The 57,671-nt window shown below is 73.3% G+C and carries 45 protein-coding genes (1 of these 45 running past the window's edge); 12 read left to right on the top strand and 33 right to left on the bottom strand.

The features are described 5' to 3' along the window. The first annotated feature begins 367 nt into the window (after positions 1–367). Together ACF1ED_RS03930 and dnaN are read left to right on the top strand one after the other, a co-directional pair. Positions 368–979: a YceI family protein gene (locus ACF1ED_RS03930; RefSeq protein ID WP_391756818.1), complete on the top strand. Its 612-nt coding sequence runs from the start codon at positions 368–370 to the stop codon at positions 977–979. Positions 980–1,128: 149 nt separating this feature from the next. Beyond that, complete coding sequence (dnaN, locus tag ACF1ED_RS03935) at positions 1,129–2,238, top strand: DNA polymerase III subunit beta (protein WP_391756819.1); 1,110 nt, start codon at positions 1,129–1,131, stop codon at positions 2,236–2,238. A 31-nt stretch (positions 2,239–2,269) separates the two neighbouring features. On the opposite strand, the gene ACF1ED_RS03940 is transcribed toward dnaN, so the two are convergent. The 7 genes from ACF1ED_RS03940 to ureA form a co-directional block, all read right to left on the bottom strand. Further along, positions 2,270–3,634 (bottom strand): hypothetical protein, encoded by a 1,365-nt coding sequence (locus tag ACF1ED_RS03940; RefSeq protein ID WP_391756820.1) that lies wholly within the window; start codon positions 3,632–3,634, stop codon positions 2,270–2,272. Between the two features lie 54 nt (positions 3,635–3,688). Continuing rightward, positions 3,689–5,320: a citramalate synthase gene (cimA, locus tag ACF1ED_RS03945; RefSeq protein WP_391756821.1), complete on the bottom strand. Its 1,632-nt coding sequence runs from the start codon at positions 5,318–5,320 to the stop codon at positions 3,689–3,691. A gap of 284 nt (positions 5,321–5,604) precedes the next feature. Next, entirely contained in the window at positions 5,605–6,948 is a 1,344-nt protein-coding gene (locus ACF1ED_RS03950) for an MFS transporter (protein WP_391756822.1), read from the bottom strand. Positions 6,949–7,022: 74 nt separating this feature from the next. Further along, a complete protein-coding gene (locus tag ACF1ED_RS03955) occupies positions 7,023–7,568 on the bottom strand; it encodes a TetR/AcrR family transcriptional regulator (RefSeq protein ID WP_391757484.1) in 546 nt (181 codons plus the stop codon). A 93-nt stretch (positions 7,569–7,661) separates the two neighbouring features. Further along, positions 7,662–8,681, bottom strand: a complete 1,020-nt coding sequence (locus ACF1ED_RS03960) for an agmatine/peptidylarginine deiminase (protein ID WP_391756823.1) — start codon at positions 8,679–8,681, stop codon at positions 7,662–7,664. A 10-nt stretch (positions 8,682–8,691) separates the two neighbouring features. After that, entirely contained in the window at positions 8,692–10,374 is a 1,683-nt protein-coding gene (locus ACF1ED_RS03965) for an urease subunit alpha (protein ID WP_391756824.1), read from the bottom strand. After that, a complete protein-coding gene (ureA, locus tag ACF1ED_RS03970; RefSeq protein WP_391756825.1) occupies positions 10,374–11,072 on the bottom strand; it encodes an urease subunit gamma in 699 nt (232 codons plus the stop codon). The genes ACF1ED_RS03965 and ureA overlap by 1 nt, the downstream gene beginning before the upstream one ends. Positions 11,073–11,205: 133 nt before the next feature. Here ureA and ACF1ED_RS03975 point away from each other — a divergent pair, with 133 nt between their 5' ends. Beyond that, positions 11,206–12,630: a cytosine permease gene (locus tag ACF1ED_RS03975; protein WP_391756826.1), complete on the top strand. Its 1,425-nt coding sequence runs from the start codon at positions 11,206–11,208 to the stop codon at positions 12,628–12,630. Between the two features lie 8 nt (positions 12,631–12,638). Here ACF1ED_RS03975 and ACF1ED_RS03980 read toward each other — a convergent pair whose 3' ends face one another. The 4 genes from ACF1ED_RS03980 to ACF1ED_RS03995 all read right to left on the bottom strand — a co-directional run bounded on the left by ACF1ED_RS03980 (position 12,639) and on the right by ACF1ED_RS03995 (position 16,021). Next, on the bottom strand, positions 12,639–13,724 hold the full coding sequence (locus ACF1ED_RS03980) for a branched-chain amino acid aminotransferase (protein WP_391756827.1): 1,086 nt from the start codon (positions 13,722–13,724) through the stop codon (positions 12,639–12,641). A gap of 244 nt (positions 13,725–13,968) precedes the next feature. Then, positions 13,969–15,009 carry a 3-isopropylmalate dehydrogenase gene (locus tag ACF1ED_RS03985; protein ID WP_391756828.1) on the bottom strand — a complete coding sequence of 347 codons (1,041 nt, stop codon included), beginning with the start codon at positions 15,007–15,009 and terminating at the stop codon, positions 13,969–13,971. Between the two features lie 77 nt (positions 15,010–15,086). Next, on the bottom strand, positions 15,087–15,218 hold the full coding sequence (locus ACF1ED_RS03990) for a hypothetical protein (RefSeq protein ID WP_264202427.1): 132 nt from the start codon (positions 15,216–15,218) through the stop codon (positions 15,087–15,089). A gap of 266 nt (positions 15,219–15,484) precedes the next feature. Beyond that, positions 15,485–16,021: a GNAT family N-acetyltransferase gene (locus ACF1ED_RS03995; RefSeq protein ID WP_391756829.1), complete on the bottom strand. Its 537-nt coding sequence runs from the start codon at positions 16,019–16,021 to the stop codon at positions 15,485–15,487. 110 nt (positions 16,022–16,131) lie between these two features. Here ACF1ED_RS03995 and ACF1ED_RS04000 point away from each other — a divergent pair, with 110 nt between their 5' ends. Continuing rightward, complete coding sequence (locus tag ACF1ED_RS04000) at positions 16,132–17,013, top strand: alpha/beta fold hydrolase (protein WP_391756830.1); 882 nt, start codon at positions 16,132–16,134, stop codon at positions 17,011–17,013. A 77-nt stretch (positions 17,014–17,090) separates the two neighbouring features. Here ACF1ED_RS04000 and pruA read toward each other — a convergent pair whose 3' ends face one another. Together pruA and ACF1ED_RS04010 are read right to left on the bottom strand one after the other, a co-directional pair. Next, positions 17,091–18,722, bottom strand: coding sequence for an L-glutamate gamma-semialdehyde dehydrogenase (gene pruA / locus ACF1ED_RS04005; protein WP_391756831.1), 1,632 nt, complete (start codon positions 18,720–18,722; stop codon positions 17,091–17,093). A gap of 36 nt (positions 18,723–18,758) precedes the next feature. Beyond that, entirely contained in the window at positions 18,759–19,685 is a 927-nt protein-coding gene (locus ACF1ED_RS04010) for a proline dehydrogenase family protein (protein ID WP_391756832.1), read from the bottom strand. A gap of 195 nt (positions 19,686–19,880) precedes the next feature. On the opposite strand from ACF1ED_RS04010, the gene ACF1ED_RS04015 reads away from it, so the two are divergent. The 3 genes from ACF1ED_RS04015 (at position 19,881) to ACF1ED_RS04025 (ending at position 23,150) form a co-directional block, all read left to right on the top strand. Further along, entirely contained in the window at positions 19,881–21,077 is a 1,197-nt protein-coding gene (locus ACF1ED_RS04015) for a PucR family transcriptional regulator (RefSeq protein WP_391756833.1), read from the top strand. 73 nt (positions 21,078–21,150) lie between these two features. Continuing rightward, entirely contained in the window at positions 21,151–21,771 is a 621-nt protein-coding gene (locus ACF1ED_RS04020) for a TetR/AcrR family transcriptional regulator (RefSeq protein WP_391756834.1), read from the top strand. Then, positions 21,768–23,150, top strand: coding sequence for a carotenoid oxygenase family protein (locus ACF1ED_RS04025; RefSeq protein ID WP_391756835.1), 1,383 nt, complete (start codon positions 21,768–21,770; stop codon positions 23,148–23,150). Before ACF1ED_RS04020 ends, ACF1ED_RS04025 begins: the two co-directional genes overlap by 4 nt. A gap of 57 nt (positions 23,151–23,207) precedes the next feature. On the opposite strand, the gene serA is transcribed toward ACF1ED_RS04025, so the two are convergent. From serA to ACF1ED_RS04055, 6 genes are all read right to left on the bottom strand, one after another. Then, on the bottom strand, positions 23,208–24,797 hold the full coding sequence (serA, locus tag ACF1ED_RS04030; protein ID WP_391756836.1) for a phosphoglycerate dehydrogenase: 1,590 nt from the start codon (positions 24,795–24,797) through the stop codon (positions 23,208–23,210). A gap of 236 nt (positions 24,798–25,033) precedes the next feature. After that, positions 25,034–26,035: a ketol-acid reductoisomerase gene (gene ilvC, locus ACF1ED_RS04035; RefSeq protein WP_043219930.1), complete on the bottom strand. Its 1,002-nt coding sequence runs from the start codon at positions 26,033–26,035 to the stop codon at positions 25,034–25,036. A gap of 119 nt (positions 26,036–26,154) precedes the next feature. Then, entirely contained in the window at positions 26,155–26,679 is a 525-nt protein-coding gene (gene ilvN / locus ACF1ED_RS04040) for an acetolactate synthase small subunit (RefSeq protein ID WP_360317359.1), read from the bottom strand. 35 nt (positions 26,680–26,714) lie between these two features. Beyond that, entirely contained in the window at positions 26,715–28,568 is a 1,854-nt protein-coding gene (locus tag ACF1ED_RS04045) for an acetolactate synthase large subunit (protein WP_391756837.1), read from the bottom strand. Between the two features lie 251 nt (positions 28,569–28,819). Next, on the bottom strand, positions 28,820–31,678 hold the full coding sequence (locus tag ACF1ED_RS04050; RefSeq protein WP_391757486.1) for a putative bifunctional diguanylate cyclase/phosphodiesterase: 2,859 nt from the start codon (positions 31,676–31,678) through the stop codon (positions 28,820–28,822). 628 nt (positions 31,679–32,306) lie between these two features. Further along, a complete protein-coding gene (locus tag ACF1ED_RS04055) occupies positions 32,307–33,269 on the bottom strand; it encodes a 2-hydroxyacid dehydrogenase (protein ID WP_391756838.1) in 963 nt (320 codons plus the stop codon). A 75-nt stretch (positions 33,270–33,344) separates the two neighbouring features. On the opposite strand from ACF1ED_RS04055, the gene ACF1ED_RS04060 reads away from it, so the two are divergent. Together ACF1ED_RS04060 and ACF1ED_RS04065 are read left to right on the top strand one after the other, a co-directional pair. Continuing rightward, entirely contained in the window at positions 33,345–34,346 is a 1,002-nt protein-coding gene (locus ACF1ED_RS04060; RefSeq protein ID WP_391756839.1) for an aldo/keto reductase, read from the top strand. 134 nt (positions 34,347–34,480) lie between these two features. After that, positions 34,481–35,611, top strand: a complete 1,131-nt coding sequence (locus ACF1ED_RS04065; protein WP_391756840.1) for a PQQ-dependent sugar dehydrogenase — start codon at positions 34,481–34,483, stop codon at positions 35,609–35,611. 47 nt (positions 35,612–35,658) lie between these two features. Here the strand turns inward: ACF1ED_RS04065 and ACF1ED_RS04070 are convergent, their stop codons facing one another. The 4 genes from ACF1ED_RS04070 to ACF1ED_RS04085 form a co-directional block, all read right to left on the bottom strand. Then, on the bottom strand, positions 35,659–38,718 hold the full coding sequence (locus ACF1ED_RS04070) for an AAA family ATPase (protein WP_391756841.1): 3,060 nt from the start codon (positions 38,716–38,718) through the stop codon (positions 35,659–35,661). Positions 38,719–38,725: 7 nt separating this feature from the next. After that, the gene (locus ACF1ED_RS04075) at positions 38,726–38,899 is read right to left on the bottom strand and encodes a hypothetical protein (protein ID WP_391756842.1); all 174 of its coding nucleotides are present in this window, start codon (positions 38,897–38,899) and stop codon (positions 38,726–38,728) included. A 234-nt stretch (positions 38,900–39,133) separates the two neighbouring features. After that, positions 39,134–39,691 carry a GNAT family N-acetyltransferase gene (locus tag ACF1ED_RS04080; protein ID WP_391756843.1) on the bottom strand — a complete coding sequence of 186 codons (558 nt, stop codon included), beginning with the start codon at positions 39,689–39,691 and terminating at the stop codon, positions 39,134–39,136. After that, a complete protein-coding gene (locus ACF1ED_RS04085) occupies positions 39,669–41,912 on the bottom strand; it encodes an MMPL family transporter (protein ID WP_391756844.1) in 2,244 nt (747 codons plus the stop codon). Before ACF1ED_RS04085 ends, ACF1ED_RS04080 begins: the two co-directional genes overlap by 23 nt. Before the next feature lie 415 nt (positions 41,913–42,327). Between ACF1ED_RS04085 and ACF1ED_RS04090 the strand changes: the two genes are divergently transcribed. Continuing rightward, on the top strand, positions 42,328–44,442 hold the full coding sequence (locus ACF1ED_RS04090) for a serine/threonine protein kinase (RefSeq protein WP_391756845.1): 2,115 nt from the start codon (positions 42,328–42,330) through the stop codon (positions 44,440–44,442). Between the two features lie 76 nt (positions 44,443–44,518). Here ACF1ED_RS04090 and gatB read toward each other — a convergent pair whose 3' ends face one another. From gatB to ACF1ED_RS04135, 9 genes are all read right to left on the bottom strand, one after another. After that, complete coding sequence (gene gatB / locus ACF1ED_RS04095; RefSeq protein ID WP_391756846.1) at positions 44,519–46,030, bottom strand: Asp-tRNA(Asn)/Glu-tRNA(Gln) amidotransferase subunit GatB; 1,512 nt, start codon at positions 46,028–46,030, stop codon at positions 44,519–44,521. Positions 46,031–46,046: 16 nt separating this feature from the next. Further along, on the bottom strand, positions 46,047–46,292 hold the full coding sequence (locus tag ACF1ED_RS04100) for a hypothetical protein (protein WP_391756847.1): 246 nt from the start codon (positions 46,290–46,292) through the stop codon (positions 46,047–46,049). Next, a complete protein-coding gene (gene gatA, locus ACF1ED_RS04105) occupies positions 46,289–47,782 on the bottom strand; it encodes an Asp-tRNA(Asn)/Glu-tRNA(Gln) amidotransferase subunit GatA (protein WP_391756848.1) in 1,494 nt (497 codons plus the stop codon). The genes ACF1ED_RS04100 and gatA overlap by 4 nt, the downstream gene beginning before the upstream one ends. Before the next feature lie 2 nt (positions 47,783–47,784). Then, positions 47,785–48,081, bottom strand: coding sequence for an Asp-tRNA(Asn)/Glu-tRNA(Gln) amidotransferase subunit GatC (gene gatC / locus ACF1ED_RS04110; RefSeq protein WP_030750846.1), 297 nt, complete (start codon positions 48,079–48,081; stop codon positions 47,785–47,787). Between the two features lie 144 nt (positions 48,082–48,225). After that, entirely contained in the window at positions 48,226–50,337 is a 2,112-nt protein-coding gene (locus tag ACF1ED_RS04115; protein ID WP_391756849.1) for a putative bifunctional diguanylate cyclase/phosphodiesterase, read from the bottom strand. Between the two features lie 323 nt (positions 50,338–50,660). After that, positions 50,661–52,862, bottom strand: a complete 2,202-nt coding sequence (gene ligA, locus ACF1ED_RS04120; RefSeq protein ID WP_391756850.1) for an NAD-dependent DNA ligase LigA — start codon at positions 52,860–52,862, stop codon at positions 50,661–50,663. Between the two features lie 33 nt (positions 52,863–52,895). Beyond that, positions 52,896–53,894 (bottom strand): methionine synthase, encoded by a 999-nt coding sequence (locus ACF1ED_RS04125; protein WP_391756851.1) that lies wholly within the window; start codon positions 53,892–53,894, stop codon positions 52,896–52,898. A gap of 6 nt (positions 53,895–53,900) precedes the next feature. Further along, positions 53,901–54,599, bottom strand: coding sequence for an SDR family oxidoreductase (locus ACF1ED_RS04130; protein WP_391756852.1), 699 nt, complete (start codon positions 54,597–54,599; stop codon positions 53,901–53,903). A 7-nt stretch (positions 54,600–54,606) separates the two neighbouring features. Beyond that, complete coding sequence (locus ACF1ED_RS04135; RefSeq protein ID WP_391756853.1) at positions 54,607–55,146, bottom strand: TIGR00730 family Rossman fold protein; 540 nt, start codon at positions 55,144–55,146, stop codon at positions 54,607–54,609. Between the two features lie 118 nt (positions 55,147–55,264). Here ACF1ED_RS04135 and ACF1ED_RS04140 point away from each other — a divergent pair, with 118 nt between their 5' ends. Then, on the top strand, positions 55,265–55,852 hold the full coding sequence (locus tag ACF1ED_RS04140) for an alpha/beta fold hydrolase (RefSeq protein WP_391756854.1): 588 nt from the start codon (positions 55,265–55,267) through the stop codon (positions 55,850–55,852). A 15-nt stretch (positions 55,853–55,867) separates the two neighbouring features. Here the strand turns inward: ACF1ED_RS04140 and mnmA are convergent, their stop codons facing one another. Next, positions 55,868–56,998: a tRNA 2-thiouridine(34) synthase MnmA gene (gene mnmA, locus ACF1ED_RS04145; protein ID WP_391756855.1), complete on the bottom strand. Its 1,131-nt coding sequence runs from the start codon at positions 56,996–56,998 to the stop codon at positions 55,868–55,870. A gap of 60 nt (positions 56,999–57,058) precedes the next feature. Here mnmA and ACF1ED_RS04150 point away from each other — a divergent pair, with 60 nt between their 5' ends. Further along, on the top strand, positions 57,059–57,671 hold the 5' portion of the coding sequence (locus ACF1ED_RS04150; protein WP_391756856.1) for an N-acetylmuramoyl-L-alanine amidase. 68 nt of this gene lie beyond the right edge of the window; the window shows 613 of its 681 coding nt (coding positions 1–613); it begins with the start codon at positions 57,059–57,061; its stop codon lies beyond the right edge, outside the window.

Genomic DNA, 57,671 nt, shown 5'->3' on the forward strand with positions numbered 1-57,671 from the left:
GTGGAGTGGCTGATCTTGGTGACCGCGTGGGCGTCGCCGGCGGCGGTGAGGGCGCCGAAGCCGGGGGCGAAGAGGGCGCCGAGGACGAGGGCGACTGCGGTGAGGACGGAGCGGAGCTTCACGGGGGTTGCCTCCTGCTGGGGACCGTGACGGGTGGGGACGGCTGTGCAGGTGGTGCTCGTCGCGCAGGGAGATGGTGCCGCAGTTCTACGCGCGTCCGCCAGAGGGCGTCGGCGTTTTCGCGGGGCCGTCCGGGCGAACCTCCGCACCAGATGTTGAAAGTTGAACGGAATGGGGCTACAGTCATTCTCGTTGAAGGTTCAACAACACCCCGCCTTCGACGACACCCCCCGACAAGGAGCACGCCATGGGTCTCTTCGGCCGCAAGAACACCGAGTCCGCCGCCACCACCGCCACCCTCCCCGTGGACCCGGCCCTGGCCGCCCTGACCGGCGACTACACCATCGACGCCGCGCACAGCAGCATCGGCTTCACCGTCCGCCACGCCATGGTCACCAACGTCCGCGGCTCCTTCGGCGAGCACGAGGGCTCCCTGAAGCTGAACGGCAGCGACCCGGCCGCCTCCAGCGCCGCCATCGACGTGAAGATCGCCTCCATCGACACCGGCATCGGCGACCGCGACAACCACCTGCGCAGCGGCGACTTCTTCGACGCCGAGCAGTTCCCCCTGATGAGCTTCCGCTCCACCGAGGCGGCCCAGCTGGGCGGCGACAAGTACCGGATCACCGGCGACCTGACCATCAAGGACGTCACCAAGCCGATCTCCATCGACCTGGAGTTCAACGGCACGGCCACCGACCCGTACGGCAACGAGCGCGTCGGCTTCGAGGGCTCCGCCGAGATCCTCCGCTCCGAGTGGGGCCTCACCTGGAACGCGGCCCTGGAGACCGGCGGCGTCATGGTCAGCGACAAGGTCAAGCTGAACTTCGACATCTCCGCGATCAAGAACGCCGCCTGACCCGCCCCCTCCCCCCCCTCGGCCCCCGGGCCCGGACACCGAGCGCGCCCGCCCTCCGCGAACCCCGCGGACGGCGGGCGCTCGGCGTTCTCGTGCCCGGGGGCCGCGCGCCGACGCCGTTGTCAGAGGCGGCCGTTAGCGTCGGCGGCATGGAGATCCACATCGACAGTGCCGCGCTGACCGAAGCCGTCGCGTGGGCCGCGCGCGTGCTGCCCGCCCGCTCCCCCGTGCCCGTGCTCGGCGGACTGCTCCTGGAGGCCGGCGACGACGGCCGGCTGAGCGTCTCCGGACTCGACCACGAGGCCTCCGCGCGCGTGGAGACCGAGGCCGGGACCGAGGTGCCGGGCCGGGCGCTGGTGCTCGGCCGGCGGCTGCTCGACATCTGCAAGGTGCTGCCGCCGGGGCGGACCGGGCTGGCCGTGGAGGGCGCCCGGCTCTCGGTCACCTCCGGCGAGGCCCGCTTCGGCCTCTCGCTGCTGCCGCTCGACTCCTATCCGGCCGCCCCGGCGCTCCCCCCGGTCCTCGGCGAGGTCGACGGGACCGCCTTCGCCGAGGCGGTCGGCCAGGTCGCGGCGGCGGCCGGCCGGGACGACTCGCTGCCGGTCCTCACCGGGATACGGCTCGCGCTCGACGGCCCGGTGATGACCCTGGCCGCCACCGACCGCTACCGCTACGCGGTCCGCGCCCTGGAGTGGTACCCGGACTTCGGCGCGGCCCCCGCCGAGCCCGCCGACGTGGTCGTCCCGGCCCGCCGGCTCGCCGAGACCGCCCGCTCCCTCGCGGGCGAGGGCCGGATCCGGATCGGGCTCGACGCCCACTCCATCGGCTTCGAGCGGGCCGGCCTGCGCACCACCGCCCGGCTGCTCGACGGCCGGCTACCCCGCCACGACAAGCTCTTCGCCCTGGGCGACCACGCCGTCGCGGTCACCGGCCGGGCGGCGCTCGTCGAGGCCGTGAAGCGGGTCGCGGTGGTCGCCGAGGGCGACAGCCCGGTCCAGCTCGCCTTCGAGGGCACCACCCTGCGCCTGCGGGCCGGCTACGAGGACGACGTGGCCTCCCAGCGGCTGCCCGCCGTCCTCGACGGCGCCGGCGCGCTGACGGTCGCCTTCAACCCCGGCTACCTGCTGGACGCCCTGACCCGCTTCACCGCCGAGGACGTCCGCCTCCACCTCCTCGGCCCCGGCCAGCGCGCCCTCCTGACCGACGGCGACGACGACCGCCACCGCCACCTGCTGATGTCGGTGAAGCCGCTGGTCTGACGGGGCCCTCAAGCCCGTCCGGCGGGAGCCGTCAGAAGCCCCCGCCGCCGTCGAAGCCGCCTCCGCCGCCGAAGTCTCCGCCGCCTCCGTAGTCCCCGCCGCCGAAGTCGGTGCCGCCGAAGTCGGTGCCGCCGAAGCCGCCGCCGTAGTCCCCTCCCCCGAAGTCCCCGAAGTCGCCGCCGCCGTACTCCGCCGCGTAGGCGGGGGTGGAGAGGGCCGAGCCGAGCAGGGTGCCGACGAGCAGGCCGGGCAGCAGGCCGCCGCCGAAGTAGCCGCCCGCCCAGGGGCCGTACGCCGGGCCCGCCTCCCAGTAGGGGCGGCGGCCGGCGTCGGTCTCGACCGTACGGGCGCGCGGGTCCTCGCCGTCGTCCAGGCGGGCCGCGTCGGCGGCGCAGACGGGGACCTCGCGGGAGGCGCCGCCGGCCGGCGTCCAGGTGCGGTCCGCGGTGGAGGGGCCGTGGCGCGGGTCGAAGAAGCACGGGGGGCGGCGCTCGGGCAGCGGGCGGGAGCCGCGGCGGGCGTCCAGCACCGCGAGCGAGTAGCGCCCGTCCTCCAGGGCCCGGGTGACCCCGCGGACCTCGTGCGGGTGCCGTACCCCGCCCATCAGCGTCTTCGCCCGGTCGTAGGAGTCCAGGGCGGCCTCGTAGTCGGCGCGCATCGCCTCGTCGGCGCCGGCCTCGGCGGGGTGGAAGTCGAGCCGTTCCAGCTCCTCGCCGAAGGCGGTGATGTCCTCGTCGACGACGACCCGGAGCTTCTCCAGGGCGGCCCGCTCCTCGGCCTCCTTCCGCTTCCGCCGGCCGCGCACCACGGCGTAGGCGGCCGTGCCGCCGACGGCGGCGACCGCGCCGAGGGTGACGAGTCCGGCGACCGGGACGCCGGAGTCGGAGGAGGCGCCGCCGGGCCAGGCCCCGGGCGCGGAGCCGCGCATCGCGGGGAGGGCCTGGTCGGCGAAGGCGTTCAGTTCGGCGGCGGCGTCGCCACCGGGCCGGTCGGCGGTGGCGACCATGTTCGCCACCGCGCCGGGCGACAGCACGCGGCTGTCGGCCTTGGCGGCGAAGTCGTCGCCGAGCCGGACCGCGTACACCCCGGCGATGCCGGTCTGGGCCCGCAGGTTCTCGATGAGGCCCTTCGGCGGGTACTGCGCGCCCTGCGGCAGGACGGCCACGAACAGGGGCTTGTCCGCGTCCTCGATCTTCTGCGCGAGGGCGGCCGCGTCGGACTCCGAGAGCTGGTCGGCGGCGCCCGGGTCGACGTAGACGGGGCCCTGTCTCAGGGCGGCGGCCGCGTCGGGGACGCCGGTGGCCCTGGCGCCCGCCGACGCGGGGGCCAGGGCCAGGAGCAGCAGGAGGATCAGCCCGGCGAGGGCCGGCCACACCGAGAACGCCCTGGTCTTCATGGTTCGAAATTACCCGAACGGGATCGAACTAGACATGTCGGGCGGACATCGGTCTCACTCGGCGGGGTCGACCCCGGCCCGCAGCAGCCCGTAGGTGAAGGCGTCCTCCAGGGCCTGCCAGGAGGCCGCGATCACGTTCTCGCCGACGCCGACGGTCGACCACTCGGCGTTGCCGTCGCTCGTGGTGACGAGGACCCGGGTGGTGGACTCGGTGCCGTGCCGGCCTTCGAGGATGCGGACCTTGTAGTCGACCAGCTCGAACTTGGCGAGCTGGGGGTAGATCCGCTCCAGGGCGACCCGCAGGGCGCGGTCGAGGGCGTTGACCGGGCCGTTGCCCTCGGCGGTGGCGAGCATCCGCTCGCCCTTGGCCCAGAGCTTGACGGTGGCCTCGTTGGCGTGGGTGCCGTCGGGGCGGTTCTCGGTGATCGCGCGCCAGGACTCGGTGCGGAAGTAGCGGCGGGCCCGGCCCTCGGCCTCGGCGCGGAGCAGCAGCTCGAAGGAGGCGTCGGCGGCCTCGTACGTGTAGCCCTGGAGCTCGCGCTCCTTGACCCGCTCGACGACCCGGGCGACGAGCGCGCGGTCGTCGCCGAGGTCGACGCCCAGCTCCTTGCCCTTGAGCTCGATGGAGGCGCGGCCGGCCATGTCGGAGACGAGCATCCGCATGGTGTTGCCGACCAGCTCGGGGTCGATGTGCTGGTAGAGGTCGGGGTCGACCTTGATGGCGGAGGCGTGCAGGCCGGCCTTGTGGGCGAAGGCGGAGACGCCCACGTACGGCTGGTGGGTGGAGGGGGTGAGGTTGACGACCTCGGCGATGGCGTGCGAGATGCGGGTCATCTCGGCGAGGGCGCCGTCGGGCAGGACCCGCTTGCCGTACTTGAGTTCCAGGGCGGCGACGACGGGGAAGAGGTTGGCGTTGCCGACCCGCTCGCCGTAGCCGTTGGCGGTGCACTGGACGTGGGTGGCGCCCGCGTCGACGGCGGCGAGGGTGTTGGCGACGGCGCAGCCGGTGTCGTCCTGGGCGTGGATGCCGAGCCGGGCGCCGGTGTCGGCGAGGACGGTGGCGACGACGGCCTGGATCTGGGCGGGGAGCATGCCGCCGTTGGTGTCGCAGAGGATGACGACGTCGGCGCCGGCCTCGTGCGCGGCGCGGACGACGGCCTTGGCGTAGTCGGGGTTGGCCTTGTAGCCGTCGAAGAAGTGCTCCATGTCGACGAAGACGCGGCGGCCCTGGTCGCGCAGGAAGGCGACGGTGTCGCGGACCATCTCCAGGTTCTCGTCCAGGGTGGTGCGCAGGGCGAGTTCGACGTGCCGGTCGTGGGACTTGGCCACCAGGGTGATCACCGGGGCGCCGGAGTCGAGCAGCGCCTTGACCTGCGGGTCGTCGGCGGCGGTGCCGCCGGCCCGGCGGGTGGCGCCGAAGGCCACGAGCTGCGCGTGCTTGAAGCGGATCTCCTGGCGGGCGCGGGCGAAGAACTCGGTGTCCCGCGGGTTGGCGCCGGGCCAGCCGCCCTCGATGAAGCCGACGCCGAACTCGTCGAGGTGCCGGGCGATGGTCAGCTTGTCCGCGACGGTGAGGTTGATGCCCTCACGCTGGGCTCCGTCGCGGAGCGTCGTGTCGAAGACGTGGAAGCTGTCGTCGGCCGGGCCGGCGCCCGGACGGGGGCTCTCGCCGTTCTCGGTGGTCATGACTGTGTTGGCTCCTGTCGGATGTGGCTCCGGAAGGTATGGATCCACTTGCCCCCATTCTCACGCGCGGTCCGTCTCCGGCACGGGTGGGGCCGGAAAACGAAAAAACCCCTCGCGGGTGCGAGAGGTCTGCGCGCGGGTCTGGGGCACGGTGGCCGCCGCCGCGGGGGTGGGGTCCCGGGGATCAGCGGTCACTGCGGACCGGCGCGCTGCTGCCCATAATCATCGTGGTAGCAAGCACGCCCGCAGTCTGCCACAGGCCCGCGCGCGTCAGGACTCGGATCTCACGATGCGGAATCCACGGCGACCCCGGTCTTCCCGGCCGCCGGTACGGGGCCGGGCGCGGCGGCGGTGCCCACCCGGGCCAGGTCGATGTCGCGGGTCTCCCGCATGGCGAGGTAGACGACCAGGGAGACGGCCGCGCAGCCCGCGACGTACCAGGAGTAGCCGGACTCGATCCCGGCGTCCTTGAACCACAGGGCCACGTACTCCGCCGTGCCGCCGAAGAGGGCGTTGGCGATCGCGTACGGCAGGGCGACGCCGAGGGCGCGGACGCCGGTGGGGAACAGCTCGGCCTTCACGCAGGCGTTGATCGAGGTGTAGCCGGTGACGACGAGCAGGGCGAGCAGGGAGAGGCCGAGGGCCGGCCAGAAGGAACCCGCGTGCTTGAGCATCGTCATGATCGGCACGGTGAGGAACGTCGAGCCGACCGCGAAGGCGATGAGCAGCGGGCGGCGGCCGATCCGGTCGGAGAGCCGGCCGGCGAGCGGCTGGAGGCAGGCGAAGACGATCAGCGCGCAGAAGGAGACGAGGGTGGCGGTCCGCTTGGGCAGGCCGGCGCTGTTGGAGAGGTACTTGGTGAGGTAGGTCGTGTACGTGTAGTAGGCGACGGTGCCGCCCATGGTGAGCGCGACGACGAGGAAGGCCTCGCGGCGGTGCGCCCAGAGGGCCTTGAGGGTGCCCTGCTCGCCGCGCGCGACCCCGGCGTCGGCGGTCTCCTCGTACACCTCGGTCTCCAGCATGGTGCGGCGCAGGTAGAAGACGACGGCGGCGCCGAGGGCGCCGATGACGAAGGGGACGCGCCAGCCCCAGGCGTGCAGGGCCTCGGTGGACATCGTGTGCTGGAGGACGATCAGCAGGCCGAGGCCGAGGACCTGTCCGGCGGTCATGGAGACGTACTGGAAGCTGGAGGCGAAGCCGCGGTGGCCGGGGGCGGAGGCCTCGGTGAGGTAGGTGGCGCTGGCCGCGTACTCGCCGCCGACGGAGAGGCCCTGGAGGAGGCGGGCGACCAGGAGGACGGCGGCGCCGCCGTAGCCGGCGACGGCGTAGGTGGGGGCGACGGCGATGAGCAGCGCCGAGGCGGACATGAGGGTGACGGTGAGGGTGAGGGCGGCCTTGCGGCCCCTGCGGTCGCCGACCCGGCCGAGGAGCCAGCCGCCGACGGGGCGCATGAAGAAGCCGACGGCGAAGATGCCGGCGGTGTTCATGAGCTTGGCGGTGTCGTTGCCCTCGGGGAAGAAGGCGCCCGCGAAGTAGACGGCGAAGCTCGCGTACACGAACCAGTCGAACCACTCGACCATGTTGCCCGCCGAGCCGACCCAGATCTTCTTCCAGTGATCTCGTCCCATGGCCCGGAACCGTGCCGGAGGGAGCCGCCGGCCGACAAGGGCGCGGGGGTGACGATCGGGAGTACTTGCGTGCGTTACGTTCGCGGGATCAGGGTTTCGTCGATGAACTCCCTTACCTGGTCCAGGACTTCGGCCCGTCCGGTGCCGGGCAGCCCGACCGCGACGTGCACGCTGTAGCCGTCCAGCAGGGCGCGCGTGCGGGTGGCGAAGCGGTCCGGGTCGACGGCCCGGAACTCGCCGCGCGAGACGCCCTCGGCGAGGATCGCCACGAGGTCCCGGTGCCAGGCCCCCTCGATGGCGGCCTGGCGCGCGCGGGCGTCCTCGGCGGCGTTCTGCGAGCGGTTCCAGACCTCCAGCCAGAGCGTCCAGTGCGGGTCGCGCGGCCCGTCCGGCACGTAGAGGTCCACGTATCCGTCGAGCCGCTCCCGGGCGCTCCCCCGCCGTGACAGCAGTGCCCCCCGCTCCGCGCCGAGCCGCCCCTCGCTCCACTCCAGGGTCTGGAGCAGCAGTTCGTCCTTGGTGCGGAAGTAGTAGAGGAGGTGTCCGCTGCTCATCCCGACCCGGCGGCCCAGCCCCGCCATGGTCAGCCCGTCGAGACCGCGCGCGGCCACGGTGTCCATGGCCGCCGCGAAGACGTCCTCGCGCGGCGGCGCGGCCTGGTTGCGACGGCGGGGGGCGGGGGGCGGGCTGCTGCTCTGACTCACCCGTACGTTCTACACCGAGGGCTGCTGCTGGGTGATGCAGTGGATGCCGCCTCCGGCCGCGAAGATCGTGCGGGCGTCGACCAGGACGACCTCGCGGTCGGGGAAGAGGCGGCGGAAGATCTCCGCGGCGAGTTCGTCGTGGGGGTCGTCGAAGGCGCAGAGGATCACGGCGCCGTTGCAGAGGTAGTGGTTGATGTAGGAGTAGTCGACCCAGTCGCCCTCCTCGTCCTTGAGGACGGTGGGGGCGGGGACCTCGATGACCTCCAGGGGGCGGCCCTGGGCGTCGGTCTGGGCGCGCAGGAGGTCGGCGTAGAGCCGGGAGCGGCCGTAGTCGGGGTGGTTCGGGTCCTGCTGGCTGTGGACGAGGACGGTGCCGGGGCGGGCGAAGGCGGCGACGATGTCGATGTGGCCCTGGGTGCCGTACGTGCCGTAGTCGCCGGCGAGGCCGTGCGGGAGCCAGATGGCCTTGGTGGTGCCGAGCTTGGCGTGGATCTCCCGCTCTACCTGCTCGCGGGTCCACTCGGGGTTGCGGCCGGAGCCGAGCTGGACGGTGTCGGTGAGGAGGACGGTGCCCTCGCCGTCGACGTGGATGCCGCCGCCCTCGTTGACGAGCGGGCTGCCGTGCACGGGGACGCCGGCCGCGTCGGCGACGTGTCGGGCGATCTTGGAGTCGTGCTCCCAGCGGGCCCAGTCCTGGGCGCCCCAGCCGTTGAAGACCCAGTCCACGGCGGCCAGCGAGGTGCCGTCGGTGACGAAGGTGGGGCCGATGTCGCGCATCCAGGCGTCGTCGAGCTCGCGCTCGATCAGTTCGACGTCCTCGCCGAGGAGGGCGCGGGCGCCTTCCGCGTCGCCGGGGGCGACGACCATGGTGACCGGCTCGAAGCGGCGGACGGCCCGGGCGACGGAGGCCCACGCCTCGCGGGCGGCGGCCAGCTCCGCCTCGTCGGTGAAGGTGGGGTTGGGGCTGGGCCAGGCCATCCAGGTCCGCTCGTGCGGGGTCCACTCGGCGGGCATGCGGTACGAGGTCATGGGGCGGGTCCTAGAGGAAGTAGAGGCGGTTCAGGGAGACGGAGTCGGCCGGCTCGGAGCGGATCGGCGACCCGTCGAGCGAGACCAGGCCGGTGCGGTCGTCCACCTGGACGTCGCCGACGCGGGAGTTGAGGAGGAGGTCGGCGGGGCCGATCCCCCGGGTGCCGCGCACGGCGACGCGGCGGCGGCGGGTCGGCAGGCCGTCCCCGCCGAGGTCCACGGCGGCGCGCGCGACGAAGGCGACGGAGAGGTCGGCGGCGGTGGCGCCGTGGGCGCCGAACAGCGGCCCGAGGACGAGCGGTTCGCAGGTGTCGGTGGCGGCGTTGGGATCGCCCGTGACCCCCCACGCGGGGAAGCCGGACTTCAGCACCATCTGGGGCTTGGCGCCGAAGAACTCGGGCCGCCACAGCACGATGTCGGCCAGCTTGCCCACCTCGACGGAGCCGATCTCGTGGGCCAGGCCATGGGCGATCGCCGGGTTGATGGTCAGCTTCGCCAGGTAGCGGAGCACGCGCGCGTTGTCGTCGTGCGCGCCGTCGCCGTCCAGCGGGCCGAGTTCGGCCTTCATCTTCCCGGCCATGGCGAAGGTCCGGCGTACGGTCTCGCCGGCCCTTCCCATCCCCTGCGCGTCGGAGGAGGTGATGCCGATCGCGCCGAGGTCGTGCAGGACGTCCTCCGCGCCCATCGTCCCGGCCCTGATCCGGTCGCGCGCCATCGCGGCGTCGCCCGGCAGGTCGGTCTTCAGGTCGTGGACGGAGACGATCATCCCGTAGTGCTCGGCCACCGCGTCGCGGCCGAAGGGCAGGGTGGGGTTGGTGGAGGAGCCGATGACGTTCGGCACGCCCGCCATCTTCAGCACGTTGGGCACGTGCCCGCCGCCGCAGCCCTCGATGTGGAAGGCGTGGATCGTACGCCCCTCCAGGACGGCGAGGGTGTCCTCCACGGACAGGCACTCGTTCAGGCCGTCGCTGTGCAGCGCGACCTGTACGTCGTGCTCCTCGGCGACCCGCAGCGCGGTGTCCAGGGCGCGGGTGTGCGCGCCCATGTCCTCGTGGACCTTGAACCCGGACGCCCCGCCCTCGGCCAGCGCCTCCACCAGCGGCGCCGGGTCCGAGGACGAGCCCCGGGCCAGGAAGCCGATGTTCACGGGCCAGGCGTCGAAGGCGTTGAAGGCGTGCTTGAGGGCCCAGGGCGAGTTGACGCCGACGCCCCAGACCGGGCCGAACTCCTGGCCGATGATCGTGGTGACGCCGCTGGCGAGCGAGGCCTCCATGATCCGGGGCGAGAGCAGGTGGACGTGGGTGTCGACGGCGCCGGCGGTGGCGATCAGGCCCTCGCCGGAGACGATGGAGGTGCCGGTGCCGACGACGACGTCGACGCCGTCCAGGGTGTCGGGGTTGCCGGCCCGCCCGATGGCGTGGATCCGGCCCTCGCGGATGCCGATCGACACCTTGCGGATGCCCTGTACGGCGTCGATCAGCAGGACGTTGCTGATGACGACGTCACAGGTCTCCCGGACGGCGGCGGCCTTCAGGTGCAGGCCGTCGCGGGCGGTCTTGCCGAAGCCCGCGAGGAACTCCTCGCCGGGCTTCTGGGAGTCGGCCTCGACGCGGACGACCAGCCCGGAGTCGCCGAGGACGACGCGGTCGCCGGCCCGGGGGCCGTGCACGGAGGCGTACTCGTACGGGTCCATCAGTGGCCCTCCTCGTCGGTCGCGGTGCCCAGGTAGCCGCAGGCCGCGGCGCGCCGCAGCGCCTCTTCCCTCGCCCCGGGGGCGTCCAGCGGCCCGTCGACGAGCCCGGCGAAGCCGATCGCCACGCGCGCGCCGCCGATGGGCACGAGCCCGACCTCGGCACAGCCGCCGGGGTCGAAGCGGAAGGAGGCGCCGGCGGGGATGGCGAGCCGCATGCCGTAGGCGGCGGCGCGGTCGAAGTCCAGGCGCGGGTTGGCCTCGAAGAAGTGGAAGTGCGAGGTGACGCTGACCGGGACGGTCGCGGTGTTCCGCACGGGCAGGGTGAGCAGGGGCTCCTGCTCGGGGTGGCCGGGGCCGGGCAGGAGCGCGCCGGGGGCGCCGGCGCCGAGGGTGCCCCCGCCGATGGGGTCGGTGACGACGGCGAGCCGGGAGCCGTCGTCGAAGACGGCCTCGACGTGGACCTCGGTCACCACGTCGGCGACGCCGGGAAGGACGTCCTCGGGGCCGAGGACGGAGCGGGCCGCCTCGATGGCCTCGGCGAGCCGCCTGCCGTCGCGGGCCGCCTCGCAGACGGTGTCCGCGACGAGGGCGGTGGCCTCGGGGACGTTGAGCCGCAGCCCGCGGGCCCGGCGGGCGCGGGCGAGTTCGGCGGCGCCGAAGAGCAGCAGCCGGTCGCGCTCGGTGGGGGTCAGTCGCACGTCTTGCACCTCCTGTTTGAGCGACACTCTAAATGTTGAGACGAACGCTTCCAAGCATTGACGGCCGGTACAGGCACAGGTCACATTGAGCGTCGCTCAAAACCGTACCCGTTCCGCTCTCCCCGGAGGTCCCATGGCGATCGAACAGCGCGGAGTCGACACCATCCCCGAGGCCGAACGCACCAGCGGCCCCCGCGACCTGGTCGCGATCCTGCTCGGCTCCAACCTCTGCCTGGGGGTGATCGTCTTCGGCTGGCTGCCGGTCTCCTTCGGCCTCGGCCTGTGGGGCTCGGTCACCTCCGTGGTCGCCGGCACGGTCGTCGGCGTCGCCGTCACCGCCCCGCTGGCGCTGGTGTCGCTGCGCACCGCCACCAACCTCTCCACCTCCTCCGGCGCCTTCTTCGGCGTCCGCGGCCGGCTCGTCGGCTCGGTGGTGGGGCTGCTGCTCTCGCTGGGGTACACCGCCCTGACCCTGTGGATCGGCGGCGACGTCATGGTGGGCACCCTCGCCCGCCTGACCGGCCTGTCCACCGGCGACGGGACGCACGCCGTCGTCTACGCGCTGCTCGCGGCCTGCACGGCGGTGGGCGCCGTGTACGGCTACCGGCTGCTGCTCCGGCTCAGCAAGGCGCTCGCCGTCGGCATGACCGCCCTGCTCGCGGTCGGACTCGTCGCGTACGCCGGGGACTTCACCACCGCGCCGGTGCCGGACACGCCGTACCTGCTCGGCTCCTTCTGGCCGACCTGGCTCTTCTCGGCGGTCGCCGCCGGCCTCAGCGGCCCGGTCGCCTTCATCACCCTGCTCGGCGACTACACCCGGTACGTCTCCCCCGCCCGGCACGGCGCGCGGGCGGTCCGCCGCGCCACCTGGCTCGGGCTGCTCGTCGGCCTGCTGGTGCCACAGCTCTTCGGCACGGTCACGGCGCTGGCCGCCGGCGCGGGCCTCGACTACGCGGGCCCGCTGGTCGCCGCCTCGCCCGCCTGGTACCTCGTCCCGCTGCTGCTGGCCGCCACCGCCGGCTCGGTCGGCAACGCCGGTCTGATGCTCTACTCGATGGGCCTCGACCTGGACGCGATCCTGCCCCGCGCCACCCGGACCCGGGCCACCCTGGTGGTCGCGGCCGTCGCCACCGGCTTCGTCTTCCTCGGGCACTTCGCCTCGGACGCCCAGTCGGCGATGACCTCGTTCGTGCTGCTCCTGACGGCGATCGGCACCCCGTGGGCGGTCATCACCCTGATCGGGCACGCGCGCTGCCGGGGCGTGTACGACCCCGAGGCGCTCCAGGTCCACAACCGGCGCTCGCGCGGCGGGACCTACTGGTTCTCGGGCGGCTGGCACCCCCGCGCCACCGCCGCCTGGGCGCTCGGCGCGGCGGTCGGCCTGGCCGCCGTCTCGACGCCGCTGTACGAGGGGCCGCTGCTGGTCCTGACCGGCGGGATCGACTGCAGCTTCGTCCTGTCGGGGCTCACCGGCGGCCTGCTGTACGCGGTCCTGACCCGGGCCCCGGAAGGCGAGACGCCCGGGACGGAGGCCGTCCCGGGCGTGCCGGCCGACTGACTAGCGGGTCACTTGCCCAGCTCGTGCATCCAGCCGTGGACGTCCTCGGCCCTGCCGGTCTGGATCGCGAGGAGCGCCTCGCGCAGCTTCATGGTGACCTCGCCGGGCTCGCCGCCGGACTGCTGCCACTCGCCGCGCGCGGACTTGACCGTGCCGACGGGGGTGATGACGGCGGCGGTGCCGCAGGCGAAGACCTCGGTGAGGGTGCCGTTCTCGGTGTCGGCCTGCCACTGGTCGATGGAGACGCGGGCCTCGACGGACTCGTGGCCGAGGTCGCGGGCGACCTGGAGGAGCGAGTCGCGGGTGATGCCCGCGAGCAGCGAACCGGTGAGGGTCGGGGTGACGATCTTGTCCCCGTACACGAAGTACAGGTTCATACCGCCGAGCTCCTCGACCCACTTGTGCTCGACCGCGTCGAGGTAGCAGACCTGGTCGCAGCCCCTGGCGGCCGCCTCGGCCTGGGCGAGCAGGGAGGCCGCGTAGTTGCCGCCGGTCTTGGCGTCGCCGACGCCGCCGGGGACGGCGCGGACGCGGTCCTCGGAGGCCCAGATGGAGACCGGCTTGACGCCGCCGGAGAAGTACGGGCCGGCCGGGGAGGCGATGACGACGAAGAGGTACTCGTTGGCCGGGCGGACGCCCAGGCCGACTTCGGTCGCGATCATGAACGGGCGGAGGTAGAGCGAGTCCTCGCCGCCGTGCGCGGGAACCCACGCCTCGTCCTGGCGGACCAGCGCGTCGCAGGCCTCGATGAAGGTCTCGACCGGAAGCTCCGGCATGCCGAGGCGGTGCGCGGAGCGCTGGAAGCGCCGGGCGTTGGCGTCGGGGCGGAAGGAGGCGACCGAGCCGTCGGGGCGGCGGTAGGCCTTCAGGCCCTCGAAGATCTCCTGGGCGTAGTGCAGGACGTTGGTCGCCGGGTCCAGGGAGAGGGGGCCGTACGGCACGAGCTGGCCGTCGTGCCAGCCGCGGCCCTCGGTCCACCGGATGGTGACCATGTGGTCGGTGAAGTGGCGGCCGAATCCGGGGTTGGCCAGGATCGCCGCGCGCTCCGCGTCGGACAGCGGGCTGGAGGAGGGCTTGAGCTCGATCGTCGTCATGGGTGCTAGTCCTTCACCGGTTGTGTGTGTCGGACCGCGCCCACGCCCGCTCGGCGGTACTGCTAGGACGTCCGAGCTTTCCCGCACGCCGCGGCCCACGTCCGATTATCGCGCGTGGGAACCGGCGTGCGAAACGGGTGACGCGGTCCAGGGTTCGATGGTGGCACCCCGCGACCGCACAGGAAACAGCCGCCGGGTGCGTGGGTGACCCGGCGGCTGCTGTGTGGTGTCAGTGGCGCGCGGGTCAGCTCGCTACTCGCGCGGCGAGCGCGTCGCCGATCTCGTCCGTGGTGCGGACGGCGTCGCCCCGCTCGGTGAGGTCGGCCTCGACGGCCGCCTCCACCCGGGCGGCCTCGGCCTCGTGGCCGAGGTGGCGCAGCAGGAGGGCGACGGAGAGGACGGTGGCCGTGGGGTCGGCCTTGCCCTGGCCCGCGATGTCCGGCGCGGAGCCGTGCACCGGCTCGAACATGGACGGGAAGTCGCGGCTCGGGTTGATGTTGCCCGAGGCGGCGACGCCGATGCCGCCGGAGACGGCCGCGGCGAGGTCGGTGATGATGTCGCCGAAGAGGTTGTCGGTGACGATGACGTCGAAGCGGGCCGGGTCGGTGACGAGGAAGATCGTCGCCGCGTCGACGTGCAGGTAGTCGGTGGTGACCTCGGGGAACTCGGCCGCGACCTTCTCGAAGATGTTCGTCCAGAGGTGGCCGGCGAAGGTCAGCACGTTGTTCTTGTGGACCAGCGTCAGCTTCTTGCGCGGGCGGGCCTGGGCGCGGGCGAAGGCGTCCCGGACCACGCGCTCCACACCGAAGGCGGTGTTGACGGAGACCTCGGTGGCGACCTCGTGCTCGGTGCCCTTGCGGATGGTGCCGCCGTTGCCCGTGTACGGGCCCTCGGTGCCCTCGCGGACCACGACGAAGTCGATCGCGGGCTGGCCGGCGAGCGGGGTCGCGACGCCGGGGAGCAGCTTCGAGGGACGCAGGTTCACGTGGTGGTCGAAGGCGAAGCGCAGCTTCAGGAGGAAGCCGCGCTCCAGGACGCCGGACGGCACCGAGGGGTCGCCGATCGCGCCGAGCAGGATGGCGTCGTGCTTCTTGAGGGAGTCCAGGTCGGCGTCGGTGAGGGTCTCACCGGTGGCGTGGTAGCGCCGGGCGCCGAAGTCGTACTCCTCGGTCTCCAGCTTCACGTCCTGGGGAAGCGCGGCCGCGAGGACCTTGAGGCCCTGGGCCACGACCTCCTGGCCGATGCCGTCGCCGGGAATGACTGCGAGATTGATGCTGTGAGACATGGCGGCACCCTACTCTTCGTCCCATCGTCTGACACGGATCGTCCACCATGTGGACGAACGGACAGGCGTCGGGCCGGTCAGTGACCGGTGGAGCCGCCGTTGTCACGGCGGTCGAGGGCGCGCTGGAGGGCGGCGGCGGCGTTCTGCCGGGCCTCGTCGCTGGGACGGGCGGCGGAGTGGCGGACGCGGGGAGCGGTCTGAGCGGCCATGGGGATCGACTCCTTGAGATCAGTGGTGATCCGGACGTGCGGAGATCAGCTGCGATCGGGAGATCAGTGATCGGAGGCGCCGGAAAGGGGCGGGGAGCGCCGCCGCAGGGGTTGCCTGCACGGGGCGTCGCGCTCTCGACCGCCATTCGCTGATGAAGCGAGACGTTCGGCTCCTACAAAGTTAGGGCAGGGATCCGCGTCTGTCTCCACAGTTACTCGGACTTCCTACTATCTGAGACGGCGCCCTCCCCCGGCCGCCCGCTCCGTCACACCACGTCGCCGTCCCGCCAGTCGAGGACCAGCGGCGCGCCGGGGTCCGGGAGGGCGAGACCGCCCGCGGGGCGGACGAGGAAGCCGCCCTCCTCCTCCGGGAGCCGTACGACCCCGTCGGGGCCCAGCACCTCGATCCGCCCGCCCCAGACCCGCCAGCCGCGCCCCCGGTAGAGGGCGGCCCCCTCGTCGGAGGCGGAGAGCGCGCCGAAGGCGTGGGTCGCGTCGATCACCCGCTCCAGGGCGTCCATGACGGCGCCGCCGAGGCCGCGCCGGCGCGCGTCGGCCCGGACGGCGACCCCTTCGACGTACCCGATCCGGTACGAGCGTCCGCGGTGCAGCACCCGGCGCTGGACGACGGCTCCGTGCGCGACGGGCCCCCGGCCGTCCTCGACCCAGGCGTGGACGCCGCCGAGGGCGTGGTCCCAGTCCTCCGCGGAGAAGTCGCCGCCGAAGGCGGAGTCGAGCAGCGCGCGGACGGCCGTCAGCCGCTCGGCGCCGAGTTCGTGGGTGGGTGCGGTCCTCACGGTCATGCCCCCACCCTCCCACCTTCACCTAACTCTTCTCAAGCACTTGACAGGTTAGAAAGGCCCTGATCGAATCCCCTCGTCACCGACGACGAAGAGTTGGGGGATCAGAGACCATGTCCGTACTGCCCACCCGCCACCGCACCGTCACCGTCCGGGGCCACGAGGTCTTCTACCGCGAGGCGGGCCCGGCCGACGCCCCCGTCCTCCTGCTGCTGCACGGCTTCCCGACCAGCTCGCACATGTTCCGCGACCTGATCCCGCGCCTCGCGGACCGGTACCGCCTGATCGCCCCGGACCACCTGGGCTTCGGCCGCAGCGCCGCGCCGCCCGCCGAGGCGTTCCCCTACACGTTCGCGGAACTCGCCTCCCTCACGGCCGAGTTCACCGAGGTCCTCGGCCTCGACCGCTTCGCGCTCTACGTCCAGGACTACGGCGCCCCCATCGGCCTGCGCCTCGCCCTCGCCCACCCCGAGCGGATCACCGCGGTCGTCACCCAGAACGGCAACGCCTACGAGGAGGGCCTGGGCGCCGGGGCGTGGGCCCCCGTCCTCGCCCTGATCGCCGACCGGACCCCCGAGACCGAGGCCCCCGTCCGGGCCATCCGCTCCCTCGACGGCATCCGGTGGCAGTACGAGACGGGCGTCCCCGCCGCGTACCGGGACCTCCTCAGCCCGGACGCCTGGCACCACGACGCCGCCCTGATGGCCCGCGAGGGCCAGGACGCTATCCAGCTCGCCCTGATCGCCGACTACGGCTCCAACTTCGCCCTCTACCCGGCCTTCCAGGAATGGTTCCGCACCTCGCGGGTCCCGCTCCTCGCCGTCTGGGGCGAGGGGGACGAGGTCTTCGTGCCGGCCGGCGCCGAGGCCTTCCGCCGCGACCTCCCGGACGCCGAGATCCACCTCCTGCCCACCGGCCACTTCGCCCTGGAGACCCACGCGCCGCGCGTCGCCGAGCTGATCGGCGACTTCCTGCGGCGCGCCGTGGGGGAATGAGTACCGCCCCCGACCCCGGCCTGGGGGGACCGGGGTGGGGGGCGGTGATCAGGGGCCGCTCACGCGGCGGGCGGGCGTCAGCCCATGTGCGGGTAGCCGTACTCGGTCGGCGGGACCAGCGTCTCCTTGATGGCGCGGGTCAGCGTCCAGCGCATCAGGTTCTGCGGGGCGCCGGCCTTGTCGTTCGTGCCCGAGGCACGGCCGCCGCCGAAGGGCTGCTGGCCGACGACGGCGCCGGTCGACTTGTCGTTGATGTAGAAGTTGCCCGCGGCGAAGCGGAGCTTCTCCATCGTGTACGCGGCGGCGGCGCGGTCGTTGGAGATGACGGCGCCGGTCAGGGCGTAGTCGGAGACCGACTCCATCTGCTCCAGCATCTCGTCGTACTTCTCGTCCTCGTAGACGTGGATCGCGAGGATCGGGCCGAAGTACTCGGCCTTGAAGACCTCGTTCTCCGGGTCGGTGCACTCGATGACGGTCGGACGGACGAAGTAGCCCTCCGAGTCGTCGTAGGTGCCGCCGGCGACGATCGTGCAGCTCGGGTCGGAGGACGCACGGTCGATCGCCGCCTTGTTCTTCGCGAACGAGCGGTCGTCGATGACGGCACCGATGAAGTTCGACAGGTCGGTGACGTCACCCATGGTGATGCCGTCGACCTCGGCCGCGAACTCCTCCTTGAAGCCGTCGTTCCAGATCGACGCCGGGATGTAGGCGCGCGAGGAGGCGGAGCACTTCTGGCCCTGGAACTCGAAGGAGCCGCGGGTCAGCGCGGTCTTCAGGATGGCCCGGTCGGCGCTGGGGTGGGCGACGACGAAGTCCTTGCCGCCGGTCTCGCCGACGATCCGCGGGTAGGAGCGGTACTTCTCGATGTTGTTGCCGACCGTCTTCCACAGGTGCTGGAAGGTCTTGGTCGAGCCGGTGAAGTGGATGCCGGCCAGGTCGCGGTGGTTCAGGGCCACCTCGGAGACGGCGATGCCGTCGCCGGTCACCAGGTTGATGACGCCCTTCGGCAGGCCGGCCTCCTCCAGGAGCTCCATGAGGAGCACGGCGGAGTGGGTCTGCGTCGGGGACGGCTTCCAGACCACCACGTTGCCCATGAGGGCGGGGGCGGTGGGGAGGTTGCCCGCGATGGCCGTGAAGTTGAACGGCGTGATCGCGTAGACGAAGCCCTCCAGCGGGCGGTGGTCCAGTCGGTTCCACACGCCCGGGGAGTTGGCCGGCGGCTGCTCGGCCAGGATCTGGCGGGCGTACGCCACGTTGAAGCGCCAGAAGTCGACGAGCTCGCAGGGGGTGTCGATCTCGGCCTGCTGGGCGGTCTTCGACTGGCCGAGCATGGTGGAGGCGGCCAGCGTCTCGCGCCAGGGGCCGGCGAGCAGCTCGGCGGCGCGCAGGATGATCGCGGCGCGGTCGTCGAAGGACATCGCGCGCCAGGCCGGGGCGGCGGCCAGGGCGGCGTCGATCGCGTCCTGGGCGTCGGCCTCGGTGGCGCCGCGGAAGGTGCCGATGACGGACTTGTGGTTGTGCGGCTGGACGACCTTGAACTCCTCGCCGCCGCCCATGCGCTTCACGCCGCCGATGGTCATCGGCAGCTCGCGCGGGTTGTCGGCCAGCTCCTTGAGGGCGGCCTCCAGACGAGTGCGCTCCGGGGAGCCGGGGGCGTAGCCGTGCACCGGCTCGTTGACGGGAGTGGGGACCTGGGTCACAGCGTCCATGAGTCTCGGAACTCCTTCAAAGAGGGGGGAGGGGGCTCAGCCCTTGGTCAGGATGGAGCGGACGAAGAAGAGCAGGTTGGCCGGCTTCTCCGCGAGGCGGCGCATGAAGTAGCCGTACCAGTCGGTGCCGTAGGCCGTGTAGACGCGCATGCGGTGGCCCTCGGCGGCGAGACGGTTCTGCTCCTCCGAGCGGATGCCGTACAGCATCTGGAACTCGTACTCGTCCAGCTTGCGCCCGGCGCGGCGGGCCAGCTCCTGGCCGATGGCGATCAGGCGCGGGTCGTGGGAGCCGATCATCGGGTAGCCCTCGCCGTCCATCAGGATCTTCATGATCCGGACGTACGCCTTGTCGATCTCGGGCTTGTCCTGGAGGGCGACGGAGGCGGGCTCCTTGTAGGCGCCCTTCACGATGCGGACGCGGGAGCCGTTCGCGGCGAGGCGGCGGGCGTCCTCCTCGGTGCGGAAGAGGTACGCCTGGATGACGCAGCCGGTCTGCGGGAAGTCCTTCCGCAGCTCCTCGTGGATGGCGAACATCGAGTCGAGGGTGGTGTGGTCCTCGGCGTCCAGGGTGACCGTGGTGCCGATCTCGGCGGCGGCGGCGACGACCGGGCGCACGTTCGCGAGGGCCAGCTCGTGGCCGTCCTCCAGGGACTGGCCGAACATCGACAGCTTGACGGACATCTCGGCGCGCTCGCCGAGGCCCAGCTCCTTGAGGCGGCCGATGAGCTCCAGGTAGGCGTCACGGGCGGCGTGGGACTGCTCGACGGTGGTGATGTCCTCGCCGACGACGTCGAGGGTGACCTCCAGGCCGCGGTCGGCCAGGTCCCGGACGATCGGGACGACGTCGTCCACGATCTCGCCGGCGATGAAGCGCGCCACGACCTGCTTGGTCCCGGGCGCGGCCGACACCAGACGGCGCATCTTGTCGCTGCGCGACGCGGCGAGGATCACGGGACCCAGCACGGGGCACCTCCAGAGGAGCGAGGAAGAACGGGGCCGTTACCGGTCACAGGGGTACGAACCGGGAACAGCACGGAGAACCACCGTGAAACCTATGGATCGCTCCGATCCTGCGCCATCTACAGCTGTCACGCATCCGTGAGCCCGGCCTCAGACATCTGTCTGAAGGACAGGTCGGCGGGTGCGAGAATGGGGGCCGTGAAGGGCGATTACCAGGAGCTGGTGGACGAGATCTCGGCGCTGCTCGGCGCCCCGGCGACGCTGGAGAACCGTGATTTCGGGCTGATCGCCTTCGGGGCCCACGACAGCGACGACGACAGCGCCATGGACCCGGTCCGCACCCGCTCGATCCTCACCCGGAAGTCCACCCCGGCGGTCCGCGCCTGGTTCGAGGGCTTCGGCATCACCCGGGCCACCGGCCCCGTCCGCATCCCGGCCGCGCCGGACGCCGGCGTCTACCGGGACCGGATCTGCCTCCCCGTACGCCATCGGGGTGTCGTCCTCGGCTACGTCTGGCTCCTGGACGCCGAGCCGGGACCCTCGCACCGGCAGCTCACGGCCGCGATGGAGGTGGCCGCCCGGATCGGCGAGCTGCTCGCCGACGAGGAGCGGGCCGGCGCCGACCTCTCCCGCGAGCTGCGGGCCGTCCTCGCGGCGGAGCGCGGCTGGCAGTACGACATGGCCGTCGCCGCCCTCCGTACGGCCCTGGGCCCGGACGCGGAGGGCCTGCACGCCCTGGTCTGCCTCGCCCCCTGGCCCGGCGAGGACTCCCCCTCCCCCCGCACGGTCCCCGGCGCCGCCGCCCTCTGCTCCCTTCCCTGGCAGGGCCCGGCCGGCCCGCCCTCCGCCACCCCGGCGCCCGGCGGGGAGCAGGCCCCCGGCCCCGGGCCGCGGCGGGCGCTCGCCGTGCTGGTGCGGCTGCGGTCGGCCGACAACCTCTCCCCCGCCTCCACCGCCGCCGAACGGCTGCGCGCGGCGGCCGGACCGGCGGTGGTGGCCGGGGTCGCCGCGCCCCGGCGGGGGCTCGGCGACCTGGACCTCTGCTGGCACGAGGCGACCGCCGCCGCGCGCACCGCGCTGGCCCAGCCCCGGTTCGCCCCGCTCGCCCACTGGTCCGGGCTCGGCCCGTACCGGCTGCTCACCGCCCTCCCCCGGACCGGACCGGACCCGGCGGTGCGGACGCTGCTCGGCCCCGCGCACACGGAGCTGGCCCGCACGGCCGAGGTGTTCCTCGACCACGCGGGCCAGGCGGGCCGCACGGCGGCGGCGCTCGGCATCCACCGGCAGACCCTCTACTACCGGCTCTCCCGCGTGGAGCAGCTCACCGGCCTTGACCTGGACGCCGGCGAGGACCGCCTCCTGCTGCACATGGCACTGAAGGCGGCCCGGCTCTAGGAAGATCCCCGCCCTCGAAGGGTTCTCGCGGAAAGGTCGGGTAACAGCGTTACCCGTCGGATACGCTGTTACCGTGACCACGCCCTACCAGGACGCCCAGCTCGCCGGCCAGACGGCCGTACGCACCACGATCCTCGACCACGCCGTCGGCCTGCTGGTCTCGGAGGGGCCGGCGGCCCTCACCATGCGCCGGATCGCCACCGGGATCGGCGCGTCGACCAAGGTCCTCTACACCCTGTTCGGCGGCAAGGAAGGCCTGGTGGACGCGCTCCACCGGGAAGGCTTCGCCCGGCTGCGCGCGGCCCAGCAGCGCGTGCCCCGGTCGGACGACCCCCTGACCCGCCTCAGGAACCTCGGCGTCGCCTACCGGGCCCACGCCCTCGCCGAGCCCGGCTACTACTCCCTGATGTTCGGCCATGCGGTCCCCCACCGGCCCAGCGCCGAGGCGCTCGCCGCGGCCGAGAGCGCCTTCGACGCCTCGGTCGCCGCCGTCGAGGACTGCGTCGCGGCCGGGATCTTCCGCCCGGGCGACGCGGGCGAGATCTCCAAGCTCTTCTGGGCCGCGGCGCACGGGGCGGTGAGCCTGGAGATCGCCGGGCACTTCCCGCCGGACGTCGCGGCCCGGCGCTACACCGCACTGATGGAGGCGCTGGGCCACGCGTTCTCCACCACCACCGCGAAAGGAACGTCATGACGGACACCACGCCACGCGCCACGACGGTCAACCGCTACCTGTCGGGACGGTTCGCCCCGGTCACCGAGGAGGTCACGGCGTTAGACCTGGCCGTCACCGGCCGCATCCCCGACCACCTCGACGGCCGCTACCTGCGCATCGGCCCCAACCCGCTGGGCATCGAGGACCCCGCGGCCCACCTCTGGACGCTCGGCGCGGGCATGGTGCACGGCGTGCGCATCCGGGACGGCCGCGCCGAGTGGTACCGCAACCGGTGGGTCCGCTCCTCCTCGGTCGCCGACCGGCTCGGGGAGCCCCGGCGCGGCACCCCGGTCGACCCGCGCACGGACGTGTCGCCGAACGTCCAGGTCGCCGGGCTCGACGGCCGGACCTTCGCCCTCCTGGAAGGCGGCATCCGCCCGTACGAGCTCACCTACGAACTCGACACGGTGGGGCCCTGCGACCTCGGCGCGACACCCGAGGGGTTCAGCGCGAACGCCCACTCCGTCTTCGACCCGCACACCCGCGAGCTGCACGCGCTCGGCTTCCTCTACGGCTCGGACCACGTCCAGCACATCGTGATGGACGGCACGGGGGCGGTGGTGCGCAGCACCCTGATCCACGCGCCCGGCAACCCGTACATGCACGACTTCGCGCTGACCGAGAACCACGTGGTCCTGTTCGACGGGCCCGTCGTGTTCAGCACCGCCCATCTGGCGACCGGCATCCCCTTCACGTGGGACCGCGACCGTCCGGCGCGGGTGGGCCTCATGCCCCGGGCGGGCGGCGGGGTGCGCTGGTTCGAGGTGGCACCGAGCCTGGTGGGCCACACGCTCAACGCCTACGAGGACGGCACGGACGTCGTCGTGGACCTCGTCCGGCACCCCGAGGGCTTCGACATCCGGAACGTCGGCACCAGCCGCCCCACCCTGGACCGCTGGAGGATCGACCCGGTCCTGGGGCGGGTGCGCGAGGAACGGCTCGACGACCGCGTCCAGGACTTCCCCCGGATCGACCCCCGTCTCACCGGCCGGCCGCACCGCTACGGCTACACCGCCGCGGCCGAGCTCTACGCCCCGCCCGCCGGTCCCGACGACCCCCGGCCCGGCGAGGGGTTCAGCAGCGCCCTGCTCAAGCACGACCTGCTGCAGGGGACGACCGAGGCGCACGAATTCGGCCGGTTCGGGGCCGTGGGCGAGGGCGTGTTCGTCGCGGCCGAGTCGCCCGCCGCCGAGGACGACGGATACGTCATGGCCTACGTGCACGATCCCGGGCGCGACGCCGCCGATCTGGTGATCCTGTCGGCGCGGGACTTCACGGGCGAGCCCGTGGCCCGCGTCCACCTCCCGGTGCGCGTGCCGCTGGGGCTCCACGGCAACTGGGTCCCGGGCGCTTCCTGACGGCACGACGCCCGCCCCCCGTGCGTACCGGGGGCGGGCGTCGGGCCGGGCGGCGGGTCAGACCAGGTTGACCGAGCGGGCCGAGGCGGCGCCGATCTCCGTGGAGATCTCGGCGATCACGGCCGCCGGCACGGTGTCGTCGACGGTGAGCACGACGAGCGCCTCGCCGCCCTCCTCCGTGCGGGAGACCTGCATGCCCGCGATGTTCAGACCGGCCTCGCCGAGGATCCGGCCGACGGTGCCGACGACGCCGGGACGGTCCTCGTAGCGCAGCACGACCATGTGGTCGGCGAGCGCGAGGTCCACGTCGTAGTCGCCGACGGCGACGATCTTCTGGAGGTGCTTGGGACCGGCCAGGGTGCCGGAGACGGCGACCTCCTCGCCGCTGGAGAGCGTGCCGCGCACGGTGACCACATTGCGGTGGTCGGGCGACTCGGAGCTGGTGGTGAGGCGGACCTCGACACCGCGCTCCTGCGCGAAGAGCGGGGCGTTCACGTAGGACACGGTCTCGTCGACCACGTCCTCGAACACGCCCTTGAGCGCGGAGAGTTCGAGCACCTTGACGTCGTGCTGGGTGATCTCGCCGTAGACCTCGACGTCGAGGCGGGCCGCGACCTCGCCCGCGAGGGCGGTGAAGATCCGGCCGAGCTTCTCGGCGAGCGGCAGGCCCGGCTTGACGTCCTCGGCGATGACGCCGCCCTGGACGTTGACCGCGTCCGGGACCAGCTCGCCGGCGAGCGCGAGGCGCACCGACTTGGCGACGGCGATGCCGGCCTTCTCCTGGGCCTCGTCGGTGGAGGCGCCCAGGTGCGGGGTGCAGACGACCTGGTCGAGCTCGAAGAGCGGGGAGTCCGTGCAGGGCTCCTTGGCGTACACGTCGAGGCCGGCGCCGGCGACGCGGCCCTCCTTGAGGGCCGAGTACAGCGCGGCCTCGTCGACGATCCCGCCGCGGGCGGCGTTGACGATCCGGACGCTCGGCTTGACCTTGTGCAGCGCGTCGTCGCCGATGAGACCGAGGGTCTCGGGGGTCTTCGGCAGGTGGACGGTGATGAAGTCGGCGACCTCCAGGAGCTCGTCCAGGGCCAGCAGCTTCACCCCCATCTGGGCGGCGCGGGCCGGCTGCACGTAGGGGTCGTACGCGACGATCTTCATGCCGAAGGCGGACATCCGCTGGGCGACCAGGACGCCGATGCGGCCGAGGCCGACGACGCCGAGGGTCTTCTCGCTGAGCTCGACGCCGGTGTACTTGTTCCGCTTCCACTCGCCGTTCTTCAGCGCGGTGTTGGCCTGCGGGATGTTGCGCGCGGTGGCGACGAGCAGACCGCACGCGAGCTCGGCGGCGGTGACGATGTTGGACGTCGGGGCGTTGACGACCATCACGCCGGCCTTGGTGGCGGCGGAGACGTCCACGTTGTCCAGACCGACACCGGCGCGGGCGACGACCCGCAGCTTCTGCGCGGCGGCGATGGCCTCCGCGTCGACCTTGGTGGCGGAGCGGATGAGGATGGCGTCGACGTCGGCGATCGCGGGGAGCAGCTCGGCGCGGTCGGCGCCGTTGCAGTGCCGGATCTCGAAGTCCGGGCCCAGCGCGTCGACGGTGGCGGGCGACAGCTCTTCAGCGATGAGTACGACAGGTTTCGAGCTCACGTGAGTCCTCACAGAGGCAGTGCGGACGGCCGTCCCGACGGCCGCAGGCGGTGGAGGGGGCTTGCCGCGTGGAAGCGCACGACGCTGTGGGCCAGACGCGATGTTGTTGAGCAGTGTAGTGCCGCATCGGCGCACGTCGTACGCCTCGTTGGAAGGATCACCCGTCCGTGGTTGGACGGGGTGTCCAAGGAAGCGGCGCGGGGCCGGACAGAGCGTCCGGCCCCGCGCCGAGGGGCTTACGCCTCCTCGTCGTTCACCCAGCTCATGAGCTTGCGCAGCTCCTTGCCGGTGGTCTCCAGGAGGTGCTTCTCGTCCTGGGTCTTGTACTCGTTGTACTTCTTCAGACCGCCGTGGTACTCGTCCATCCAGTTCTTGGCGAAGGTGCCGTCCTGGATCTCGGTGAGGACCTTCTTCATCTCCGCCTTGGTGTCGGCGGTGATGACGCGCGGGCCGGTGATGTAGTCGCCCCACTCGGCGGTCTCGGAGACGGACCAGCGCATCTTCTCCAGGCCGCCCTCGTACATGAGGTCCACGATCAGCTTCAGCTCGTGGAGGCACTCGAAGTAGGCGATCTCCGGCTGGTAGCCGGCCTCGACCAGGGTCTCGAAGCCGGCCTTGACCAGGGCGGACGCGCCACCGCAGAGGACGGCCTGCTCGCCGAAGAGGTCGGTCTCGGTCTCCTCGGTGAAGGTGGTCTTGATGACGCCGGCGCGGGTGCCGCCGATCGCCTTGGCGTAGGAGAGGGCGAGCGCGAAGGCGTTGCCGGTGGCGTCCTGCTCGACGGCGGCGATCGCGGGGACGCCGCGGCCCTCCTCGTACTGGCGGCGGACCAGGTGGCCCGGGCCCTTCGGGGCGACCAGGGCGACGTCGACGCCGGCCGGGGGCTTGATGAAGCCGAAGCGGACGTTGAAGCCGTGGGCGAAGAACAGCGCGTCGCCGTCCTTCAGGTTCGGGGCGATGGACTCCTCGTAGACCTTGGCCTGGATCGGGTCCGGGATCAGGATCATGATGAGGTCGGCCTCGGCCGCCGCCTCGGCGGGGGTGACCACGCGCAGGCCCTGCTCCTCGGCCTTGGCCTTGGACTTCGAGCCCTCGTGCAGACCGACGCGGACGTCGACACCCGAGTCGCGGAGCGACAGCGCGTGGGCGTGGCCCTGGCTGCCGTAACCGATCACCGCGACCTTGCGGCCCTGGATGATCGAGAGGTCGGCGTCGGCGTCGTAGAACAGCTCGGCCACTGGAAATCTCCTTGAGGTGCTGGTGTTGCGTCCCACCGTACGGCGGGGAGCGGAAGGGAAGTTCTCGGGTCTCGTCAGTCGGACCGTCGGGTGGACCGGCGGTCGGACCGCGGTGACTCTCAGGCGCTGCGGTCGAGTGCCCGCAGGGACCGGTCCGTGATGGACCGGGCGCCACGCCCTATGGCGATGGTGCCCGACTGGACGAGCTCCTTGATGCCGAACTGCTCCAGCATCTTGAGCATGGCGTCCAGCTTGTCGCTCGAACCGGTGGCCTCGATGGTGACGGCCTCGGGCGAGACGTCGACGGTCTTGGCGCGGAAGAGCTTGACGATCTCGACGATCTGGGAGCGGGTCTCGTTGTCGGCGCGGACCTTCACCAGGACGAGCTCGCGCTGGATCGCGGCGCTGGGCTCGAGTTCGACGATCTTCAGGACGTTGACCAGCTTGTTGAGCTGCTTGGTGACCTGTTCCAGGGGCAGCGACTCGACGTTGACCACGATGGTGATGCGGCTGATGTCGGGGTGCTCGGTGACGCCGACGGCGAGGGAGTCGATGTTGAAGCCGCGACGGGAGAACAGGGCGGCGATCCGGGCGAGGATGCCGGGCGTGTTCTCGACGAGGACGGAGAGCGTGTGCTTGGTCATGGTGTGTGGGCCTCTTCCCTGTGGCTCGTCGCTGCTCAGTCGTCTTCGCCGTCGCCGAAGTCGGGGCGGACGCCCCGGGCGGCCATGACCTCGTCGTTGGAGGTGCCGGCGGCGACCATGGGCCAGACCTGGGCGTCCTCGTGGACGATGAAGTCGATGACGACCGGCCGGTCGTTGATGGCGTTGGCCTCGGCGATGACCTTGTCGAGGTCGTCCGGGGACTCGCAGCGCAGGGCGACGCAGCCCATGGCCTCGGACAGCTTCACGAAGTCCGGGACGCGGGTGCCCTTGGCCTCCGGGTTGACGTCGTCCGGGCCGGAGTGCAGGACGGTGTTGGAGTAGCGCTGGTTGTAGAACAGGGTCTGCCACTGGCGGACCATCCCGAGGGCGCCGTTGTTGATGATGGCGACCTTGATCGGGATGTTGTTCAGGGCGCAGGTGGTGAGCTCCTGGTTGGTCATCTGGAAGCAGCCGTCGCCGTCGATCGCCCAGACCGTCCGGTCGGGCGCGCCGGCCTTGGCGCCCATGGCGGCCGGGACGGCGTAGCCCATGGTCCCCAGGCCGCCGGAGTTCAGCCAGGTGCCCGGCTTCTCGTAGTCGATGAAGTGGGCGGCCCACATCTGGTGCTGGCCGACGCCCGCGGTGAAGATCGTGCCCTCGGGGGCGAGCCGGCCGATGCGCTGGATGACCTGCTGCGGGGAGAGGCTGCCGTCCTCCGGCAGGTCGTAGCCGAGCGGGTAGGTCTCGCGCCAGCGGTTCAGGTCGGACCACCAGGCGGAGTAGTCACCCTGGTTGCCCTCGCTGTGCTCGGCCTGGACGGCCTGGACCAGGTCGGCGATGACCTCGCGGGCGTCGCCGACGATCGGGACGTCGGCGGCGCGGTTCTTGCCGATCTCGGCCGGGTCGATGTCCGCGTGGACGATCTTGGCGTACGGGGCGAAGCTGTCGAGCTTGCCGGTGACGCGGTCGTCGAAGCGGGCGCCGAGGGCGACGATCAGGTCGGCCTTCTGGAGCGCGGTGACGGCGGTGACGGCGCCGTGCATGCCGGGCATGCCGACGTGCAGCGGGTGGCTGTCGGGGAAGGCGCCGAGGGCCATCAGGGTGGTGGTGACGGGGGCGCCGGTGAGCTCGGCCAGGATCTTCAGCTCGGCCGTGGCACCCGACTTGATGACGCCGCCGCCGACGTAGAGGACCGGGCGCTTGGCGGCGGCGATGAGCTTCGCGGCCTCGCGGATCTGCTTGGCGTGCGGCTTGGTGACCGGGCGGTAGCCGGGCAGGTCGGTCTGCGGCGGCCAGGAGAAGGTGGTCTTCGCCTGCAGGGCGTCCTTGGCGATGTCGACCAGGACCGGGCCGGGCCGGCCGGTGGAGGCGATGTGGAAGGCCTCGGCGATGGTCTTCGCGATGTCCTCGGCCTTGGTGACCAGGAAGTTGTGCTTGGTGACCGGCATGGTGATGCCGACGATGTCCGCCTCCTGGAAGGCGTCGGTGCCGATCGCCTTGGAGGCGACCTGGCCGGTGATCGCGACCAGCGGGACCGAGTCCATGTGCGCGTCGGCGATCGGGGTGACCAGGTTGGTCGCGCCGGGACCGGAGGTCGCCATGCAGACGCCGACCTTGCCGGTGGCCTGGGCGTAGCCGGTGGCCGCGTGGCCGGCGCCCTGCTCGTGGCGGACCAGGATGTGGCGGACCCTCGTGCTGTCCATCATCGGGTCGTACGCGGGGAGGATGCAGCCGCCCGGGATGCCGAAGACGGTGTCCGCACCCACCTCTTCGAGAGAACGGATGAGGGACTGCGCGCCCGTGACGTGCTCGACGGTGGGGGCGGGCGTCGCGCCGCTGCGGGGCCGCGGCTGCGGATGGTGCCCGGTGGCCTGCTCGGTCATCAGCATCTCTTCTCGAAGCAGAGGGTTTTTTGCGGGGGTTTTACGGGGTTTCGCGTCGACTTCCGGGAGAACCGGTGCAACAAAAAACCCCTCGTGCCGGAAGGCAAGCGAGGGGAGCGCGTCGGATGGTTCTCAGCCGGCCTTCATGGGCCCGGCTTCAGCCGACGCGCTTTCCAAGTACGAGAATTCGGGTGCGCATGGCACTGACCCTCCCTCCCGGGCCACATCACTGTCAAGTGGGTGGGACGCGCGTCTCATCATGTGAGCTGATCGGGGGATGGATTCCGCCGTGTCTCCCGGCCCGTCCCGGCCGGTACGGAGACGGCTCCGGGCAGCGGGTAGTCGCCCCGCACGAGGGCCCGGCGGAGCCGGTACTCGTCGAGCGGGCCGGAGAAGGCCATGCCCTGCGCGTGCCGGCAGCCCATGGCCCGCAGGGCGAGCACCTGCTCGGGCACGTCGACGCCCTCGGCGACCGTCTGCATGCCCAGCTCGCCGGCGATGCGGAGCACACCGCTGGTGATCTTGCGGAGCCGGGCGGACTCGACCACGCCCTCGACGAGCGCCCTGTCCAGTTTCAGTATGTCGACCGGAAGGCGCCGCAGCGCGTGGACGGCGACGTGTCCGCTGCCGAAACCGTCCAGCGCGATCCGCACGCCGAGCCGGCGCAGCGTGACCAGGCGCTGCTCCAGCTCGTCCAGCGGGATCCTGTGGTCGGTGTCGGCCAGCTCCAGGACGAGCGAGCCGGACGGCAGCCCGTGCCGGGCCAGCAGCGCCTCGACGGAGCCGAGGGGCATCGAGCGGTCGAGGAGGCGGCGGGCGGAGAGCCGGACCGAGACCGGGGTGCGGTGGCCGATGCCGGCCCGCTCGGCGGCCTGCTCGACGGCCTCCTCCAGGAGCCAGCGGCCCAGCTCGGCGGTGCGCTCGCCGTCGTCGGTGACCCGCAGGTACTCGGCGGGGGTGAAGAGGATGCCCTGGGCGGACCGCCAGCGTGCCTGCGCGCTGACGGCGGAGACCCGGCCGGTGGCGAGGTCCACGACCGGCTGGTGGAGGAGGGCGAACTCGCCGTCGTGGAGCGCGCTGCGCAGCCGTGCGGCGAGTTCGGTGCGCCGGACCACCTCGGCCTGCATCTGGGGCACGTACAGCTCGACGCGGTCCTTGCCGCCGGCCTTGGCCCGGTACATGGCGAGGTCGGCGTTGCGCAGCAGGTCGGCGGCGCCGATGCCGGGCTCGGCGAAGGCGACGCCGATGGAGGCGGCGACCCGGGCCTCGGTGCCGCCGTCGACGCGGTAGGGGCGGGAGAGGGTGAGCCGGAGCCGGTCGGCGATCTCCTGGACCTGGGCCTCGCGGGCGGCGCGGTCGCGCAGGCCGTCGCCCAGGATGAGGGCGGCGAACTCGTCGCCGCCGAGCCGGGCGGCGGTGTCCCCGGACCGTACGGCCTCCTGGAGGCGGCGGGCGGCCTGGATCAGGAGGTCGTCGCCGGCCTGGTGGCCGAGCCGGTCGTTGACCGCCTTGAAGCCGTCGAGGTCGATGAAGAGGACGGCGGTGCCGGGGTCGGAGGAGCGGCGGCCGCCGAGGGCCTGCCCCACCCGGCGGGTGAAGAGCGCGCGGTTGGGCAGGTCGGTCAGCGGATCGTGCTCGGCGTTGTGCTGCAGCTGGGCCTGGAGGCGTACCCGCTCGGTCACGTCGCGGCTGTTGAAGATCAGGCCGCCCTGGTGGCGGTTGACGGTGGACTCGACGTTGAGCCAGTTCCCGGCGCCGGAGCGGAAGCGGCACTCGATGCGGGTGGTGGGCTCCTCGGCGGGCGAGGCGGCGAGGAAGCGGCGCACCTCGTGGACGACGGCGCCGAGGTCCTCGGGATGGATGAGCGCGGCCAGTTCGGAGCCGACCAGCTCCTCCGCGTCGCGGCCGTACACCCCGGTGGCGGCGGGGCTGACGTACCGCAGGACGCCGCTGGGCGCGGCGATCATGATGACGTCGCTGGAGCTCTGCACGAGCGACCTGAAGTGGTTCTCCTTCTGGGCCAGTTCGTGGGTGAGGGCGATGTTGTCGATCAGCATGATGCCCTGGCGGACGACGAGCGCGAGGACGACGGCGCAGCCGGTCAGGACGACGACGCGGTCGACCCGGCGGCCCTCGACCACGTTGTACAGGATGCCGAGGGTGCAGACGGCGGCAGCGAGGTACGGGGTGAGGGCGGCAAGCGAGCCGGCGATGGGCCGGCTGGGCAGCCCCGGGCCGCGGGCCGCCGCGGGCTCCGGCGGGCGGTGGACGCCCCAGGGGGCGTAGGCGAGCAGCAGGGAGCCGGCGAACCAGCCGGCGTCGAGCAGCTGGCCCGAGACGTAGTTGGCGCGCAGCAGCGGCGAGGTGAAGAGGGCGTCGCAGAGCACGGTGAGGGCGAGCGCGGCGATGGCGGTGTTGACCGCCGAGCGGTTGGCCTGGGAGCGCCGGAAGTGGAGCGCGAGGACCATGCTGACGAGCACGATGTCGAGCAGCGGGTACGCGAGCGACAGTGCGGCCTGGGCCACGGACTCGCCCTGGAAGTGGGCGGTGTGGGCGAGGGCGAGGCTCCAGGAGAGGGTCAGCAGGGACCCGGCGATGAGCCAGGCGTCGAGCCCCAGGCAGACCCAGCCGGCCCGGGTGACGGGCTTCTTGGCGAGGACGAGGAGGCCGACGATGGCGGGCGGGGCGAAGAGTAAGAAGAAGAGGTCGGCGACGGAGGACTCGGGGACCTCCTGGCCGAGCACGACCTCGTACCAGCCCCAGACGGCGTTCCCGGCGCCGGCCATGAAGGACGAGAAGGCGAAGAGGAGCCAGGCGGGACGGGTGCCGCCGCGCTCGGTCCTGGCGTAGAGGAAGCAGGAGACGGCGGCGGTGAGGGCGGCGGCGCTCAGCCCGAAGTCGCCCATGAACAGGGCGAGCCGGGGGGATCCCCAGCCGAGGGCGGCGCCGGTGGTGTAGCCGGCGCAGACGAGGCCGAGGGCGATCTGCGCGAGGAGCGAGCCGGCCCAGGGGGCGCGGCGGTCCGGCCCGGGGACGGAGCGCTCGGGGCCGGGGAGGCCGGGCCCCGCCGGCGGGGCCCCGCGCCGCATGACCGCGGTCGCGCCGGGGCCGCTCACCGCTTCCTCCCGCCCCTCGCCGTGCCCGAAGCCGCCGTCCTCGCCGTCCGCCGCGCCGGAGGCGTGGGGGACGGGGGGAGCGGCCGCCGCGCCGGGGCCGGGGCGTGCGGGGGCCGGGACGCGAGTGCCGGGGGCACGGGCGTACGACTCCGGGACGGGGACGGCGAGCCGGGCCGGGCCGGGTGCGGCGTGGCCGCGGGGCGGGACGGGGCCGGCCGGCCGCGGCGTCTCGGTGCCGCGGGGGTCGGGGTCCGGGACGCGGGGCAGGCCCGTGGCGTCGCCGTGCGGCGGCGTGCCGTCCAGGCACTCCGCGCGGTGGGGCGCGGCCTGGTCCGGCACCGACCGCGCGAGACCGGCAGCGAGGCGCGGGAGAGTCGTCGGCGGCGGCTTCGCCGCGCCGGACCGCCGGTCCGTCGGCCGTGCTTCACCCGTCACCCCCCTCGGAATCTGATGACCCGTCACTTCGCTCCCCAGCGTCAGCCCGTACACGACGCAGTCCCCCGATCCGGGACGATACACCAGGACCGTCACTCAGGGACAGGGCCGCAGTACTCTCCGTGACTGAGGGGGGCTTGTGAGCGGCGCGCGACGGGGGCGCGCACGGCCGGACCGCCCCGGGCGGCGGGCCTCAGGTGGTGCGGAGGACGTTCGCGAGCTCCTCCCCCGCCGCGAACCGTCCGACCTGCGCCGCGATCAGCCGCTTCGCCCGCGGCATGAACGCCGAGGTGGAACCGCCGACATGGGGGGTGAGGAGCACACCGGGAGCGTGCCACAGCGGGTGTCCGGCCGGCAGCGGTTCCGGGTCGGTCACATCGAGCGCCGCCGTGATCCGCCCGCTCTCGACCTCCTTGAGCAGGGCGTTCGTGTCGACCACCGGGCCCCGGGCGACATTGACGAGCAGCGCCCCGTCCCTCATCCGGGCGAGGAACCCCGCGTCGGCCAGGTGCCGGGTCGCGGGCGTGAGCGGGGTGGAGAGCACCACCACGTCGGCCTCGGGCAGCAGGCCGGGCAGATCGGCCAGGGCGTGCACGGGACCGCGGGCCGTGGTGCGCGCGGAGCGTGCGACGCGCGCCACCCGCGCGCACTCGAAGGGCGCGAGCCGGTCCTCGATCGCCGAGCCGATCGATCCGTACCCGACGATCAGGACGGACTTGTCGGCGAGCGCCGGATAGAAGCCGTCCCGCCACTCCTCCGCGTCCTGGCCGCGCACGAAGCGCGGGATGCCGCGCAGGGAGGCCAGGATCAGGGCGAGCGCGAGTTCGGCGGTGCTGGCCTCGTGGACGCCCTTGGCGTTGCAGACCGAGACACCGGCGCCGAGCTCGCCGAGGCCGGGCACGACGTGGTCGATGCCGGCCGAGAGGGTCTGGACGACGCGCAGCGAGGTCATCGCCGGGAGCGGCCGGACCGCGATCGCGGAGCCCTTCATGTACGGGACGACGTAGAAGGCGCAGTGCGCGGGATCGGCCGGGAAGTCGGCTCCGCCGTCCCAGAAGCGGTAGTTCAGCCCCGACGCGCCCGGGCCGGGCAGCCCGTCGATCTCGTCGGCGGGGATCGGAAGCCACACGTCGGCGGCGGTGGGTGCGAGTGTCATGACGGGGAGGCTATGCGAAGAAACCCGCACGCCATTGGTTACTTTGGGGGGCGGCACAAGGAGGGGTAGCGGCACGTGGAGCGCAGGACTATCGGGGCGACGGCGCTCGACGTGGGGGCCATCGGCCTCGGCTGCATGCCGATGAACTGGGCCTACGGCCGCTCGGAGCAGCGGGGCGACCGCTCGCTGCGGGCCGTGCACGCGGCCCTCGACGCCGGGGTGAGCCTGCTCGACACGGCCGACATGTACGGGCCGTTCACCAATGAACTGCTGCTGGGGCGGGCCCTGAAGGAGCGCCGGGCGGACGTCTTCGTGTCGACGAAGTGCGGACTGCTCGTCGGCGACGGGCACGTGGTCGCCAACGGCCGTCCGGAGTACGTCCGCCGGGCCTGCGACGCCTCCCTGCGGCGGCTCCAGACGGACGTCCTCGACCTGTACCTCCTGCACCGCGCGGACCCGGAGGTCCCGGTGGAGGAGACCTGGGGCGCGATGGCGGGGCTGGTGGCCGCGGGCAAGGTGCGGGCGCTCGGGCTGAGTGCCGTCGGGGTGCGGCGGACCCGGCGTTCGCCGACCGGCGATCTGTACGAGGGAACGATCCGTCAGCTGGGCCGGGTGCAGCAGGTGTTCCCGGTGGCGGCGGTGCAGGCCGAGCTGTCGGTGTGGGCGCCGGAGGCGCTGGCGCGGCTGCTGCCCTGGTGCGCGGCGCGCGGGATCGGGATGCTCGCGGCGATGCCGCTGGGCAGCGGTTTCCTGACCGGGACGCTGACGCCGGGCGGTGGCTTCGAGCCGGACGACCCGCGGGCCCGGCACCCCCGCTTCACGGCCGAGATGATGGCCGCGAACCAGCCGCTCGTGGCCGGGCTGCGGCGGGTGGCCGCGCGGCACGGCGACGGGGTGACCGCGGCGCAGGTGGCGCTGGCGTGGGTGCTGGCGCAGGGGCGGCACGTGGTGCCGGTGCCGGGGACGAAGCGGGAGCGGTGGGCGGTGGAGAACGCCGGGGCGGCGGGGCTGCGGCTCACCGAGGGCGATCTGGCGGAGCTCGCGGCGCTGCCGGCGGCGCGGGAGTCCTGGGACTAGTACGGCCCTGACCCGCGGTTTCGGCGGAGATCCGAGAAAGTCGGCCGGAGGTGGGAACGCGTGGAGGGCGAGCGGTGTATCAAAGGTGGAAGGGATGCCGCTCGACTTCTCGTAACCGTCGGAGGGACCGGATCATGAGCCGTCCTGCTGTGCTGAGGGCCGTGGGGGCCGTCGTCGCGCTGGTGTGCGCGGCGGGCTGCTCCTCGGACGGTGACGCCGGCGTCCGGGGCACCTCGCCGCCGGCCGCCTCCAGCGGCTCCCCCGCCGCCTCCGCGCCCGCGGCTCCGGCGGGCGAGGGGCGGGTGGCGGTGGCGGGGACGCTCACCGAGGGGCTGCGCTCGCCGTGGGGGCTCGCCACGCTGCCGGGCGGCGACCTGCTGGTCTCCTCGCGGGACGAGCGGACGGTCACCCGGGTGGACGGGCGGAGCGGGGCGCGGCGCTCGCTGGGCGAGGTCCCGGGCGTGGTGCCGGGCGGCGAGGGCGGCCTGATGGGCCTGGCCGTGCGCGACGGGTGGGTGTACGCGTACCTGACCGCGGAGGCGGACAACCGGATCGTGCGGATGCGGTACGGCGGCGGGGCCGGCGACCGGCTGGAGGCGCCGGAGCCGGTGCTCACCGGCATCCCCAAGGGCAGGGTCCACAACGGCGGGCGGATCGCCTTCGGGCCGGACGGGATGCTGTACGCGGGGACGGGCGAGACGGGTGAGACCGGGCTGGCTCAGGACCGGGCGTCGCTGGGCGGGAAGATCCTGCGGATGACCCCGGAGGGCGAGCCGGCGCCCGGCAATCCCTTCGCGGGCTCGGTGGTCTACTCGTACGGCCACCGGAACGTGCAGGGGATCGCCTGGGACGCCGAAGGGCGGCTGTGGGCGGCCGAGTTCGGGCAGAACACGTGGGACGAGCTGAACCTGGTCGAGCCGGGGCGGAACTACGGCTGGCCGGAGGCCGAGGGGAAGGCCGGGCGGGACGGCTTCGTGGACCCGGTGGCGCAGTGGCCGACCTCGGAGGCCTCGCCGAGCGGGATCGCCTACGCCCGGGGCGCGGTGTGGATGGCGGGGCTGCGGGGCGAGCGGCTGTGGCGGATCCCGCTGTCGGGGGCGGAGCGGTCCGGTGAGCCGGAGGCGTTCCTGGGCGGGGAGTACGGGCGGCTGCGGACGGTCCTCGCGGACGGGGCCGGACGGCTGTGGCTGGTGACGAGCGAGACCGACGGCCGGGGCACCCCGGAGGCGGGGGACGACCGGATCCTGCGGCTCGACGTGAGATGACGGCCCCGGCCCGCGGGCGGCGTACGGGGCCGGGGCGGGGCGCGGGGTCAGCGGGGGGTGTCGAGGAGGTGGAGGCGGTGGGCCATCGCCGCGGCCTCGCCGCGGCCGGAGACGCCGAGTTTGGCGAGGATGTTGGAGACGTGGACGCTGGCCGTCTTCGGTGAGATGAACAGCTCCTCGGCGATCTGCCGGTTGGTGCGGCCGGCCGCGACCAGGCGCAGGACGTCCTGTTCGCGGGGGGTCAGGCCGAAGACGTCCGCCCCGGGTTCCGTCTCCGGGGTGCCGGGGCCGGTGTCGTCGGCGAGGGCGATGCGGGCGCGGGCGGCGAGCAGTTCGACGTCCTCGCGGAGCGGGCGGGCGCCGAGGGCGACGGCGGTGGCGTGGGCCTGTCGGAGCAGGGCCGTGGCCTCCTCGCGCCGGCCGCCCTCGGCGAGGAGGACGTCGGCGAGCCGGTGGCGGGCCCGGGCCAGCGGATAGGGCTGGTCGAGCGGGGTCCACGCGGCGACGGCCTCGGCCCAGCGGGCGGAGGTCTCCCGGCCTTCGGCGCGGGCCAGCTCCTCGGCGACCTGGGCCGAGTGGGCGGCCCAGACCGGGGCGGGGGCGGCGAGGGCGCGGACGCAGCGGCGGATGACGGCCAGCGCCTCGGCGCGGCCCTCCTCGGCGGCGGGCAGGCCCCGGCTGTCGGCCTCGGCGGTGACGGCGGCGAGGACGAGGGGCCAGCCGTAGCGGTGGGTGCCGGGCGGGAAACCGGCGTCGGCGGCGGCCGCGAGGCGGGCGCGGACGTCGGCGAGGCGGCCCTCGGCGGCGGCCGCGGCGGCGTCGATGCCGGCCAGCGGCAGGGTGTACTGCGGGATGGGGTCGCGGGTGCCGTAGACGGCGCGGGCCTCGTCGAGGTGGCGGAGGGCGGTGGTCGTCTCGCCGCGGGCGACGGCGATCTGGGCGAGCCGGAGGTGGGCGGAGCCGCGGGGCTTGGTGCTGGTGTTGGAGGAGAGGAGGCGTTCGGCCTCGGCGCGGGCCTCGTCCCAGCGGCCGAGGGAGTGGAGGGACTCGGCCTTGTTGCCGCGGATCCATCCGGCGGACTCGACGAGGCCGCGGGTGCGGGTGAGTTCGAGGCCGGCGTCGGCGAGTTCGACGGCCTCGGCGGAGCGGCCCAGGGACTCCAGGGCGGAGACGATGTTGATGTGGGCCCGGGCGGTTTCGTGGAACTGGCCGAGGGCGGTGGTCCGCTCGCGGACCGCGTGCATCTCGGCGAGGCCGGCCTCGCGGTCGCCGGCGGCGACCATGATCGTGCCGAGGGTGAGGCGGGCGTTGAGTTCGGTCGCCTCGGCCTTGACCAGGCGGGCGTACTCGACGGCGCGTTCGGCGGCGGCGAGGGCGTCGGGGCCGGGGCTGCGGAGCATGCCCCAGCCGGCGGCTCCGGCGAGGACGGTGGCGTGGACGGCGGAGGGCGGCAGGCCCTTGACGAGTTCCTGGGCGCGGGAGATCTCGGTCCAGCCGTCGCCGCGGCCGAGGTTGGACTGGAGCCGGGCCTGTTCGGCCCAGAACCAGGCGGCCCTCAGGGGGTCGTGCTCGTCGTCGCCGTCGAGGAGGCGGAGCGCCATCCTGCCGATCTTGAGGGCGCGTTCGCGTTCGCCGCACAGGCGGGCGGCGACGGCGGCCTCGGCGAGCAGGTCGAGGTGGCGCAGCGGGGTGGCCTCGGGGTCGCAGCCGCAGGCCGGGTAGGACTCGGCGTAGTCGATGGGGCGCAGGCCGGCGCGGATGTCGGCGGGGGCCTCGTCCCAGAGCTCCATGGCGCGTTCGAGGAGGCGGAGCTGTTCGGCGTAGGCGTGGCGCTTGCGGGTGGCGACGGAGGCGTCGAGGACGGCGGGGAGGGCCTTGGCCGGGTCGTGGGCGTGGTACCAGTACGTGGCGAGGCGGGTGGCGCGCTCGTCGGGGCGGACGAGGCCGGGGTCGGCCTCCAGGGCCTCGGCGTAGCGGCGGTTGAGGCGGGAGCGCTCGCCGGGCAGCAGGTCGTCGCTGACGGCCTCGCGGACCAGGGAGTGGCGGAAGCGGTAGCCGTCGCCGTCGGGGACGGCGAGGAGGATGTTGGCGCCGACGGCGGCGCGCAGGGCCTCGATGAGCTCGTCCTCGGTGAGGCGGGAGACGGCGGCGAGGAGTCCGTGCTCGACGCTGGAGCCGCCCTCGGCGATGATCCGGGCGACCCGCTGGGCATCCTCGGGGAGGGTCTCGACGCGGACCAGGAGCAGGTCGCGGAGGGAGTCGCTGAGGGGTCCCGTGCCGTCGCCGCAGGAGCGGGAGGCGACGAGTTCCTCGACGAAGAAGGCGTTGCCGTCGGAGCGGTCGAAGATCTCGTCGACGAGGCCGGGGGCGGGTTCGGCGGCCAGGATGCCGGTGAGCTGGCGGTGCACCTCGGTGCGGGTGAAGCGGGAGAGCTCGATGCGGCGGATGGTGCGCATCCGGTCGAGTTCGGCGAGGAGGGGGCGCAGCGGGTGGCGGCGGTGGATGTCGTCGGCGCGGTAGGTGGCGACGACCACGATCCGGCCGCGGCGCAGGGTGCGCAGCAGATAGGTGAGGAGGTGGCGGGTGGAGGTGTCGGCCCAGTGGAGGTCTTCGAGGACGAGGACGAGGGCGCGGTCGGCGGCGAGCCGTTCCAGCAGGCGGACGGTGAGCTCGAAGAGGCGGGCGGTGGCGTCCTCGTCGCCGGCGTCGGGGCCGCCGGGGTCGCCGAGCTCGGGGAGGAGGCGGGCGAGCTCGCCCTCGTGCCCGTCGGCGGCGGCGGTGAGCTCCTCGGGGAGGAGCCGCCGCAGGGTGCGCAGGGCGGCGGAGAAGGGGGCGAAGGGGAGTCCGTCGGCGCCGAGCTCCACGCAGCCGCCGAGGGCGACGACGGCGCCGGCCTCGCAGGCGGCGTCGCGGAACTCCTCGACGAGCCGGGTCTTCCCGACGCCGGCCTCACCGGCGACGAGCAGCGCCTGGGGCTCTCCCGCGGTCGCGCGGGAGAGCGCCTCGGTGAGGGCGGTGAGTTCGCCGGCGCGGCCGACGAAGACGGGGCTGACGGACCTGGTCTCCACGGCGCCGAGCATCGCACAGGCGCCTCGCGGGTCGCTCATACGGGGGTCACGCGACCGCGGTGTAGCGGTCCTTGCCGGTGCTCACCCGCCCCTCGGCCTCATGGCGGCCGGCCCGGCGGGCGGCCTTGGCGGCGCGGGCGGCCTCGCGGCCGAGGCGCTGGGCGGCGGCCTCGCGGACCAGCTCGGCGTGGACGGTGCGGTGGAGTTCGTACGCGATCATGGGGTGCTCCCTGGGCCGTGGTGTCGGTGTCGCTCCTTGCGATGCCTCCACCTTCCTCGCCCAGCCGGTGCGGGGGCATCGGGCGAGTGCCGCATGTTCGGGGTGCGGGGGGCCTTAGGGAGGGCCGGGGGGTGCCTTAGGCGCTCCCCGGGATGTCGTCGGGGTGCCCCAGGGGGTCGGCGGGATGCCTCAGGAGGCCCGGCGGGGGGCCTCAGGGTGCCGGCGGCGGGGGCCTCAGGCGGTCTTCGCGGCGCGCCATTCGGGGGCGAGGACGGCCCGGATCTCGGTGTCGGTGCGGGTGCCGCGGTGGGTGTGGTTCTCGCGGACGACGCCTTCCCTGGTCATGCCGAGGCGGCGGGCGACTGCGGTGCTGGCCGTGTTCCTGGTGGAGGCGTACCACTCGACGCGGTGGATCCCGCGCCGCTCGACGGCCCAGTCGATGATCGTGCGGCAGGAGCGGGTGACCATGCCCCGGCCGGCGGCGGAGGGTTCCGGCCGGCAGCCGACCTCGGCGTTGCCCGCGGCCACGTCCATGGTGCGGGACATGACGCCGCCGACGAGGGTGTCGTCGGCCCAGGTGCCGTAGAGGCGTCCGGTGTCGTCGGCGGTCTTCTCGGCGTAGCCGCGGAGGAAGGCGCGGGCGGAGTCGAGGTCGTGGACGACGTCGGCGAGGCCGATGTGCTCGCCGACGAAGGCGCGGCCGCGGTCCATGTGGGCGAGGAACTCCTCCGCCTGCCATGGCTCCAGGGTCCGCGGTTCGGCTCCGTCGTCACCCAGCGATGTCGCGAACATCCTCGGTCTTCTCCGTGGTCGGCGCGGTCACGCGCTGTCCCGGGATCTTCGCACGGGCGTCCGCGGCGTCCCGGCACTCCGGCGGCTCGATGCTGATCCGGGGCAGGATCCGGTCGAGGCTCCGGGGCAGCCACCAGTTGGCGCCGCCGAGCATGTGCATGAGGGCGGGGACGAGGAGGGTGCGCAGGACGAAGGCGTCGAGGGCGACGGCGGCGGCGAGGGCGATGCCGAACATCGCGATGACCCGGTCGCCGGAGAGGACGAAGGCGAGGAAGACCGAGATCATGATGACCGCGGCGGAGTTGATCACCCGGCTGGTCTCGGCGAGGCCGACCCGGACGGCCCGCCGGTTGTCGCCGGTCTCCAGCCACTCCTCGTACATCCGGCTGACCAGGAAGACCTGGTAGTCCATCGAGAGGCCGAAGAGCACCGAGACCATGATCACGGGGAGGAAGGGCTCGATCGGGCCGGAGCTGCCGAGGCCGAGGAGCTCGCTGCCCCAGCCCCACTGGAAGATCGCGACGACGATGCCGAAGGCGGCGGCGACGGCGGCGACGTTCATGACGGCGGCCTTGAGCGGGATGCCGACGGACCGGAAGGCGAGCAGCAGGAGCAGACAGCCGAGGGCGACGACGGCACCGACGAAGAGCGGCAGCTTGCCGACGATGATCTCGGCGAAGTCGTCGTACGAGGCGGTGATGCCGCCGACGTGGACGTCGAGGGAGGTGCCGGTCTCCGCGGCCGGGACCACGTCCTGGCGGAGCCGGTCGACGAGCTCGCTGGTGGCCTTCGACTGGGGGGAGGAGTCGGGGACGACGGTGAGGAAGGCGGTGTCGCCGGAGCCGTTGTAGGTGACCGGGGAAACGGAGGCGACGCCCTTGACGGCGGTGAGCGCCTCCGGGAGCCGGTCGAGGGCGACGCGGTCGTCGGCGCCGTCGAGCGTGGCGACGAGCGTGAGGGGGCCGTTGACGCCCGGCCCGAAGCCGTCGGCGAGGAGGTCGTACGCCTGCCGGGTCGTCGCGGCGGCCGGGTTGTTGCCCTGGTCGGAGGTGCCGAGGTGGAGGGAGAGGGTGGGCAGCGCGAGGACGGCCATGACGACGGCGGCGACGGCCCCGAGGAGCTTGGGGTGGCGCTCGACGAAGGCGGACCAGCGGGCGGCGAAGCCGGTGGGCGGCTCGGGCCGCGGGCCGTGCTCGGCGAGGGCGCGCCGCTCGCGCCGGGAGAGGGCCCGCATGCCGATCAGGGAGAGCAGCGCGGGCAGCAGGGTGACGGAGGCGGCGACGGTGAGGACGACGGTGAGGGAGGCGGCGACGGCGACGCCGTTGAGGAAGCTCAGCCGGAGGATGAGCATGCCGAGGAGGGCGATGCAGACGGTGGCGCCGGCGAAGACGACGGCCCTGCCGGTGGTGGCGACGGCGGTCTCGGCGGCCTCGGCGACGCCCAGGCCGCGTTTCAGGCCCTTGCGGTGCCGGGTGACGATGAAGAGCGCGTAGTCGATGCCGACGCCGAGGCCCACGAGCATGCCGAGCATCGGGGCGAAGTCGGCGACCGTCATCACGTGCCCGAGGAGCACGATCCCGGAGTAGGCGATGCCGACGCTGACCAGGGCGGTGGCGATGGGCAGCAGGGAGGCGGCGAGCGAGCCGAAGGCGAGGAAGAGGACGACGGCGGCGACGGCCACGCCGACGGCCTCGGCGACGTGCCCGCCGGGCGCCTCGGTGAGGGCGACGGCGCTGCCGCCGAGCTCCACCTGGAGTCCGTCGGTCCCGGCGGTCTTCGCGGTGTCGACGAGGGCCCGCGCCTGGGCGACGGGGATGTCGTCGGCCTGCTCGCGGAAGGTCACGGTGGCGTAGGCGGTGCGCCCGTCCTCGCTGACCTGGCCGGGCGCCGCGCCGTCCCCGTACGGGGAGGTGACGGCGGCGACGCCGGGCAGTGCGGAGACCTCCTCCAGCATCGGCCCGACCCGCTCCTGCACGGCGTCGGCGCGGACGCTGCCGCGCTCGGTGTGCCAGACGATGGTGTCGGTGTCGCCGCCGAGCCCCTGGAAGCCGCGGTCGAGGAGGGCGGTGGCGCGTCCCGACTCGGTGCCGGGCACCTCGTAGTCGTTGGAGTACGCGCTGCCGGCGAGGACGGCGGCGCCGCCGACCCCGACGAGGGCGAGGACCCACAGGAGGACGGCGACGAGGCGGTGCCGGATGAACCACCGTGCGATGGCTGCCAAAGGACGTGCTCCCTGCCTGGATCGGTGCTCGCGGCCCACTGTCGCAGCCAAACGTGATCGTTTGCCCGTTTCGTGTCGATCCTCACAGAGCACAGGGAAAGCACCGGTACCGCCTCGCGCCGGGCGCCCGCTCCCCCGCGTCGCCGTCGGCGCACCCGAGCCCGCCCCGGCGAAGACCAGGAGGCCCTTCGGCCGCCCCGGCAGGACGTTCCCCGATCCGGCCGACGACGCCTCCGCCTCCTGGCCGCGGCACCGACGGCCGCCCGGGCCCCCGCCTCGCGGAAGCGACGGACGCCCCCTGTCTCCGGCCGGACGACCAGGTGGTTTCACTTCTCGCGGACGAGGGTTCCTCGGTTGACCCCGACTCCCCCCTGGCGGCAAGCTGACCCCCTGTCATTCACTGTGCCTTGGGGGAATGTTGAGCAAGTCGGCACACCACATCGGACCTGATTCCGCACCTGACCGCTACCGGCTGCTCCGCTCCATCGGACGCGGCGGCGAGGCGGTGCTCTATCTCGCGGAGATCGAGCTCGCGGGCGGCACCGAGCCGGTCGTCGTCAAGGTCCTCGACTCGAAGACGACGATCACACCGGAGATCTTCGAGCGGGTCAGCCGCAAGTGGAACGAGCAGGCCGAGCTGCTGCGCTTCGTCAGCCGCCCCGGCGTCGTGGGCGTGCGCGAGCACTTCCAGGGCCCGCCCATCCACGCGCCCGGCGAGTCCGGCACCCTCACGGGCCGGGCCCTCGTCCTCGTCATGAACCACGTGGACGGCCTCGACCTGCGCGACTGGCGCGCCGAGCGGACGCTGGCCACCCCCGCCGAGCGGCGCGAGGTCATGCGGACGCTGGAGCAGCTCGCCGACGTCCTCGACTGGCTGCACTCCGGCAAGGCCACGCCGTCCGGCCGGACCGTCGTCCACGGCGACCTCTCGCCCGGCAACGTGATGGTCGACCAGCACGGCCAGGCCACCCTCGTCGACTTCGGCCTCAGCAAGCTGACCGCCGACCACCAGACCGCCGAGGTGTGGTTCACCCCCGGGTACGCGGCGCCGGAGATCTTCGAGGGCAAGCGGACCCCGGCCACCGACCGGTACGCCTTCGGGGCCATCACCTACTTCCTGCTGAGCGGCCAGTCCCCGCCGGCCTCGCCCGAGCAGCTCGCGGCGGCCTTCGGCGCCGTGCCGCAGATCGCCGCGCTGTCCGAGGACCAGCGCCGGAAGGTGCTGGCCATCGCGGCGGCCGACGCCGACAAGCGCCCGCTGCTGCTCTCCTCGTGGGTCAAGGAGGTCCGGCACGGGGTGGTGTCCACCACGACCACCTCCCGGCCGGCGACCCCGCAGGACGCGGTCCCGCCCCGCCCTGACGGCGCCCCGGCCGTGCCGCCGCCGCCGCTGCCCTCGGCGCTGCCCGTGACGCCCCCGGCGAAGCCGGCCGGGGCGCCGTCCGCCGCGCCCCAGGACGCCGCCCCCCAGGACGCCGTGCCCCAGCCCTCCGCGCCCCAGGCGGCACCGACGCTCCCGCCGGCCCAGCCGCCGGCCCCCGCGCCGACGCCCACGCCGGTGCCGGTGCCGGTGGAACAGCCCGCTCCGGCGCCCGCTCCGGTCCCGGGGCCCGCCGCCGGGACTCCCCCGGCCGGCTTCGGCGCGCCCGCACCGGTCCCGCCCGCCCCCGTCTCGTACGACGCCGGCCAGGGCCCGTACGGTCCGCCGACCGCCGGGACGCCGGCGTACGGCGGGCCGGGCTACGGCGGCCAGGGCTACGGCCCGCCCACGGCCGGGATGCCCACCGTCGGCGGGCCCGGCGGACCGACCGGCCCCCAGCAGCCGCAGCAGCCCGAACGGCGCAAGCGCCGCAAGGGGCCGCTGATCGGCGCCGTCGCCGGGGTCCTTGTGGTCGCCGTCCTCGCGGTGGCCGGGATCAAGCTGCTCGGCGACCGCGAGGCGAAGGACGCCAAGAACAACCGGGCCACCGCGCCCGTCAGCGGCTCCGCCTCGCCGGCCGCCGAGTCCCCCACCGGTGAGCCGACCACCGAGGAGACCACCGAGGCGCCCACGGAGGAGCCCAGCACCGAGGCCCCGACGGAGGAGCCGAGCGGAAGCGGCAGCCCGTCGCTCGACCCCGGCTCGGTGCCCGACAGCAAGCAGGCGGACCTGACCAGCCTCACCCCGATCGACACCCTCGACGGGTTCACGGTGACCTCCGCCGCCACGCTCAACGCGAAGGACTACGGCTCCGCCTTCGTGGCCGGCTGCTCCAACGAGTCGTACATGGAGTTCAACCTCGGCCGGGCGTGGGAGACGCTGGAGTTCACCGCGGGCATCGACGACGACTCCCCGACCGAGGAGGCGCGGATCTCCATCTCCGTGGACGACCAGCCCGCCCCCTTCGCGCAGGCGGTGTCGCTCGGCAAGCCGGTCTTCAAGAGCATGTCGGTCAAGGGCGCCCTGCGTCTGCGGATCCGCGTCGAGGACACGTGCAGCTACTCGCAGGAGGCGCTCGTGGTCATCGCCGCCCCGGTGCTCAAGCGGTAGCCCGTACCGCGCGAGAGCGGCCCCGCACCGGACAACTCCGGTGCGGGGCCGCTCTCTTTCCCGTAGGGGACCGGGGTCAGCCCTCGCTGACGCCCAGCCTCTCCAGGATCAGGTCCTTGACCTTCGCCGCGTCGGCCTGGCCACGGGTGGCCTTCATGACCGCGCCGACCAGCGCACCGACCGCCGCGACCTTGCCGCCGCGGATCTTGTCGGCGATGGCCGCGTTGCCCGCGATGGCCTCGTCCACGGCCGCGCCGAGCGCGCCGTCGTCGGAGACGACCTTCAGACCGCGCTTCTCGACGACCTCGTCCGGGGCGCCCTCGCCGGCGAGGACGCCCTCGATGACCTGGCGGGCCAGCTTGTCGTTGAGGTCGCCGCCGGCCACCAGGGCCGAGACCCGGGCCACGTCCGCCGGGGTGATGGGCAGCTCCTCCAGGGAGACGCCCTTCTCGTTGGCGTTGCGGGCCAGCTCGCCCATCCACCACTTGCGGGCCGAGGCCGCGTCCGCGCCCGCCTCGATCGTGGCGACGATCGGGTCGACCGCGCCGGCGTTGAGGATGGACTGCATCTCCTGCTCGGAGACGCCCCACTCCTCGCGCAGCCGGTTGCGGCGCACCCGCGGCAGCTCGGGCAGGCCCTTGCGCAGCTCCTCGACCCACTCGCGGGCCGGGGCGACCGGGACCAGGTCCGGCTCCGGGAAGTAGCGGTAGTCCTCGGCGTTGTCCTTGATGCGGCCCGAGGTGGTGGAGCCGTCGTCCTCGTGGAAGTGACGGGTCTCCTGCACGATCGTGCCGCCGGACTCCAGGACCGCCGCGTGGCGCTGGATCTCGAAGCGCGCCGCCCGCTCCACGGAGCGGAGCGAGTTCACGTTCTTCGTCTCCGAGCGGGTGCCGAAGGTCTTGGTGCCGTTCGGACGCAGCGACAGGTTCACGTCGCAGCGCATCTGGCCCTTGTCCATGCGCGCCTCGGAGACGCCCAGGGCCCGGATCAGCTCGCGCAGCTCGGCGACGTACGCCTTGGCGACCTCGGGGGCCCGCTCGCCCGCGCCCTCGATCGGCTTGGTGACGATCTCGATGAGCGGGATGCCGGCCCGGTTGTAGTCGAGCAGCGAGTGCGAGGCGCCGTGGATGCGGCCGGTCGCGCCACCGATGTGGGTGGACTTGCCGGTGTCCTCCTCCATGTGGGCGCGCTCGATCTCCACGCGGAAGACCTCGCCGTCCTCCAGCTGGACGTCCAGGTAGCCGTTGAAGGCGATCGGCTCGTCGTACTGGGAGGTCTGGAAGTTCTTCGGCATGTCCGGATAGAAGTAGTTCTTCCGGGCGAAGCGGCACCACTCGGCGATCTCGCAGTGCAGCGCGAGGCCGATCTTGATGGCGGACTCGACGCCGATCTCGTTCACGACCGGCAGCGCGCCGGGCAGGCCGAGACAGGTCGGGCAGGTCTGCGCGTTGGGTTCGGCGCCCAGCTCGGTCGAGCAGCCGCAGAACATCTTGGTCTTCGTGCCGAGCTCGACATGGACCTCCAGGCCCATGACGGGGTCGTACGAGGCCAGTGCCGCCTCGTACGACAGCAGTTCAGTGACAGTCACGGTGGAACTTTCCCTCTCAGCCCAGCAGGACGTCGTCGTCGCCGAGGCGCTTCAGCTCGCGGTACAGGATCGCGAGGCCGGTGACGATGGCGGCGGCGGACACGACGGCGTCGACGAGCTTCAGCGTGTCGTGCTCGGCGCGCGCCTTCTTGACCTGCTTCATCACGGTGAAGGCGCCGAAGGCGGTGGTGCCCATGGACAGGTACGTACCGGTCTTGGACTTCTTGAAGCCCTTGGCCTTCTGCAGTGCACTGGTACTCACAGCGACGGAGCCTCCTCGATCAGCGGGTGGCCCCACTTTTCCACGAAGGCGGCCTCGACGGCGGCACCGACCTTGTAGAGCCGGTCGTCCTGCATGGCGGGGGCGATGATCTGCAGCCCGACCGGGAGGCCGTCCTCCGGCGCCAGGCCGCAGGGCAGCGACATGGCGGCGTTTCCGGCCAGGTTGGTCGGGATGGTGCACAGGTCCGCGAGGTACATCGCCATCGGGTCGTCGGCGCGCTCGCCGATCGGGAAGGCGGTGGTCGGCGTCGTCGGGGAGACGATCACGTCGACCTGCTCGAAGGCCTTCTCGAACTCGCGGGTGATGAGGGTGCGGACCTTCTGGGCCGAGCCGAACCACGCGTCGTAGTAGCCGGAGCTGAGCGCGTACGTGCCGAGGATGATGCGGCGCTTCACCTCGGGGCCGAAGCCGGCCTCGCGGGTCAGGGCGGTGACGTCCTCGGCGGAGCGGGTGCCGTCGTCGCCGGTGCGCAGGCCGTACCGCAGGCCGTCGAAGCGGGCCAGGTTGGACGAGCACTCGGACGGCGCGATCAGGTAGTACGCCGAGAGGGCCAGGTCGAAGGTCGGGCAGTCCAGCTCGACGACCTCGGCGCCCAGCTCCTTCAGCAGCTCGACGGACTCGTCGAAGCGCTGCATGACGCCGGCCTGGTAGCCCTCGCCGCGGAACTGCTTGACGACGCCGACGCGCATCCCGGCGACCGAGCCGTTGCGGGCGGCCTCGACCACCGGCGGGACCGGCAGGTCGATCGAGGTGGAGTCGAGCGGGTCGTGGCCGGCGATCGCCTCGTGCAGCAGGGCCGCGTCCAGGACCGTGCGGGCGCAGGGGCCGCCCTGGTCGAGGGAGGAGGAGAAGGCCACCATGCCGTAGCGGGAGACCGCGCCGTAGGTCGGCTTGACGCCGACGGTGCCGGTGACGGCGGCGGGCTGGCGGATGGAACCGCCGGTGTCCGTGCCGATGGCCAGCGGGGCCTGGTACGCGGCGAGCGCGGCCGACGAGCCGCCGCCGGAGCCGCCCGGGATCCGGGTCAGGTCCCAGGGGTTGCCGGTCGGGCCGTAGGCGCTGTTCTCGGTGGAGGAGCCCATGGCGAACTCGTCCATGTTGGTCTTGCCGAGGATGACCACGTCGGCCGCCTTGAGCCGCTTGACCAGCGTGGCGTCGTACGGCGGGATCCAGCCCTCCAGCATCTTCGAGCCGACCGTGGTGGGGATGCCCCGGGTCGTGAAGATGTCCTTGAGGGCGAGCGGGACGCCGGCCAGCGGGCCGAGCTTCTCGCCGCGGGCGCGCTTCTCGTCGACGGCGCGGGCCTGCGCGAGCGCGCCCTCGCGGTCGACGTGCAGGAAGGCGTGGACCTTCTCGTCGACGGCGTCGATGCGGGCCAGGTGGGCCTCGGTGACCTCGACCGCGGTCAGCTCGCCGGAAGCGATCTTCGCGGCGATCTCGGCGGCGGTGAGCTTGATGATGTCCGTCATGGTCAGTCCTCCCCCAGGATCTGCGGCACCTTGAAACGCTGCTGTTCCTGGGCGGGGGCGCCGGAGAGCGCCTGCGCGGGGGTGAGCGAAGGACGGACCTCGTCCGCGCGCATGACGTTCGTCAGCGGCAGCGGGTGGGAGGTCGGCGGTACGTCCTGCTCGGCGACCTCGGAGACGCGGGCGACCGCGCCGATGATGTCGTCGAGCTGACCGGCGAAGTGGTCGAGTTCCTCTTCGGCGAGTTCCAGACGCGCCAGCCGAGCGAGGTGTGCGACCTCCTCGCGCGTGATGCCAGGCATGCAGCGATCCTCTGGGGTGAGTCTGATGATGTGGGGCCAATCCTATGGGGCCCGTACCGCTGCCCGTGAAACGGTCGGCCCGGAGAAGTCCCTGAGCGGACCCGGAAGGGTCCGCTCAGGTGGTCCCGCGGCTGTCCTGCGGGTTCACTGCACGACGTGTCCGGGGGCCGGGTCGAGCGCGGTCACGGGGGCCGTGTCGACCGCCCGGCGCCAGCCGTGCTCGCCGCGGGCGCGCAGCCAGGCGGTCGTCTCGGCCGGCGGCATGGCGGCGGAGACCAGCCAGCCCTGCACGGCGTCGCAGCCCAGGTCGCGCAGCCGCTCCCAGGTCTCGTCGTCCTCGACGCCCTCGGCGACGACGAGGAGGCCGAGCGAGTGGGCGAGGTCCACGGTGCAGCGGACGATCTCGGCGTCCTCGGTGTCGACGGCGAGCCGGGCGACGAAGGAGCGGTCGATCTTCAGTTCGCTGACCGGGAGCCGGCGCAGGTGGACAAGGGAGGAGTAGCCGGTGCCGAAGTCGTCCAGGGACATCTTGACGCCGTGGCCGGTGAGGCCGTTGAGGGTGTCGGCGGCGCGCTGGGGGTCCTCCAGGAGGACGTGTTCCGTTATCTCCAGCTGGAGGGAGCCGGCCGGGACGCCGTGACGGGCCAGGCGGGCGGCGACGGCGCCGGCGAAGCCGGGGGTGTGGACGTCGCGCGGCGAGACGTTGACGGCGACGGGCACCTCCAGTCCCTGGGCGCGCCAGCGGGCGACCTGGGCGAGGGCGGTCTCCAGGACGTACTCGGTGAGGTGCGGCATCAGGCCGGAGGACTCGGCGATGGCGATGAACTCGTCCGGTGGAACCTTTCCGCGCTCCGGGTGGACCCAGCGGACGAGGGCTTCGAGGCCGGCCACCTGGCCGTCGAAGCGGACCTTCGGCTGGTAGTGGAGCTCGACCTCGCCGGCGTCGAGCGCGCGGCGCAGGTCGCCGAGGAGGCCGAGGCGGTCGGGGGTGTTGGAGTCGCGCTTGGACTCGTACACCTCGACGCCGGTGCGGTCGCGCTTGGCCTGGTACATGGCGACGTCGGCGCGGCGCAGCAGGCCCTCGGCGTCGCCGGCGTGGTCGGGGTAGACGGCGACGCCGGCGCTGGCCTCCAGGACGAGGGTGAGCCCGTCGAGGTCGAGCGGGGAGGAGAGCTCGGCGACGAGGTGGCGGGCGACCCGCTGGGCGCTGGTGGTGGAGTCGGCGACGGGCAGCAGGACGGCGAACTCGTCGCCGCCGAGCCGGGCGGCCTCGGCGCCGCGGGGCAGGGCGAGGCGGAGCCGGTCGGCGATCTGGAGGAGGAGCCGGTCGCCGGCGAGGTGGCCGAGGGTGTCGTTGACGGAGCGGAAGCGGTCCAGGTCGATGAGGACGAGGGCCGAGCGGGTCTGCTCGCCCTCGGCGTCCTCCAGGGCCGTCCAGGTGCGCTCCAGGAGCCACTGGCGGTTGGGCAGGCCGGTGAGCGGGTCGCGGAGCTGTTCCTCGGCGCGGGCCCGGGCGATCCAGAGGGTGGAGTCGAGGGCGATCAGCGGGATCGCGAAGAGCGGCAGGAGGACGGGGAAGGCGGCGGCGACGACGCAGATCAGCGGGGCGATGCCGAGCAGGGCGACGGCGACGAGCCCCTGCCGGAGCAGGGCGGTGCGGGCGACGGTGGGCAGGCCGCGGCCGGGCGGGGCGAGCGTGTACCACAGCAGCAGGCGGGTCGCGAGGAGGTAGGCCCCGGCGGCGAGGACGATCTCGGGGACGTCGCCGATCGTCCAGTCGAGCGGGTGCCAGGGGCTGTCCACGCCGGGGACGTCGCCGAAGAGGGCGAGGACGAGGGCGGCGGCGCCGACGCCGAGGATGTCGGCCGCGCCGTGCAGCAGGCCCTGCCGCCAGCGGTGCCGGCGGGCGGCGCTGACGAGGACGACGACGGTGAGCGAGACGAGTCCGGCGGGGACCCAGCCGTACAGGAGGAGGACGGCGAGGGTGAGGGCGGCGCCGGAGCCGGTGCCGCCCCACCAGCGCTCGCGGCCGAGGGCGACGAGGTGGCCGACGATGAGGCCGGTGAGGAGGGCGAAGGACCAGCCGGCGACCCCGCCGGGGAAGAGCGGGTGGCCGGTGCTCAGGGCCCGCTGGAGCCCGGTGACGAGCACGGCGGCGGCGGTGCCCACCACCGCGGCGGGCAGGCCGGTGAAGCCCGTGGGGAGCACCCGGCCGCGCGGCCGTGGTACCGGGGCGGCACTCTCGGTCGGTTCCATTCCCGTCCCTCTCGCAGGCGGCGGTGCCGTCGCTGTCCGATGGGCCGCGGTGAGGCGGCCGTGGTGGCGCCCGGCCGCCGGTCGTGCGCCCCGCCGCTTCGGGGGCGGGGCGCACGGCACGGGGCCGTTCGTCCTGTCGCACGGCCGCGCAGAACCCTCGCGCGGCGGTGCGGGACGAGACGCACGGTCACCACACTAGGCCGCCGAGGGCGCCGAGGGGCAGCGCTCTCCCTCTCTTGCCCGAATGCGGCCTGGCCACCCGTAACGATCTGGTATGCGCCGAACGGGTGAACCCCCGGGGTCCGGAGAGGGGTGACCGCGGGTTACTCCTCGATCGGCCGTGCGACCTCGCGGGCGGCCTCGGGACCCTGTTCGAGCAGGATCTTGAAGCCTTCCTCGTCCAGAACCGGAACCTTCAGCTGCATCGCCTTGTCGTACTTGGAGCCCGGGTTCTCCCCCACCACGACGAAGCCCGTCTTTTTGGAAACGGAACCGGTGACCTTGGCTCCGCGGCTCTGGAGAGACTCTTTTGCGCCATCCCGGGTGAACTGCTCCAGGGTGCCGGTCACGACGACCGTCAGGCCCTCCAGCGGACGCGGCCCCTCGTCCTCGCCGGCGCCCTCGTCCTCCAGGGCGACCCCGGCGGCGCGCCACTTCCGCACGATCTCGCGGTGCCACTCCTCGGAGAACCACTGCTTCACGGCGGTGGCGATGATGCCGCCGACGCCGTCGACCGCGGCCAGCTCCTCCTCGGTGGCCTGCTCGATCCGCTCCAGGGAGCGGAACTCGCGGGCCAGCGCCTCGGCGGCGACGGGGCCGACGTGGCGGATGGAGAGGCCGTTGATGAAGCGGGCGAGCGGACGGGCCTTGGCGGCCTCGATGTTCGCCAGCATGGCGAGCGCGTTCTTCTTCGGCTCGCCCTCCTTGTTGGCGAAGACCGTGGCGATCTTCTCCTCGCCGGTCTTCGGGTCCCGCTTGGGCAGCCCGGAGTCGGCGTCGAGGACGTACGCCCTGATCGGCAGCAGCTGCTCGATGGTGAGGTCGAAGAGGTCGCCCTCGTCCCTGAGCGGCGGCTCCGCCGGGGCCAGGGGCTGGGTCAGGGCGGCGGCGGCCACGGCGCCGAACTTCTCGATGTCCAGGCACTGGCGGCCGGCGAGGAACTCGACCCGCTCGCGGAGCTGGGCCGGGCAGGTCCGGGCGTTCGGACAGCGGAGGTCGATGTCGCCCTCCTTCATCGGCTTCAGCTCCGTGCCGCACTCGGGGCAGTCGGCCGGCATCACGAACTCCCGCTCGCCGCCGTCCCGCAGGTCGACGACCGGGCCGAGGATCTCGGGGATGACGTCGCCCGCCTTGCGGAGCACCACGGTGTCGCCGATGAGGACGCCCTTGGCCTTGACGACCTCCTGGTTGTGGAGGGTGGCGAACTCGACCTCGGAGCCGGCCACGGTGACCGGCTCGACCTGGGCGTAGGGGGTGACGCGGCCGGTGCGGCCGACGCCGACCTTGATGTCGACGAGCTTGGTGTTGACCTCCTCCGGCGCGTACTTCCAGGCGATGGCCCAGCGCGGGGCGCGCGCGGTGGAGCCGAGCCGGCCCTGGAGGGGGATCTCGTCGAGCTTGACGACGACGCCGTCGATCTCGTGGGCGACGGAGTGGCGGTTCTCGCCGTAGTACGTGATGAACTCGCGCACCTCGGGCAGGCCGCCGACCACCCTGTTGTGCGTGGAGGTGGGCAGGCCCCACTCGCGCAGCAGGCCGTACGCCTCCGAGAGGCGGGTGATCTCGAAGCCCTCGCGGGCGCCGATGCCGTGGACCACCATGTGGAGCGGGCGGGTGGCGGTGACCTTCGGGTCCTTCTGGCGCAGCGAGCCGGCGGCCGCGTTGCGCGGGTTGGCGAAGGGCTTGTCGCCGGCCTCCACCAGGCGGGCGTTGAGCGCCTCGAAGGCCTCCATCGGGAAGTAGACCTCGCCCCGGACCTCGACGAGCTCCGGGATCCGGTCGCCCTCGAGGCGCTCGGGGACGTCGGCGATCGTGCGCACGTTGGGCGTGATGTCCTCGCCGGCGCGGCCGTCGCCGCGGGTGGCGGCGCGGGTGAGCCGGCCGTGCTCGTAGGTGAGGTTGACGGCGAGGCCGTCGACCTTGAGCTCGCACAGGAAGTGGAAGTCGGGGGTGCCGACGTCCCGGGCGACGCGCTCGGCCCAGGTCGTCAGCTCCTCGTCGTCGAAGGCGTTGTCCAGCGAGAGCATGCGCTCGCGGTGCTCGACGGAGGCGAAGTCCGTCTCGTACTGCCCGGCCACCTTCTGGGTCGGCGAGTCGGGCGTGCGCAGCTCCGGGTACTCCTCCTCCAGCGCCTCCAGGGCGCGCAGGAGCCGGTCGAACTCCGCGTCGCTGACGACCGGCTGGTCCTTCACGTAGTACCGGAAGCGGTGCTCCTCGACCTGCTCGGCCAGTTCGGCGTGCTTCTCCCGTGCCCCGGCGGGCACGACCGCCTCTTCGCCGGGCAGGGCCCCCTGTTCGACTGCCACCTTCGTCCGTCCTCCCGTGCCTTCAGAACCCGGTCACTCTGGGTTGTCCGCGAGCGATCTCGCCGCCCGGGCGCAGTGGGCGAGCGCCGCCCGGGCGTACGCGGGCGAGGCGCCCGCGAGCCCGCAGGTGGGGGTGATGACCACGGACTCGGCGAGAGTCCCCGGATTCAGCCCCAGCCTGCGCCACAGCGTCCTGACACCCATGACGCTACCGCCCGGGTCGGACAATGCCGTGTCGGTGGAGGGCACCACACCGGCGAAGAGCTTCGTGCCGGCCTCCACGGCCTCGCCGATCGGCTCCTCGTCACGTTCGGTGAGCAGCCCGAAGTCGAACGAGACGCCGGCGGCCCCGGCCCTGCGCAGCAGCGCGAAGGGCACGCCGGGGGCGCAGGAGTGGACGGTCACGGGCCCGTCGTGGATGCCGACGACGTCCCGCAGGGTGGCCTCCACGACCTGCCGGTCGACGGCCCGGTGGGTGCGGTAGCCGCTGGCCGTACGGATCTGTCCGAGGAGGACGGCGGTGAGCGAGGGCTCGTCGAGCTGGAGCACGATCCGGGCGCCGGGGACGCGCTTGGCGAGGTCGGCGAGGTGTTCGCGCAGGCCCTCGGCGAGGGAGGCGGCGAGGTCGCGGCAGGCGCCGGGGTCGCCCAGGGCGGCCTCTCCGCCGCGGAGTTCGAGGGCTGCGGCGAGTGTCCACGGGCCGACGGCCTGGACCTTGAGCGGGCCTTCGTACCCCTGGGTGAACTCCTCCAGGGCGTCGAGGTCCTCGCCGAGCCAGGAGCGGGCGCGGCGGGTGTCGCGGCCTGGCCGGTCGCTGATCCGCCAGCCGCTGGGCTCCACGTGCGCGTACAGGTCGACGAGCATCCCGAGGGTGCGGCCGATCATGTCGGCGCCGGGGCCGCGGGCGGGCAGCTCGGCGAGGAAGGGGAAGTCCTCGAAGGAGCCGGTGACGGTCTTGGCGGCCTCGCGGGCGTCGCCGCCGGGCAGGGACCCGACGCCGGTGGCGGGGCCCCACTGGGGGGTGTCGCTCATGGTTCCCTACCGTCCCGGACGGACCGTCAGGTCGTTGACCTCGGCGTCGCGCGGCAGGTCCAGCGCCATCACGATCGTGGTGGCCACGGACTCGGGGTCGATCCACCGCGCGGGGTCGTACTCCTTGCCCTCCTGCTGGTGCACCTTGGCCTGCATGGGGCTGGCGGTGCGGCCGGGGTAGACGGAGGTGACCCGGACGCCGTTCCCGTGCTCCTCGTGGCGCAGCGAGTCGGCGAGGGCCTTGAGGCCGTGCTTGGAGGCGGCGTACGCGCCCCACTCGGCGTGGGCGTTCAGCCCGGCGCCGGAGTTCACGAAGAGGACGTGGCCCTGGGTGAGGCGGAGCTGCGGCAGGAAGTGCCGGGTCAGCTCGGCGGGGGCCACCAGGTTCACGTTCAGCTGGTGGTGCCAGGCCTTGGGCGTCAGCTCCCCCACGGTGCCGAGGTCGACGACGCCGGCGATGTGCAGCAGCGAGTCCACCCGGTCGGGCAGGCTCTGGTGCGAGAAGGCCCAGGAGAGCCGGTCCGGATCCGCGAGGTCCCCCACGAGCGTGCGCGCGCCCGGGAACTCCGCCGCCAGCTCCTTCGCCCGCCCCGCGTCGCGCGCGTGCAGCACGAGTTCGTCCCCGCGCGCGTGCAGCCGCCGCGCGACGGCCGCGCCGATGCCGGAACCGGCCCCGGTGATCACATGAGTAGCCATGGGCACCATGGTCCCATCAGCGGGCGGCGATCTCGCCCTCCAGGTACGTGAGGGCCGCGCGGCCGTCCTCGGCGAAGAAGGCGAGGTCGGTGAGGGGGCGGGGGAGGAAGCCTTCGTCCTCCATGCGCTGGAACTGGGTCTTGAGGCCGTCGTAGAAGCCGGCGGTGTTGAGGATGACGACGGGCTTGGTGTGCTTGGCGTGCTTCTTGAGTTCCAGGATCTCGGTGGCCTCGTCGAGGGTTCCGGTGCCGCCGACCATGACGACGATCGCGTCGGACTTGGCGAGGAGGAGGGCCTTCCGTTCGGCGAGGTCCTTGGTGACGGTCATCTCGTCGGCGTCCGGGCGGGCCTTGGCGGCGAGGAAGTCCACGGAGACGCCGACGAGGCGGCCGCCGGCCTCCTGGACGCCGTCCGCGACGACCTTCATCAGGCCGGTGTCGGAGCCGCCCCACACCAGGGTGTGGCCGGCCTTGCCGAGGAGGCCGGCGAACTCGCGGGCGGGGGCGGTGTAGCGCTCGTCGAGGTCGGCGGCGGAGAGGAAGACGCAGATGTTCATCCCGACACCGTAGGACACGGCTCTTTTCTCCACGGCGCTGACCTGCGGGTTCCAAGATTCTTCGGGAAATCCCGGGCCGCGGCGATGAGTTCCGGCGGGACCGCCGGTCTGCCCTGCCATGGACGAGGTGAAGACGGTCGTGTCGCGGGACGGGACGACGATCGCGTACGCGCGGTACGGGGCGGGGGCGGCGGACGGGCCCGCCGTGGTGCTGGTGGGCGGGGCCCCGGGCACGGGGCACGGGGAGGCGCCGCTGGCCCGGCTGCTGGCCCGGAGCTTCCCCGTGTTCGTGTACGGCCGCCGGGAGCGCGGCGGGAGCGGTGACGCGGTGGAGCGGGAGGTCGAGGACCTGGCGGCGGTGCTCGCGGCGGCGGGTCCCGGCGCGGCGGTGCACGGCAGCGGGGCGGGGGGCGTGCTGGCGCTCGCGGCAGCGGCGGCGGGGCTGCCGGTGGCGGCGGTGACGGTCTTCGAGCCGGAGTACGACGCTCTCGGGGCCCTTCCCGAGGTCCACGCGCGCGTGCTGGTGGTCGACGGGGGCGCGAGTCCCGCGCCGGTGCGGCGGGCGGCCCGGGAGCTGTCGGCGCTGCTGCCCCGGGCCCGGCACCGGACGCTGACGGGCCAGACCCACGAGGTGGCGCCGCACGTGCTGGCGCCGGTCCTCGCGGAGTTCGTGGCGGACGTCGCGGAGTCGGCCGAGCCCGTGTGAGCCGGGCCGCCCCCGCTACGCGGGGGCCGTCTCCGTGCGGCGCACCGTCGTCGCGATCGTCGCGGAACCGACCACGCGGGTGCCGTCGTAGAGGACGATCGCCTGGCCGGGGGCCACGCCCCGGACGGGCTCGTCGAAGGTGACGCGCAGCTCGCCGTCCTCCATCGCGGCGCTCACCGGCGTCTCGCCGCCGTGGGCGCGGAGCTGGGCGGTGTAGCGGCCGGGGCCCTCGGGGGCGGTGCCGCACCAGCGGGGCCTGATCGCGGTGAGGGCGGTGACGTCGAGGGACTCGGCGGGGCCGACCGTGACCGTGTTGTTCACGGGCGAGATGTCGAGGACGTAGCGGGGCTTGCCGTCCGCGGCCGGGTGGCCGATGCGCAGGCCCTTGCGCTGGCCGATGGTGAAGCCGTACGCGCCCTCGTGCGTGCCCAGCTTCGTGCCCGACTCGTCGACGATGTCGCCCTCCGCCCTGCCCAGGCGGGTCGCGAGGAAGCCCTGGGTGTCGCCGTCGGCGATGAAGCAGATGTCGTGGCTGTCGGGCTTCTTGGCGACCGCGAGGCCGCGGCGCTCGGCCTCGGCCCGGATCTCGTCCTTGGTGGTGAGGGTGTCGCCGAGCGGGAAGAGGGCGTGGGCGAGCTGCTGCTCGTCGAGGACGCCGAGCACGTAGGACTGGTCCTTGGCCATGTCGGAGGCGCGGTGCAGCTCGCGGCCGCCGTCCTCGGTGAGGACGACGGTGGCGTAGTGGCCGGTGCAGACGGCGTCGAAGCCGAGGGCGAGCGCCTTGTCGAGCAGGGCGGCGAACTTGATCTTCTCGTTGCAGCGCAGGCACGGGTTGGGCGTGCGGCCGGCCTCGTACTCCGCGACGAAGTCGTCCACGACGTCGGCGCGGAAGCGCTCGGCGAGGTCCCAGACGTAGAAGGGGATGCCGATGACGTCGGCGGCCCGGCGCGCGTCGCGCGAGTCCTCGATCGTGCAGCAGCCGCGGGCTCCGGTGCGGAAGGACTGCGGGTTCGCGGAGAGCGCGAGGTGCACGCCGGTGACGTCGTGCCCGGCTTCGACGGCTCGGGCGGCGGCGACGGCGGAGTCCACTCCGCCCGACATGGCGGCGAGGACGCGGAGGGGGCGCTGGGGCGGGGTCTGAGTCATAGCCCTACCAGGGTACGGGGCGGCGGGAACCGCGTGGCCGGGACCGGCGTTCTGGGGAACATGGGGAGCGAGAACCGGAAGAAGCGGGGGGTCGGCCGGCGGGCCGTGCTGCTCGGCGGCGGTGCGGCCGTGGTGGGCACGGCGGTGCTGGCGCGCGAGGAGCTGGCGCGGGCCTGGTGGCGGCTGCCGTGGATGGAGAAGCCGCGGGTCGACGGGGAGCTGGACTACCGGGCGGCCGCGTGGACGGCGGCGCACCAGGCGAACTCGCGGCGGGCGGACCGGCCGGAGGACTACCGGATCGACCGGGTGGTGATCCACGTGGTGCAGGGCAGCTACGCCACCGCGCTGAAGGTCTTCAAGAACCCGCTGCACGAGGCCGCCACGCACTACGTGGTCGGCAAGGACGGGCGGGTGGCGCAGATGGTGCGGGAGCTCGACGTGGCCTACCACGCGGGGAACCGGGACATGAACGAGCGGAGCATCGGCATCGAGCACGAGGGGTTCGTGGACCGGCCGCAGGACTTCACGAAGGCCATGTACGAGGCGTCGGCGCGGCTGACGGCGGACATCTGCCGGCGGTACGGCATGCCGGCCGACCGGGAGCACATCATCGGGCACGTCGAGGTCGAGGGCACCGACCACACCGATCCCGGCCCGCACTGGGACTGGGACC

This window comes from Streptomyces sp. NPDC014656 (assembly GCF_043084305.1).
In the GTDB taxonomy this organism is placed as follows: domain Bacteria; phylum Actinomycetota; class Actinomycetes; order Streptomycetales; family Streptomycetaceae; genus Streptomyces.

Bases quoted from the DNA above. Each gene is read 5' to 3' on its own strand.
- ACF1ED_RS04000 (WP_391756830.1), top strand. From the start codon at position 16,132: ATGTCCGTACTGCCCACCCGCCACCGCACCGTCACCGTCCGGGGCCAC.
- mnmA (WP_391756855.1), bottom strand. From the start codon at position 56,998: ATGACTCAGACCCCGCCCCAGCGCCCCCTCCGCGTCCTCGCCGCCATG.
- ACF1ED_RS03975 (WP_391756826.1), top strand. From the start codon at position 11,206: ATGGCGATCGAACAGCGCGGAGTCGACACCATCCCCGAGGCCGAACGC.
- ACF1ED_RS03930 (WP_391756818.1), top strand. From the start codon at position 368: ATGGGTCTCTTCGGCCGCAAGAACACCGAGTCCGCCGCCACCACCGCC.
- ACF1ED_RS04080 (WP_391756843.1), bottom strand. From the start codon at position 39,691: ATGTTCGCGACATCGCTGGGTGACGACGGAGCCGAACCGCGGACCCTG.
- ACF1ED_RS03940 (WP_391756820.1), bottom strand. From the start codon at position 3,634: ATGAAGACCAGGGCGTTCTCGGTGTGGCCGGCCCTCGCCGGGCTGATC.
- ACF1ED_RS03950 (WP_391756822.1), bottom strand. From the start codon at position 6,948: ATGGGACGAGATCACTGGAAGAAGATCTGGGTCGGCTCGGCGGGCAAC.
- ACF1ED_RS04090 (WP_391756845.1), top strand. From the start codon at position 42,328: ATGTTGAGCAAGTCGGCACACCACATCGGACCTGATTCCGCACCTGAC.
- ACF1ED_RS03980 (WP_391756827.1), bottom strand. From the start codon at position 13,724: ATGACGACGATCGAGCTCAAGCCCTCCTCCAGCCCGCTGTCCGACGCG.
- ACF1ED_RS03990 (WP_264202427.1), bottom strand. From the start codon at position 15,218: ATGGCCGCTCAGACCGCTCCCCGCGTCCGCCACTCCGCCGCCCGTCCC.
- ACF1ED_RS04065 (WP_391756840.1), top strand. From the start codon at position 34,481: ATGAGCCGTCCTGCTGTGCTGAGGGCCGTGGGGGCCGTCGTCGCGCTG.
- ilvN (WP_360317359.1), bottom strand. From the start codon at position 26,679: ATGACCAAGCACACGCTCTCCGTCCTCGTCGAGAACACGCCCGGCATC.
- ACF1ED_RS04130 (WP_391756852.1), bottom strand. From the start codon at position 54,599: ATGGTGCCCATGGCTACTCATGTGATCACCGGGGCCGGTTCCGGCATC.
- ACF1ED_RS04075 (WP_391756842.1), bottom strand. From the start codon at position 38,899: ATGATCGCGTACGAACTCCACCGCACCGTCCACGCCGAGCTGGTCCGC.
- gatC (WP_030750846.1), bottom strand. From the start codon at position 48,081: ATGCCTGGCATCACGCGCGAGGAGGTCGCACACCTCGCTCGGCTGGCG.
- ACF1ED_RS03995 (WP_391756829.1), bottom strand. From the start codon at position 16,021: ATGACCGTGAGGACCGCACCCACCCACGAACTCGGCGCCGAGCGGCTG.
- ACF1ED_RS04140 (WP_391756854.1), top strand. From the start codon at position 55,265: ATGGACGAGGTGAAGACGGTCGTGTCGCGGGACGGGACGACGATCGCG.
- dnaN (WP_391756819.1), top strand. From the start codon at position 1,129: ATGGAGATCCACATCGACAGTGCCGCGCTGACCGAAGCCGTCGCGTGG.
- ACF1ED_RS04135 (WP_391756853.1), bottom strand. From the start codon at position 55,146: ATGAACATCTGCGTCTTCCTCTCCGCCGCCGACCTCGACGAGCGCTAC.
- ACF1ED_RS04115 (WP_391756849.1), bottom strand. From the start codon at position 50,337: ATGGAACCGACCGAGAGTGCCGCCCCGGTACCACGGCCGCGCGGCCGG.
- ACF1ED_RS04125 (WP_391756851.1), bottom strand. From the start codon at position 53,894: ATGAGCGACACCCCCCAGTGGGGCCCCGCCACCGGCGTCGGGTCCCTG.
- ACF1ED_RS03960 (WP_391756823.1), bottom strand. From the start codon at position 8,681: ATGACCTCGTACCGCATGCCCGCCGAGTGGACCCCGCACGAGCGGACC.
- ACF1ED_RS04070 (WP_391756841.1), bottom strand. From the start codon at position 38,718: ATGAGCGACCCGCGAGGCGCCTGTGCGATGCTCGGCGCCGTGGAGACC.
- ACF1ED_RS03985 (WP_391756828.1), bottom strand. From the start codon at position 15,009: ATGTCTCACAGCATCAATCTCGCAGTCATTCCCGGCGACGGCATCGGC.
- gatA (WP_391756848.1), bottom strand. From the start codon at position 47,782: ATGACGGACATCATCAAGCTCACCGCCGCCGAGATCGCCGCGAAGATC.
- pruA (WP_391756831.1), bottom strand. From the start codon at position 18,722: ATGGACGCTGTGACCCAGGTCCCCACTCCCGTCAACGAGCCGGTGCAC.
- ACF1ED_RS04025 (WP_391756835.1), top strand. From the start codon at position 21,768: ATGACGGACACCACGCCACGCGCCACGACGGTCAACCGCTACCTGTCG.
- ACF1ED_RS03965 (WP_391756824.1), bottom strand. From the start codon at position 10,374: ATGGACCCGTACGAGTACGCCTCCGTGCACGGCCCCCGGGCCGGCGAC.
- ACF1ED_RS04055 (WP_391756838.1), bottom strand. From the start codon at position 33,269: ATGACACTCGCACCCACCGCCGCCGACGTGTGGCTTCCGATCCCCGCC.
- ACF1ED_RS03955 (WP_391757484.1), bottom strand. From the start codon at position 7,568: ATGGACACCGTGGCCGCGCGCGGTCTCGACGGGCTGACCATGGCGGGG.
- cimA (WP_391756821.1), bottom strand. From the start codon at position 5,320: ATGACCACCGAGAACGGCGAGAGCCCCCGTCCGGGCGCCGGCCCGGCC.
- ACF1ED_RS04045 (WP_391756837.1), bottom strand. From the start codon at position 28,568: ATGCTGATGACCGAGCAGGCCACCGGGCACCATCCGCAGCCGCGGCCC.